The organism is uncultured Xanthomonas sp., from assembly GCF_964278005.1.
GTDB classification, from domain to species: Bacteria; Pseudomonadota; Gammaproteobacteria; order Xanthomonadales; family Xanthomonadaceae; genus Xanthomonas_A; species Xanthomonas_A sontii.
Window position 1 is genome coordinate 1 of sequence record NZ_CAXYKF010000016.1, and the last position, 57,671, is coordinate 57,671.

Annotated in this window: 40 protein-coding genes and 2 pseudogenes (1 of these 42 running past the window's edge); 14 read left to right on the plus strand and 28 right to left on the minus strand. The window is 62.2% G+C overall.

Features of this window, described 5'->3' with window-relative positions:
* From ACHWVH_RS11265 to ACHWVH_RS11295, 7 genes are all read right to left on the minus strand, one after another.
* The coding region (locus ACHWVH_RS11265; RefSeq protein ID WP_394687181.1) for an amino acid adenylation domain-containing protein at positions 1 to 4,018 on the minus strand (4,018 nt) is incomplete at its 3' end.
* A 99-nt stretch (positions 4,019 to 4,117) separates the two neighbouring features.
* A complete protein-coding gene (gene fabD, locus ACHWVH_RS11270; protein ID WP_295926430.1) occupies positions 4,118 to 5,962 on the minus strand; it encodes an ACP S-malonyltransferase in 1,845 nt (614 codons plus the stop codon).
* 20 nt (positions 5,963 to 5,982) lie between these two features.
* Positions 5,983 to 6,240, minus strand: coding sequence for a hypothetical protein (locus tag ACHWVH_RS11275; RefSeq protein ID WP_295926428.1), 258 nt, complete (start codon positions 6,238 to 6,240; stop codon positions 5,983 to 5,985).
* A gap of 98 nt (positions 6,241 to 6,338) precedes the next feature.
* On the minus strand, positions 6,339 to 7,568 hold the full coding sequence (locus tag ACHWVH_RS11280) for an aminotransferase class I/II-fold pyridoxal phosphate-dependent enzyme (protein ID WP_394687182.1): 1,230 nt from the start codon (positions 7,566 to 7,568) through the stop codon (positions 6,339 to 6,341).
* Positions 7,569 to 7,645: 77 nt separating this feature from the next.
* Positions 7,646 to 8,632 carry an NAD-dependent epimerase/dehydratase family protein gene (locus tag ACHWVH_RS11285; RefSeq protein WP_295926422.1) on the minus strand — a complete coding sequence of 329 codons (987 nt, stop codon included), beginning with the start codon at positions 8,630 to 8,632 and terminating at the stop codon, positions 7,646 to 7,648.
* On the minus strand, positions 8,633 to 24,823 hold the full coding sequence (locus tag ACHWVH_RS11290; protein WP_394687183.1) for an SDR family NAD(P)-dependent oxidoreductase: 16,191 nt from the start codon (positions 24,821 to 24,823) through the stop codon (positions 8,633 to 8,635).
* Between the two features lie 2,478 nt (positions 24,824 to 27,301).
* Positions 27,302 to 28,912, minus strand: coding sequence for a MobA/MobL family protein (locus ACHWVH_RS11295; protein WP_394687184.1), 1,611 nt, complete (start codon positions 28,910 to 28,912; stop codon positions 27,302 to 27,304).
* Positions 28,913 to 29,176: 264 nt separating this feature from the next.
* Here ACHWVH_RS11295 and ACHWVH_RS11300 point away from each other — a divergent pair, with 264 nt between their 5' ends.
* The 3 genes and pseudogenes from ACHWVH_RS11300 to ACHWVH_RS11310 all read left to right on the plus strand — a co-directional run bounded on the left by ACHWVH_RS11300 (position 29,177) and on the right by ACHWVH_RS11310 (position 30,836).
* A complete protein-coding gene (locus tag ACHWVH_RS11300) occupies positions 29,177 to 29,503 on the plus strand; it encodes a hypothetical protein (RefSeq protein WP_394687185.1) in 327 nt (108 codons plus the stop codon).
* 249 nt (positions 29,504 to 29,752) lie between these two features.
* Positions 29,753 to 29,863 (plus strand): annotated as a pseudogene (locus ACHWVH_RS11305) (hypothetical protein); the annotation flags it as partial.
* A 19-nt stretch (positions 29,864 to 29,882) separates the two neighbouring features.
* A complete protein-coding gene (locus tag ACHWVH_RS11310; RefSeq protein ID WP_394687245.1) occupies positions 29,883 to 30,836 on the plus strand; it encodes a GIY-YIG nuclease family protein in 954 nt (317 codons plus the stop codon).
* A gap of 135 nt (positions 30,837 to 30,971) precedes the next feature.
* Here ACHWVH_RS11310 and ACHWVH_RS11315 read toward each other — a convergent pair whose 3' ends face one another.
* The 5 genes from ACHWVH_RS11315 to ACHWVH_RS11335 all read right to left on the minus strand — a co-directional run bounded on the left by ACHWVH_RS11315 (position 30,972) and on the right by ACHWVH_RS11335 (position 34,092).
* Entirely contained in the window at positions 30,972 to 31,430 is a 459-nt protein-coding gene (locus ACHWVH_RS11315) for a hypothetical protein (RefSeq protein ID WP_394687186.1), read from the minus strand.
* Entirely contained in the window at positions 31,427 to 31,885 is a 459-nt protein-coding gene (locus ACHWVH_RS11320; protein WP_394687187.1) for a hypothetical protein, read from the minus strand. Before ACHWVH_RS11320 ends, ACHWVH_RS11315 begins: the two co-directional genes overlap by 4 nt.
* A 3-nt stretch (positions 31,886 to 31,888) precedes the next feature.
* Positions 31,889 to 32,275 (minus strand): hypothetical protein, encoded by a 387-nt coding sequence (locus ACHWVH_RS11325; protein WP_394687188.1) that lies wholly within the window; start codon positions 32,273 to 32,275, stop codon positions 31,889 to 31,891.
* Positions 32,276 to 32,423: 148 nt separating this feature from the next.
* On the minus strand, positions 32,424 to 32,780 hold the full coding sequence (locus ACHWVH_RS11330; RefSeq protein ID WP_394687189.1) for a hypothetical protein: 357 nt from the start codon (positions 32,778 to 32,780) through the stop codon (positions 32,424 to 32,426).
* A gap of 376 nt (positions 32,781 to 33,156) precedes the next feature.
* On the minus strand, positions 33,157 to 34,092 hold the full coding sequence (locus ACHWVH_RS11335) for a hypothetical protein (protein ID WP_394687190.1): 936 nt from the start codon (positions 34,090 to 34,092) through the stop codon (positions 33,157 to 33,159).
* Between the two features lie 200 nt (positions 34,093 to 34,292).
* Between ACHWVH_RS11335 and ACHWVH_RS11340 the strand changes: the two genes are divergently transcribed.
* The 4 genes and pseudogenes from ACHWVH_RS11340 to ACHWVH_RS11355 all read left to right on the plus strand — a co-directional run bounded on the left by ACHWVH_RS11340 (position 34,293) and on the right by ACHWVH_RS11355 (position 36,162).
* Positions 34,293 to 34,499: a hypothetical protein gene (locus ACHWVH_RS11340; protein WP_394687191.1), complete on the plus strand. Its 207-nt coding sequence runs from the start codon at positions 34,293 to 34,295 to the stop codon at positions 34,497 to 34,499.
* Positions 34,500 to 34,832 (plus strand): LexA family protein, encoded by a 333-nt coding sequence (locus ACHWVH_RS11345; RefSeq protein WP_394687192.1) that lies wholly within the window; start codon positions 34,500 to 34,502, stop codon positions 34,830 to 34,832.
* Positions 34,833 to 35,091: 259 nt separating this feature from the next.
* Positions 35,092 to 35,643, plus strand: a pseudogene (locus ACHWVH_RS11350) (hypothetical protein).
* A gap of 276 nt (positions 35,644 to 35,919) precedes the next feature.
* Positions 35,920 to 36,162 carry a hypothetical protein gene (locus ACHWVH_RS11355; protein WP_394687193.1) on the plus strand — a complete coding sequence of 81 codons (243 nt, stop codon included), beginning with the start codon at positions 35,920 to 35,922 and terminating at the stop codon, positions 36,160 to 36,162.
* Positions 36,163 to 36,452: 290 nt separating this feature from the next.
* Here the strand turns inward: ACHWVH_RS11355 and ACHWVH_RS11360 are convergent, their stop codons facing one another.
* The 8 genes from ACHWVH_RS11360 to ACHWVH_RS11395 all read right to left on the minus strand — a co-directional run bounded on the left by ACHWVH_RS11360 (position 36,453) and on the right by ACHWVH_RS11395 (position 45,081).
* Positions 36,453 to 37,538, minus strand: coding sequence for a YcjF family protein (locus ACHWVH_RS11360; RefSeq protein ID WP_394687194.1), 1,086 nt, complete (start codon positions 37,536 to 37,538; stop codon positions 36,453 to 36,455).
* Between the two features lie 79 nt (positions 37,539 to 37,617).
* The gene (locus ACHWVH_RS11365) at positions 37,618 to 38,559 is read right to left on the minus strand and encodes a BsuBI/PstI family type II restriction endonuclease (RefSeq protein ID WP_394687195.1); all 942 of its coding nucleotides are present in this window, start codon (positions 38,557 to 38,559) and stop codon (positions 37,618 to 37,620) included.
* The gene (locus ACHWVH_RS11370; protein ID WP_394687196.1) at positions 38,556 to 40,019 is read right to left on the minus strand and encodes an Eco57I restriction-modification methylase domain-containing protein; all 1,464 of its coding nucleotides are present in this window, start codon (positions 40,017 to 40,019) and stop codon (positions 38,556 to 38,558) included. The genes ACHWVH_RS11365 and ACHWVH_RS11370 overlap by 4 nt, the downstream gene beginning before the upstream one ends.
* Before the next feature lie 130 nt (positions 40,020 to 40,149).
* Positions 40,150 to 42,729, minus strand: a complete 2,580-nt coding sequence (locus ACHWVH_RS11375) for an XVIPCD domain-containing protein (RefSeq protein WP_394687197.1) — start codon at positions 42,727 to 42,729, stop codon at positions 40,150 to 40,152.
* A 36-nt stretch (positions 42,730 to 42,765) separates the two neighbouring features.
* Positions 42,766 to 43,425 (minus strand): DUF1629 domain-containing protein, encoded by a 660-nt coding sequence (locus ACHWVH_RS11380; RefSeq protein ID WP_010340579.1) that lies wholly within the window; start codon positions 43,423 to 43,425, stop codon positions 42,766 to 42,768.
* Positions 43,426 to 43,539: 114 nt separating this feature from the next.
* On the minus strand, positions 43,540 to 44,220 hold the full coding sequence (locus ACHWVH_RS11385; protein WP_394687241.1) for a thermonuclease family protein: 681 nt from the start codon (positions 44,218 to 44,220) through the stop codon (positions 43,540 to 43,542).
* Positions 44,221 to 44,328: 108 nt separating this feature from the next.
* A complete protein-coding gene (locus ACHWVH_RS11390) occupies positions 44,329 to 44,529 on the minus strand; it encodes a hypothetical protein (protein ID WP_394687198.1) in 201 nt (66 codons plus the stop codon).
* 69 nt (positions 44,530 to 44,598) lie between these two features.
* On the minus strand, positions 44,599 to 45,081 hold the full coding sequence (locus ACHWVH_RS11395) for a RadC family protein (protein ID WP_295973470.1): 483 nt from the start codon (positions 45,079 to 45,081) through the stop codon (positions 44,599 to 44,601).
* 485 nt (positions 45,082 to 45,566) lie between these two features.
* On the opposite strand from ACHWVH_RS11395, the gene ACHWVH_RS11400 reads away from it, so the two are divergent.
* The gene (locus ACHWVH_RS11400; RefSeq protein WP_295973473.1) at positions 45,567 to 46,652 is read left to right on the plus strand and encodes a hypothetical protein; all 1,086 of its coding nucleotides are present in this window, start codon (positions 45,567 to 45,569) and stop codon (positions 46,650 to 46,652) included.
* 449 nt (positions 46,653 to 47,101) lie between these two features.
* Positions 47,102 to 47,458 carry a hypothetical protein gene (locus tag ACHWVH_RS11405; RefSeq protein WP_394687242.1) on the plus strand — a complete coding sequence of 119 codons (357 nt, stop codon included), beginning with the start codon at positions 47,102 to 47,104 and terminating at the stop codon, positions 47,456 to 47,458.
* Positions 47,459 to 48,156: 698 nt separating this feature from the next.
* Here the strand turns inward: ACHWVH_RS11405 and ACHWVH_RS11410 are convergent.
* Complete coding sequence (locus tag ACHWVH_RS11410; protein WP_267122976.1) at positions 48,157 to 48,552, minus strand: hypothetical protein; 396 nt, start codon at positions 48,550 to 48,552, stop codon at positions 48,157 to 48,159.
* Between the two features lie 442 nt (positions 48,553 to 48,994).
* Here ACHWVH_RS11410 and ACHWVH_RS11415 point away from each other — a divergent pair, with 442 nt between their 5' ends.
* Positions 48,995 to 50,395, plus strand: a complete 1,401-nt coding sequence (locus ACHWVH_RS11415) for a site-specific integrase (protein WP_295973479.1) — start codon at positions 48,995 to 48,997, stop codon at positions 50,393 to 50,395.
* Between the two features lie 376 nt (positions 50,396 to 50,771).
* Here ACHWVH_RS11415 and ACHWVH_RS11420 read toward each other — a convergent pair whose 3' ends face one another.
* A complete protein-coding gene (locus tag ACHWVH_RS11420) occupies positions 50,772 to 51,110 on the minus strand; it encodes a helix-turn-helix domain-containing protein (RefSeq protein ID WP_267099428.1) in 339 nt (112 codons plus the stop codon).
* A gap of 111 nt (positions 51,111 to 51,221) precedes the next feature.
* Here ACHWVH_RS11420 and ACHWVH_RS11425 point away from each other — a divergent pair, with 111 nt between their 5' ends.
* The 4 genes from ACHWVH_RS11425 (at position 51,222) to ACHWVH_RS11440 (ending at position 53,835) form a co-directional block, all read left to right on the plus strand.
* A complete protein-coding gene (locus tag ACHWVH_RS11425) occupies positions 51,222 to 51,995 on the plus strand; it encodes a hypothetical protein (RefSeq protein ID WP_295973483.1) in 774 nt (257 codons plus the stop codon).
* Between the two features lie 52 nt (positions 51,996 to 52,047).
* Positions 52,048 to 52,362 (plus strand): hypothetical protein, encoded by a 315-nt coding sequence (locus ACHWVH_RS11430; protein WP_045760595.1) that lies wholly within the window; start codon positions 52,048 to 52,050, stop codon positions 52,360 to 52,362.
* Positions 52,359 to 52,739, plus strand: a complete 381-nt coding sequence (locus tag ACHWVH_RS11435; RefSeq protein ID WP_394687199.1) for a hypothetical protein — start codon at positions 52,359 to 52,361, stop codon at positions 52,737 to 52,739. Before ACHWVH_RS11430 ends, ACHWVH_RS11435 begins: the two co-directional genes overlap by 4 nt.
* A gap of 355 nt (positions 52,740 to 53,094) precedes the next feature.
* Positions 53,095 to 53,835, plus strand: a complete 741-nt coding sequence (locus ACHWVH_RS11440) for a DNA/RNA non-specific endonuclease (protein WP_152180818.1) — start codon at positions 53,095 to 53,097, stop codon at positions 53,833 to 53,835.
* Between the two features lie 114 nt (positions 53,836 to 53,949).
* Here the strand turns inward: ACHWVH_RS11440 and ACHWVH_RS11445 are convergent, their stop codons facing one another.
* From ACHWVH_RS11445 to ACHWVH_RS11470, 6 genes are all read right to left on the minus strand, one after another.
* Positions 53,950 to 54,282 (minus strand): hypothetical protein, encoded by a 333-nt coding sequence (locus tag ACHWVH_RS11445; RefSeq protein ID WP_394687200.1) that lies wholly within the window; start codon positions 54,280 to 54,282, stop codon positions 53,950 to 53,952.
* A gap of 378 nt (positions 54,283 to 54,660) precedes the next feature.
* Entirely contained in the window at positions 54,661 to 55,131 is a 471-nt protein-coding gene (locus tag ACHWVH_RS11450) for a hypothetical protein (protein WP_394687201.1), read from the minus strand.
* 191 nt (positions 55,132 to 55,322) lie between these two features.
* Entirely contained in the window at positions 55,323 to 55,727 is a 405-nt protein-coding gene (locus ACHWVH_RS11455) for an H-NS histone family protein (RefSeq protein WP_394687202.1), read from the minus strand.
* A gap of 202 nt (positions 55,728 to 55,929) precedes the next feature.
* Positions 55,930 to 56,943, minus strand: a complete 1,014-nt coding sequence (locus ACHWVH_RS11460; protein WP_394687203.1) for a CBASS cGAMP-activated phospholipase — start codon at positions 56,941 to 56,943, stop codon at positions 55,930 to 55,932.
* On the minus strand, positions 56,927 to 57,355 hold the full coding sequence (locus ACHWVH_RS11465) for a hypothetical protein (protein WP_394687204.1): 429 nt from the start codon (positions 57,353 to 57,355) through the stop codon (positions 56,927 to 56,929). The genes ACHWVH_RS11460 and ACHWVH_RS11465 overlap by 17 nt, the downstream gene beginning before the upstream one ends.
* Positions 57,355 to 57,671, minus strand: partial view of a hypothetical protein gene (locus tag ACHWVH_RS11470; RefSeq protein ID WP_394687205.1) — the 3' portion only. 100 nt of this gene lie beyond the right edge of the window; the window shows 317 of its 417 coding nt (coding positions 101-417); its start codon lies beyond the right edge, outside the window; the stop codon is at positions 57,355 to 57,357. The genes ACHWVH_RS11465 and ACHWVH_RS11470 overlap by 1 nt, the downstream gene beginning before the upstream one ends.

Consider the following 57,671-nt stretch of genomic DNA (forward strand, 5'->3'; position numbering starts at 1 on the left):
CGAACAACGCCCCTATGCAGCTGTCGCGCGGATAAGGCTGGGCCGTGGCATTCCACTGCTGCAGCACCTGCCTGCGCTCGGCGTCGCCCAACAACGGCAGCGCCGATACCGGTGCCGTGTCGTCGTCTGCCATCGCCGTCAGCAAGCGCTGCCAATAGCCGATGAAACGCTCGATCGTCTCGCGATCGAACAAAGCGGTCATGTAATTCAGGAAGCCGCTGATGCGGCCATCCTTCTCGCGCAGATCCATCAACAAGTCGAGCTGCGCAGTCTTCATCGCCTTTGGCGCGCGCACGACGTCGATGCCCGGCAGGGCCAACTCGCCTTCATCCTGACTCTGCCAGGCCAACATCACCTGGAACATCTGGTTGTAGGCGCTGTTGCGCGGCGGCTTGAGCTCTTCGATCACGCGGTCCAGCAGCACATCGCCGTGCGCCTGCGCATCGAGCAACCGCTGGCGCGTATGCGCGAGCAGCTCGCCGGTGGAGGGGTTGCCACCCAGGTCGATCCGCAGCGCAAAAGTATTGATGAAGAACCCGATCAGCGGCTCGATCTCTTCGCGATTGCGGCTGGCCATCGGGCTGCCGATCACCACCTCCGACTGCCCCGACAGGCGCGAGAACACCGCCGCCCAGCTGGCCAGGATCGTCATGTAGAGGGTGACGCCATGGCGCCGGCTCAAGGCCTTCAGCCGTGCGGTCAAGGCTTCGTCCAGATGCAGGTCGATCGCTGCACCAGAAAAATCCTGCTGCGGCGCTCGCGGACGGTCGGTGGGCAGCTCGAGCAGCGGTGGCGCGCCCGCCAGCGTGTCGCGCCAGTAGCCGATCTGCCGATCCAGTTCGGTGGCCGGCAGATGCTCGCCCCTCCAGAAAGCATAATCGATGTACTGCACCGGCAGCGCGGGCAATGACGCCTGCGCCTGGCCTGTTTCGGCGGCATAGAACTCGCTCAGTTCCTTGAGCATGACGCCGATCGACCAACCGTCGGAGACGATATGGTGGGTCACCCATTGCAGCTCGAACGTACGCTCGTCCAGTTGCAGCACTTGCACGCGCAGTGGCACGTCGCGACCGAGATCGAAGGGTTCCGCGTATAGCGCCGAATACAGCGTTTCGCAACGAGCGGCCGCATCTTCGGCGCCACGGATATCCTGAAAGCGCAGCTCAAACGGCGCACTGTCGCCGACGACCAGCATGGGCTCGCCGTCGATCTGAACGAAACGGGTACGCAGGATTTCGTGCCTTGCGACGATGGCGCGCCAACTGCGCTCCAGCGCCGGGCGATCCAGGTCGCCGGCGAGGCGATACGCGCCGCCGATGTGATGCGCCGAGGTCGCCTGACCGAGCTGGGTCATGACCCAGAAGCCGCGCACGATCTGCGGCATCGGCATGAACGGCCGGCGCGCCACCGGCTTGATCGGGCTCAGGCTGGAGGCGGCAATGCGCGGCAGACGCTCGCCAAGCTCACGCAGTTCCGAGGCTTCGAACACATCGCGGAACGTCAGCTCGACATCGAGCGCCTTGCGTACCCGCGACACCAACTGCACGGCGAGCAGGGAATGCCCGCCGAGCTCGAAGAAGTCGTCGTTGCGCCCGACCTTTTCCAGCCGCAGCAGATCAGACCAGATCGAGGCCAGCGTGGTCTCGATCTCTCCCTGCGGCGGCGCATAGGCACGGTGCGTATACGCCGCCTCGTCCGGCGCAGGCAGCGCCTTGCGGTCGAGCTTCCCGTTAGCGGTCAGTGGCCAGGCTTCCAAGCGCACGAACGCTGACGGCATCATGTAATCGGGCAAAGCGCTGGCGACATGCTCGCGAATCGCGGCGATGTCCAGCACCTCATCGGCCAGGCAATACGCGACCAGGCGCTTGCCGCCGCTGTCGTCGTCGCGCGCAACCACCACCGCTTCGCGCACGCCCGTGCATTCGCCGAGCCTGGCCTCGATCTCACCCAGCTCGATACGGAAGCCGCGGATCTTCACCTGGAAGTCGTTGCGGCCCAGCAGGGTGATCGTACCGTCGTTCGACCAACGTCCGAGGTCGCCGGTCTTGTACATGCGCGCGCCAGGCTCGGCGCTAAACGGATCGTCGACAAATCGATCGGCCGTCAGCTCCGCCTTGCCGAGATAGCCGCGGGCCACACCGTGGCCGCCGATGAATATCTCGCCGGCCACGCCAAGCGGCGCGGGAGCGCCGGCCTCGTCCAGGATATAGACCTGGGTGTTGCCGATCGGGCGGCCGACATCGGCGAGGAAGCCGGTGCTGCGATCCATCCGTGTCCAGGTCGAATAGGTCGTGGTTTCGGAGGGACCATAGAGATTGCACAGTTGCTCGACCTGCGGGGTCGCGATGATGCGTTCGGCGAGCGCGCGCTTGAGCGGCTCGCCGGCGACGTTCACCACCCGCACGGTCGGCGGTATCGCCTCGGCGCGGGTCAGCTCCATCATCACCGAGGGCACGGTGTTGATCAGGGTGACCGGCAATGCCGCGTTCAACAGCGCCAGCGCGTTGTCGACCAGGGTCACACAGCCGCCGCAGGACAACGGCACGCCGTACTCGTAGATCGACAGATCGAAATTGATCGAGGTCGAGAACAGGCAATTGCGCAGCGTATCGGCCGAGAATTCCTGCAAGGCCCAGCAGATGAAGTTGACGCCATTGCGATGTTCGATGGCCACGCCCTTGGGCCGGCCGGTCGAACCGGACGTATAGATCAGATAGGCCAGGTGGCGCGAATTCAGACCAACCGCTTGCGCCGACGGATTCTCGCTGGATGCGGTCGCCCACGCAGCCGCATCAGCCTGCAGGTCGAGCACATTCAACGACTGCGCCTGTTCGGCCAGGGCCAGCGCCTGCGTCAGCACGGGGCCGCCGACGGCATCGGTGAGCACCACGCGCGGCATGGCATCGTCGAGCATGTAGCCCAGACGGTCCGCCGGATAGGCCGGATCCAGCGGCACATAGGCGGCGCCGGACTTCAACGAGGCCAGCAGCGCGACCAGCATCTCGGCGTCGCGCTGCACGCAGATGCCGACGCGCTCGTCTGGGCCAAGGCCGAGCGTACGCAAATGATGCGCAAGGCGGTTGGCGCGCTCGTTGAGTTGCGCATAGCTCAGCGTGCGGTCGCCGGCGACCAGCGCCACCGCCTGCGGCGAGCGCGCGACCTGCGCTTCGAACAACTCGTGCATGCAGGCGTCGCGAGGATACTCGATCGCCGTCGCGTTCCAGGTCTCCAGAACCAGGCGGCGCTCCGGCTCGCCCAGAATCGGCAGGCGCGAAACCGTCTGCGTCTCGTCCAGGGCCATCGCAAGCAACATGCGCTGCCAGTAGCCGAGGTAGCGTTCGATACTTTCGGCTTCGAACAACGCGATCGCATAGTGCAGTTCGCCGTCGATGCGGTCGACGGACTGGCGCAGATCCAACGCCAGATCCACGCCCGCCGACTGCGCCTGCGCTGGCGCATCGGCCTGGCGCAAGGCCAACGCACTCTGGAACACAGGCGCCGACAGCGCCCCGGCCAGCGATGAGGTGGAGGCGACGATGCCCTCGAAGCTGGGCAGCGCGTGCGCGAAGGCATCGCGCAGCCGATGATCGACCCGCACCAGCAGTTCGGCGACGCTCGGCTGCCCGCTCAGGTCGACACGCAGCGGCAGCACATCGCCGATCGAACCGGCCGGCGCACCGCCGTCGGTTGGCACGCCAATCACGATATCGTCCTGGCTCGACAAGCGCGCCAGCGTCGCCGCCCACGCCGCCAACAGGGCGGCCTGCAGGGTCGTGCCGCGACGCACGGCGAGCGCGCCCAGGAGTGTGGTCAACTCGGGATCGATGGCGGCCCCGATGCTGGCCGTAGCGGCACCCTCTCGCCCGGTGCGCGGACGATCGGTCGACAATTCCAGCATGGCCGGCGCGCCGGCAAGCGCGTCGCGCCAATAGGCAACATGACGATCGAAATCGTTGCTGATCGCAGGGTTGACGGATGGCGTAGCCGCATCGGAGCCGGTGCGGATCGAAGCGTCCAAGTAATTTCCGTTTGACATCCTTAATCCCCGTCCTTCCTGCATCGAACCGGCCTTCCAGCCGACCCTGTCCATGGTGCGGACCGAAAGGTCCGATACGTTTCAGGCAGCAAGCTTGTCGATCGCGCCGGCGACGGTTTCCACGTTGCGCCCGAACTGATTGATCGTGACGATCTGCTCCAGGCGATCGCCATAACCGTACTTGATGAATCCCGACAGCGTGCCGGTAGGGCCTAGATCGACGAAGCGACACGACCCTTCGGCGGCGATGGCGGCGATGGCGGCGCGGAAATCCACCATCTGGCTGGTCACCTTCCAATAATGCGATGGCTCGACCCGCTCCAGGCGACCGCCGGTCGCGGAGGAGTACTGCGCGATGGACGGCGCCGATATCGGCACGCCATCAAACATGCGCAGGAACGTCCCCTCGATCGGAGCGAGCAAGGGCGAATGGAACGGATACTCGACCGGCAGGCTCATCGAGACGACGGCCCGAGCGTCGAGCCTGCGCCGGGTGTCTTCGATGGCCGCACGGCTGCCGCTGACAACGAAGTTTCCGTCGAAGTTGACGCTGCCGATCACGGTATCGGGGTAGAGCTCGGGATGGCTGTGGAAATGTCCGACCGGGGCCAAGACGGTCAGCATGCCGCCGCCGGCGGCCTCGCTCCTGAACACCCCGGCCTGGCGTATCACGATGCGCATCGCGTGCTCGTGCGACAACGTTCCCGCCGCGACCGAGGCGGCGTACTCGCCCAGGCTGTAGCCGAGCACGGCATCCGGACGAATGCCGGCATGCGCCATCGCTTGGGTGAGGCCGTAGCCGATGCTGAAGATGGCCGGGTGCGACAGACCGATATCGGTCATCTCACGGCGCCTGTTCGCTTCGTCGTAGAGTTCGGCGACCAGATCGCGCGATGTCATCTCCCGATAAACGGCATTGCAAGCGTCCATCGCCTCCCGGAACGCGGCGTTGGTTGCATACAGCTCCCGGCCCATGCCGTAGTACTGCGAGCCCTGGCCCGAATACATGAAGACGATCCGCGACTTCGCCGCGATGGGTGCCGGCCGCTGGGCAGCGCTCAAGATCATCGGCGCCTTGCGGATCTTGGCTAACAAGCCGCTCAGCACATCGCCCGGCCCGATTTCCCGCAACGCGACCTCGCCCTGCGCGAGCAGCCACGACATCGATTCGTACCAGTTCACCGGATGGCTGATCTGCTCGATCAACTTCGGCAGCCAAGTCTCGCGCGCATGCGGGCGAGCGGTGCGATTGGAGACGACATCGGCGCATAGCGGATGCAGGCGCCCCTGTTCGGACAGCCGTCCGACGAACTCGGCGTAGGCGCTCTCGACCTCGCGCATGTAGCGAGAATGGAAGGCCGCGCTGACCCTCAAGCGCACGAAACGCGCTCCCGCCTCGGCAAACACCGGTTCGCAGCGATCGATGTCCTCGTGCAGGCCCGAGAGGACGTGCTGGCTGTCGGAATTGATGTTCGCGACATCGACGCCGCTCAATCCCGATTGACGCAGGATCGTCCGCACCCGCGCCAGGTCCGGCCCGATGACCGCCGCCATCGCGCCGCGTGGCGCTCGCGCCATCAATGCGCCGCGCTTGGCGACCAATTCTATCCCGGTCGCGAAGTCGAACGCGCCCGCGGCGAACAGCGCGGCGAATTCGCCGAGACTGTGGCCGGCGAAAACCGTCGGGACCGCCGCACCGTCATCGCGCGCCTGCAGAAACGCCAGCGCCGATACTGCGAACAGCGCCGGCTGGGTGTACTCGGTCTGGTTGAGCAAATCGCCCGGATCCTCCAGGCACAGCTCGCGCAAGGAGTAGCCCAGCACCGCATCGGCTTGCGCAACCAACTCCGGATAGCGCCCGAACAGCTCGCCGCCCATGCCTTTGTGTTGCGCCCCCTGCCCGGGAAACACCCACACCGTCGTCATAGAAGCCGTCCTCTTCCGTCTCAGGCGACGAGCGCGCGGCTGTTCAGCTGCGCGCTCAGCACGTCGACGACGTCCTGCAGCGTATAGCGGTCGCGCTTGTCCGAATCGGCTATGCGCACGCTCAGGCGTTGCTCCAGTTCGTACCAGATCTCCAGCATCTCCCTCGAGTCCACGCCCAGATCGCCTCCAAGATAGAAATCCGGCTCCACCGTATCGATGGTGAATCCGGTGCGCTTGATCTCGTTGATGGCGGACAACACTTCTGCGTACACGTTCATGGCCCTCTCCTAAGCTGACGTTGCATTCCGGCACGAGACAACGCTCGCCCGGACCTTGTTGGCGCGTCGCGGCGCGCGAATGCCCAACGCTGGCGGCGTTAGAGCAACCCCATCTCGCGCGCGGTCGAGGTGATCAGATCGACCGCGGCATCGATTTCTTCGTGTGTGTGCGTGGCCATCACCGACAAGCGCAGGCGTTCGGCGCCCGGCGGAACCATCGGGTATTCCATGATGTTGGCGAACAGCCCGCGACGGTACAGCTCCTTGTTCAATCGCCTGACCGCGCCGTCCTCGCCGAAGAACACCGGCACGATTCCGGATTCGCCGCGGGCGATGCGCATACCGGCCGCTTCCAGGCGATCCTGGATGTAGCGGACATTGGCATGCAGGTTCTCAATGCGCTGCGGTTCGCGCTCCATCACGTCGAGCGCGGCCGAGATCGCGGCGATCGTCGGCTGCGCCAGACCCGACGTGAACAGGTACGGATACGAGAAATTGCGCAGCAGGAAGATATGCTCGCTGCTGCCCGACACGAACGCGCCCTGCGCACCGATCGCCTTGCTGCAGGTGGACATGCGCAGGTCGACCTGGCCTAGCAGATCCAGGTGCTCCAACGTGCCGCGCCCGTTGCGACCGACCGTGCCCAGGCCGTGGGCGTCGTCGAGGATGGTGATCACATCGTGGCGCTTGCAGATCTCAACATACTTCTTCAGGTCGATGATCAGACCATCGACCGAGCGCACGCCCTCGACAGTGGAGAAGATCTGCGCGCCCGGCTTGGCCTTGGACTTGATCCGCTCGAGAATCCTCTCAAAGCCGTCGAGCTCATCCGGATCGAAGGTGTAGAACGGCACGCCGGCCATCTTGATCGCGTTGATCACGCTGGCGTGGCTGTTCTTGTCGTAGACGATGACGTCGTTGCGGTTCATCAGGCCAGCGACCCAGCACAGATTGGCCATGTAGCCGCCCGGCAACAGAACCGCATCTTCGTGTTCGGCCAACTTGGCCAGACGCAATTCCAGGTCGCGATGCTGCTTGGTATAGCCGGAGAACGCCGGCGAACCGCCGCTGCCGATGCCGTACAGCTCGACCGCCTCGATCACCTTGCGCTTCACATAGGGATCGTTCGACAGGCCCAGATAGCTGTTGGAACCGAACACCAGCACTTCATTGAAGACCTCACTGTTGAGTTCCTTGTACTTCATGCGGCGATCGACCGGACCGAAGCCCTGGCGGCCGACCATGTACCCCGCTTCCAACTCTTTCACATAGGTTTCGTACTGATGCGCGAGCCGTTCCTTGAAAGGCTTGCGTTCGAGTTCGATCAAAGCTCTTGAGTCCATGTTCTTCCCTTCCTGCCTGTTAAGTGTCCCTACCGCGTCCTGAGCATCGTCCACGCACAGCCTTAGCCGAAAAATCCGTTGCGCCTGTACCACTCCGCGCTGTCGCGAACCATTGCTTCGATCGGTGCGGAACAATAGCCGAGTTCGCGCTGGGCCTTGCTCGAATCGAAGTAGTACGTACATCCCATCACGCGCATCCGGTACGCCTCGACCGCCGGACGGCCGGGCACGAACGGAAACCGGCGTTCCTGCAGGGTGCTCTTCAGGCGCAACCAGCGATAGTTCGCTCTCGGAATGCGCAGTGGCTTTTCCAGCACTTCGCCAATCACGTCCAGGAAGCGGGCGATACGAATGTTCTCGCCTCCCAGCAGATAACGCTCTCCGGGCCTTCCATGGGACAGCGCACTGACATGCGCGCGCCCCACATCGGCCGCGGAACAATAGCTCGCGCCGCCGGGTGGGCTGAATGGGAGCTGGTCGTAATGCGCGGCGATCAACAAGCGTCCCCACTGCAGGTTGTGATCGTAGGCCCCGACCACTTCCGCCGGGTTGAGTACGATCGTCTCCAGACCGCGCGCATTGGCATCGAACACGACGCGTTCAGCCTGCTGTTTGGTCGCCGCGTACGGGCTGCGCCTGCGGTAGCCGGTGAGCGGCACGCTTTCGTCGGCCACGCGCGATGCGTCGTCGAAAGCGCCTACCGTCGACGTAGTGCTGGTGTAGACCAGCCGGCGCACCCCATTGCGCAAGGCCGCATCGACGACGTTGCGCGTGCTGTATACATTGGCCGCCTGCAGTATCGGCAGGTCGCTCCACTTGCAACTGGTGTTGCCGGCCGTATGGATCACCGCCTCCGCCCCGCGCATGGCCCGCGATAGCGCATCCACATCGCCCAGATCGCCGCGAACGATCTGCACACCGAACGGCTCCAGGTACTTCGTGTTCGAGTCCGGCCGCACGATGGCGGTGACACGATGCCCGGCGGCGACCAGCGCAGAGACGATGTTGAGACCGACGAAGCCATTGCCGCCGGTGACGAAAACAGTCATTCAGGAACCTTCCGTAGTGATGGCTTTGGCATCCATGGCCTTCCAGAAGCGTTCCCGACTCTCGGATTTGGTGCGCATGCCCAGCGCGGACGGCATGCGATCGGGATTGGAGACAATGCCTTCGAGCAGCACGGCGATCTGTTCGAGCAACATCGCCGCACTGGCGTGGTCGGGCTCCACTGCGCGATACATCAAGCTCAATTCCAGCGAATCGACGTCGATCGCCGCGGCAAGCTCCATGCGCGGCCTCAGGCCGCCGGGATGCGCTTCCGATGCGAGGTGGCGTTCGCCATCCTCGCCTGGCGCGATCGGCGAAGCAAAGCTCACGACGCAATCGAACAACTGCTCGCGCCCGACCCATTCGCCGATCCGCTCGATCGTCGTGCAGGCATGGCGATGCTTGCGCAGCAGGGTGGCCTGCAACTCGCCCAGCCATTCGAGCATCTTCTGCCGACCGACGGTGCGCACCCGCACCGGCAGCAAGACCGGCTCGCCAGCATGATCGGCGCCGAGCAGGCCGAACTGGGAGTAACGGGCGTTGCTGTAGCGATTGAGCAACACGGCCCAGGCCCCGGCAATCAGGGTTTCCAGGGCGATGCCGTGGCGCGAACCGAAGGCCTGCAGCAACTGCGTCAATGCCGGATCAACCACCTCGGACACGACATGCACCGCGCCTGCCCTGTCGCCGCCCGGCGCCGCGGATTCCAGCGACATGCGCTCGCCCAGCGCGACCACGGTATCGGCCGCGTCGGCCAGGTGTTCGATCCAGTAACGGCGCACCCACTCATCGTCAGGCGCATCGGCCACGGTCCGGCCAGATGCGTCTTCGACGTCGGCAGACAGGACGTCCGACAGGCGGCGCCATTCCGCGGATGCGTCCGCTGCCGCGTCGAAGGCTTCGGCTTGGCCGATGTGCAGGCGGTCGTCGGTCTGGATGCCAGCGGACCTCGATTGCGCAGAGGAGCCGCCACCCGGGACGACCAGATTGCGCAAATCGCAACGTACCTGTTCGAAAGGCGTGCCCGGGAACGACGCGCGGCGGCGCGATTGCCCGTGGTGGATCGCGGGCCAATCGATCGCCGCGCCGCGAACCCACAGCTCGGCGAGCTTGTCTAGGTCTCGCGCCCGCAGCAGCGTGTCAACAAAGCCCTCTCCTGCATCGCCGTTCAGCAAACGCAGCACGTCCAGCGAACCGTGGGCTTCAATGTCGCCGGAGAGCGTTCCGCGCCGGTCGCCGGCCTCGCTCGGCTGCTCCAGCGCGGCAATTAGCGCCTGCGCGTCGGCGGCAACCACCGCCAGGCGATGACGATAGGCAATACGCCCAACCTGCGAAGCGTACGCAAGGTCGGCGAAGGCCGTTTGGGTCAGTCCTTGCGCCACCTGCTCGCGCATGAAGGCCGCAAGCGAGTCTGCATAGGCCTTCAGCCCCTCTTGGCTACGCGCCGACAATACGAACAGGACCGGCGACGCGGCGCTCTCGGCTCCGGCCGGCGCGGACTCATGCGATTCCACGACCACGAACGCATTGGCCCCCCCCATGCCGAACGAGTTGATGCCGGCGATACGCGTGCCCTTGGCATTGCGTGGCCATGCCGTCGCCGCATCGGGAAAACGGAGCGCCGAACCGGCATGATCAAAATTGCTGTTGATCCGGCGCAGCTTGGCGCAAGGCGCGAATTCGCCGTGGCGCATGCTCAGCAATACCTTGATCAGCGAACCGACGCCGGACGCGGCCTCCATGTGTCCGATACCCGCCTTGCTGCCGATCGCGCACCCGCCGACCGCGCTGGAAGTACGCCGCAGCGCATTGTCGATCGCCTTCAATTCGATCGGATCGCCCAACTCGGTACCGGTGCCGTGCGCTTCGATACAGTCGATGTCGTCGGCGACCAAGCCGGCATCACGAATGCAATCGGCGACGGTGTCCTCCATCACTTGCAGATTCGGCATGAACTGTCCCGGGCCGGTGCCGAAGTGGCCGATGCGCGAGGCGCGGATGACACCGTGGATATGATCGCCATCGGCAATCGCACGGCTGAGCCGCTTCAGCACCACCACGCCGGCGCCCTCGCTCGGTACTAGGCCGTTGGCGCCTTCATCGAAGGTGCGCTCCTTGCCGTCTGGCGACAAGACCTTCATGTCGTGCAACAACTGGTATTTGCTTTGATGCAGCGAAAGATTGATGCCGCCGACCAGGGCCACTTCGCAATCGTCCGCAAGAATCGACTGCCGAGCCAGATGCAGTGCGGTCAACCCGCCCGAGCACGCGGTCGAAACGGTCAGACTGGGCCCATGGAAGTTCATCACGAATGACAAGCGGTTCGACAGTTCGCTGGCCACCGAACCCGGACCGATGTACTCGCTGCCGCCCCGCTGCAGGTCGGCGACGATGCGACTGAAGTCGTCGTTCATCGCGCCGACGAAGACACCGACCTTGTAGGCGGCCAGGGCCTGCGGCGTATACACGGCATCCTCGACCGCACGCCATGCGGCGCGCAGCAGCACGCGCAGTTGCGGATCGGCCTTGTCGGCGTCGACCTGCGACATGCGGAACAGCTTCGGATCGAACAGCTCCACATCGGCCAGGAAGCCTCCGGCGTCGGCGATCGATTGGCCCGAGCGCGAGCGATGGTCGTTGAGCGAAGAAGCGAACCCCCGCGTTGCCGGAACGCGGGTCAGGCAATCGCGGCCTTCGCGCAGATTGCGCCAGAACCAATCCAGATCGGGCGAAGCCGGAAACTCGCCGGCCATGCCGATGATCGCGATGGCCTCGGCCGCGACGGCGGGCGCGCGCCCAGCCGGCAACCGCTTGGAGTGCAGCGGCGCGACCGTCTTCTCGCGAGCCGCAGCCGGCATGGCCGGCGTTGCGTTGGCGTCGCTAGCCGGAGCGACGGCAGCCACCGCATCGGCACCGGGAAAGAGCTGGCGAACCGCCTCCGGGTAGCGAGCGAGCAGATAGTGCGCGAGCTGCGCGGCACTGTCGTACTCGAACAGCGCGGTCTTCGGCAGCTCGGCGAAGTCCGCGCGCAGTGCGTTGTGCAATTCGAGCATCAACACCGAATCCATCCCGCACTGCTCGAAGCTGGTGCGCGAACCGATGGCCGAGGCCTGGGTTTTGGTGACCGTGGCCATGCGTTGCTTGATCAGGTGTTCGACCTCGACACCCAATGCGTCGGCGGCGCTGCTTGCGTCGGCTGCGCCGTGCCTGGCCGGCGGGACTTTCGGCTCGGGATGTACGGTGCGCCGCGTCGCAACCGATGCCATGTCGTGCACCACCGGCGTGGCACCGACCATGCGCATCGTAACGCCGCGCTCAACGACGGCCGGCGTGTCCAGTTGCGGCTCAGCCACCTCCGGCAACCGCAAGGTCTTCGCGATGCGTTGCGGGTCGCCGACCGTGACCAGCACGCGGCCCTGTGCCGAGCGCAGCAGCGTGCCGAGAATCTCCAACCCTTCGGCCTCGCTCAGCGCCTGCATGCCGGAGAACCCGAACACCACCGAATCGCCGCCGGTGATTTCCATGCCGCCAGTCGCCCACAACGGCCAACCGATCGACAGACTGCGGCCATGACGCAGTCCGCGGGCGCGCTGCGCCTCGCGCCACAGCGCATAGCTGTCCATGAAACGGTTGCCGGCCGCGTACGCGCCGGACCCCAGATCACCGATCAGCGCGGAGACCGACGAGAATGCGACGAAGAAATCCAGCGGCAGCGATGCGCTCGCATGGTCAAGCGCGATCAAGCCGTCGACCTTGGGCGCGAGCAGCGCGTTGAAGCCGGCATCGTCGAGTTCGAGAATGGAGCGATCGCTGGCGTTGCCGGCGCAGTGAATGACGCCGTTCAGGCCGCCGAACTCGTGTTCGGCCATTGCCACCAATGTCGCGATCGCGGCCGTATCGGCGATATCGACGCTGCGGTACTCGACCTGCGCGCCGAGCGCGCGGATCGCGTCCACGGTCTCGCGCGCGCTCGCCGGCAATTCGGCCGAGCGTCCGCAGAGCAGCAGCCGCGCCCGGCATGTCGTCGCCAACCAATGCGCCACCGCCAGACCAAGCTTGCCCGCGCCGCCGGTGATCAGATACGTGCCGGTCTCACGCAAGGGCAATGCGGCACTCGCATCATGCGCGGCCATCGGCAGGGCGCGCAGCGTGCGGCGAAGCCGCCGGCCGCCACGCCAGGCGATCTCGTTGGCACCGAAGCCGGCGTCCACCTCAAGCTCGTCGATGATCGTCCGTGCACGCACCTCGATTCCGTCCCGGTCTTCGCTGAGCGTGGACAGTTCGAAGCGATGACTGGCCATCAAGAGCGAACGGGCGTATCCGATGATCGCCTCGTGCTGCGGATGGACGTCGCCGTCGTCGCGATAGGCATAGAGCATCCGAACCGCGGCGCCGGGATTGACCTGTTCGGAGGCGACGAACAATTGGCGTACCGCCTGCAGCCCGCGATGCAAGGCGCCCGCGCCGGCACCATCGGCCGACCACGCGGCATCGGATGCGCCATTCCAAATCACGATGCGCTCCGGCAACAGCCCGCGATCGCGCAGCGAATCGAACAGGGCCGACGCACTCGCGGCATCTAACGGATCGAACCGTTCCGACGCAGACGCATCTTCTCCATTCACGGCGAATGCGACCGCGACGCCGCGATCGCCCTCGGGCAACGCGCGAACCACAGCTTGCGCGAGTTCGAGGTCGTCTGCGACCACCAGCATCGTCCGTGCGACGCGGCCTGTGGCTGCGGCCAGGGCTGGCGGCGCAGGAAGCCAGTGATCGTCGAAAAACTGGACCGCGCGGGCCTGCGACTCCTGACGCACAAGCGCGCGGCCGCTGAAACCATGCAACTTCGCCAGCACGCGGCCGTCTGCGTCGGTCACCAGGATGTCGTACTTGTACGCGGTCGCGTCGGCGGCGGGCGCCAATCCGGCCGGCAGCGCCGCCGCCAGCGCATCGCGACTGCGCACGACATGCGCATAGCAGGTTTCGGTGAGCGGGTGACGAATCTCCAGTTCGTCCAGTGCGAACGGCACGATCGGCACGACCGGATCGCCGCTACGGGCCACCTCGACCGCCAGCCCGGCGCGCAGCGCGGCATCGAGCAAGGAGGGATGCATACCGAACTGGCCCATGCCCGAGCGCAGATGCGCCGGCAGCCGCAATTCGCAGAGTGCGCCTTCGGCCAGGCGATAGCGAGCCTGGGTGACCTGGAAGGAGGGGCCGAAATGGAAGCCCATGCGACGGAAAGCGGAGTAGATCGCTTCCGGATCGCGGTCGATGCGGGTTCCGCGGGCGACGATGGCCCGGATATCCAGCCACTCGTCGGCGACTTCGTCTTCGACATCCTGGAACACCAGCTCGCCGTCTGCGCAGATCGCAGCATCGGACTCGCGCAGCACGTCGAACTGCAATCCGGCCTCGTCTCTATGCATGCGAATCGTCAAAGCATCGGGCACGCCGGCGATTTCGAATGGCTGACGCCAGGCGAAATTGCGGATACGCGACACGCGCCACCCTTCCCCCGCGGCAAGATCGCCGGCCGCACGCGCCATTTCCAGATAGGCCACGCCGGGCAGAATCTTGCGATCGCGATCGGTATGGACGATATGGTCGCGCAGGTAGAACTCCTGGCCATCGAAGCGCTTGCGGTAGATCTGCGTGGCGAGGGTGGAAAGGTTGCGGTCGATCAACGGATGCGGCGCGTCGGCGACCGCATCGCTACGCTTCTCCTCGACCCAATAGCGCTGGGTGACGAAGGGCATGGTCGGGAACGGCACGCGATGCGGCGGGGCGCTGCCGGCGCCGACCGGATACAGGATCTCGACATAACGCGCCCACTCCACGTCGAGCATCGACACCCAGGCGCGCGCCAACTGCGGCAGGCGACCGCCGACGATCAAGTTGCGGATGATCACGTCGCGCTCGCCTTCCTCGACGATCGCTTCGAGCTTCTCGACTTGCCGGCGCGGCGAACCGCGCAGCATGCCCTCGGCGCTGGAGCCGGCGCGGCAAGCGCGTAACGCGTGCAGCAGATCGGTAACGCTGGTCGCGACGATCGCGAGGCGTTCGTCCATCGCCTCGCGGCCGATCTGCGAGGAATAGGCGAGCGAACGAAGGTCCAGACCGACATCCGGATCGCCGCCGCGCTCCAGGAACGCGATCATGCGATCAACATAGCGCATCAGGCGCTCTTCACCATCGGCCGACAACACGAACAGCACCGGCCGGCCATCGGCGGCCGTCGGCAAGGTCCGCGGATGGTCCTCGATCAGGCAATGTGCGTTGGCGCCGCCTGCACCGAAGGAGCTCAAGCCGGCACGACGCGGACGGCGCGAGCCGCTCGCGATCCACGGCTCCTGCTGTTGAACCACGCGGAAAGGCGCCTGGGCGAAATCGATGTTCGGATTCGCTGGCGACGCATGCAAGGACGGCGCGATGGCATCGTGGCGGAACTGCAGCAGGATCTTGGTCAATCCGGCGATAGCCGCAGCCGATTCCAGATGGCCGACGTTGGACTTGACCGAGCCGATGCGGCACTTCTGGCGGTCCGATTCGGCACCGCGGCCGAAGGGTGCGGATGCCGCATCGAATGCGCGGGTCAGCCCTGCGATCTCGATCGGATCGCCCAAGGACGTGCCGGTACCGTGCGCTTCGATGTAATCGATGCTGCGTGGATCCCAACCGGCCTGGCTGAGCGCCTTGCCGATCACATTGGTCTGCCCGAGCTGATTCGGCACGGTGTAGCCATTGGTCTTGCCGCCGTGATTGAGACTGGTCGCCTTGATCACGCCATAGACGTGGTCGCCGTCCTGGATCGCCTGACTCAAACGCTTCAGCATTACTGCGCCGACGCCCTCGCCAGGCACGTAACCGTCGCCATTGGCGCCGAACGCGCGGCAGCGGCCGTCGCTGGACAGGAACTGCGCGGCGGACAACTTCTGATACTTGTTCGGATGCACGATCACGTTGACGCCGCCGGCGATCGCCATCTCGCAATCGCTATTGTGGATGGCGCGGCACGCCAAATGGATCGCGGTCAGCGACGACGAGCACATCGTATCGACGGCCATGCTCGGGCCGTCTAAATTCATGAAATACGAAACGCGGTTGGCGATCGAGGAGAAGGGTGGATTCGGCCGACCCGACTTGAGCTGCTCGTCGGTGACGTCGATCTGGGCGTAATAGCCCCACATCACCCCGACGTACACGCCGACCGACCGACCCTTGAGCGATTGCCGGGTCTGGCAGGCGTCCTCGACGCACTCCCACGCGGTCTGCAGGAACAAGCGCTCCTGCGGGTCGATCAGTTCGGCTTCGCGCGCGGAAATATTGAAGAAGCGCGCATCGAACTGATCCACGCCGTCGATGAATCCGCCCCACTTGCTGTAGACCGCGCCCTTGCGCGTGCGGTCGGGGTGGAAGTAACGGCCATGGTCCCATCGCGACAGCGGGATCTCGCTGACGCTGTCGCGGCCGGCCGAGAGGTTCTGCCAGAACGCGTGAAGATCGTTCGCGCCGGGATAGCGGCCACTGAGACCGACGATGGCGATGTCTTCCGCCTCGAAGCGATCCGATCCGCCGCGCAGACGACGGAATTCGCTCGAAGCGGTGAGCGCGCGCGCTCTCGCGGGCATCGGATTCGACGCGGTTGCCTGCGCATGCAGTTCCGAGCGGATCTGTTCGGCGCGTCCCTCATGCCACTGCAGTTCGGCGGCCCAATCGGCCAGCGTGTGGTGGCGGTAAGGAGCGGACGCGTCCACGCCTTCGAAGTCCCGCGCCAAGGCATGCAGTACCGTGAGGATGTTGACCGCGTCCAGCGGCCAATGCGCGATCGGCGTTCCAAGGCTGCAATTCGCGGCGTCCGCGCCGAGAATCCGCCGCAGTTGCCGGAACAGCTGGTCCTGCACGCCCATGCCGCCGCTTTCCGCGGCCGACGGTTCCCCGCCGCTCGGGCTGGCGGCCGCGATCGATGCCGTCGGCGTGGCCACTGGACCGGCGCCAGCCAAGGCCTGAGCGGCCTCAGGGAAGGTCTCGGCCAAATGCTCGGCCAAGCTGGCAACGTCCTGGTACTCGAAGAACAGCGTTTTGGAAACCGCGCCGAAGGCCACTTCCAGGTGCCCGGTCAGCTTGACGATCATCACCGAATCGATGCCGTAGTTCTCCAGCGGCGCGTTCGGATCGATGTCGTGTGGCCCCAGGCCAACCGTTTCGCCCAGAATGCGGCGCAAGAACTCCTGCGTAGCAAGCCTAGGTGCGTCGACAGAGAGAAGGGGAGCTTGCGCTACCACGATGGCTTGCGTCGCCGGCACGTGTCCATTGCTGGCCGGCGCCATCGCGCGCAACGCATCAGCGTGATCTTCCGCAAGGTAACCGGCGATGCCGGACAGTTCCTGGTACTCAAAGAAGAGCGTCTTGGGCACCTCTCCGAAACGCAGCTCCAACTCGCGGTTCAAGGCCGCGATCATGACCGAATCGATGCCGTAGTTCTCCAGCGGCGCATGCGGATCGATCTGCGCTGGCGCAAGCTTAGTGACGTTGGCAAGCAGTTCGACCAGGCGCGCGGTCGCGATCGCCTGCAGCACTTGCGGTTCAAGCGTAGCCGACGTCGCCGCGGCCGCAGGCGACTGCATCGTCGCCGGCAGGGCCTTGGCCGTTATCTGCTTCGGCGCCGTACGCGCACGCGCGAGCAGCGACAGCTGCGGCGCGGACTGGATGGTGAGCTGTTCGATACGCACCAGTACCCGGCCCTGCGCATCGCACAAGATCAGGTCGAAGTGCGATTGCTCCGGCGTCGTAGCGCCGTGCACGACCGCGCTCCGGCGCGCATGCACGAACACCTGTTCGCCCGGGACCGCGAGGATCTCGATCCGGCGCAACCGTACCGGCACGCGGATACCATCGGCGCTCGCGCTGAAGCCGCCGACACCGAGACTGGCCCGGATGGCACCGTCGATCAACGCCGGATGCAGCACGAAGTCGCCCGCCTCCACCCCGGAGATGCGCGGCAGGCGCAGCATGCCCAGTGCCTCGTCGGCGTTGTGACGCAGACTTTCGAAGACCCGGAAGCTCTCGCCGAAGGCGAAGCCCATGGCCGAGAACGCAGCCTCCACGTCGACGCCGTCGAGCGAGGCGGTTCGAGCCGCAATCGCGGCCAGATCCACGCCTGCGGCCTCGCCAGCCGCGAACGCGTCGCCGAACACAATCGCACCATCGGCATGCGGCTGTTGCGCATCACTGCCGAAGGCGTCGATGGCGAAAGCAACCGCGCCACGCTCGGGCAACAGCGAGATCCGCACGGCCTGCGGCAGATCGTTGACGATGATCGGCCTGTACCAATGCACATCCTCGATCGCCATCACTACGCGGCCGGGTGCGGCCAGACGCGACGCCTGCAAGGCCAGTTCGAGATACACCACACCCGGCAGGACGCGGTTGTCGCCCAGGCGATGATCGCGCAAATAGAACGCGTCGGGGCGGAACGTCTTCAGGAAGGCCTGTTCTTCCAGGGTAGACACATTGGCGTCGATCAACGGATGCAATGCGGCGACGCCGCCCTCGACGCTCGCGCCGAGGTCCGATGTCTCGACCCAGTAACGCTGGCGTTGGAATGCATACCCCGGCAATGGCACGCGACGCCGGCTGCCGGCGACATGCAACGCACGCCAATCGATCGATACGCCGTCCACCCAGGCCTGCGCCAGAGCGGCAAGATCGCGAGCGGCGAGCGTTTCCGACAGCCGCGCCGCAGCGGCGGCGCCGCGCGCGGCTACCGCAGGGTCGCGCTTGGCGGCATCGCGATGACCGGACCAGGCTTGGCTAGCCAGCAGGCCCTTCTCGGCGTACAGGCGCAGCGCATCCAGCAACTCGCGCCGCGATGCCGCCACGAAGGCGACGCGGACTTCCATCGCGATGCGGCCGATCTGCAAGGTATACGCCGTATCCTGCAAACCGATGGTCGGATCGTCCTGCAAACGTCGGGCCAACCCGGCGGCCATTTCGCGCAAGGCGGTGTCGCGACGCGCGGACAGTACGACGACGACCGGCGCATCGGCGCCCGAGTCCTCGCGCGCCTCCTCGACGTATTCTTCGACGATCAAATGGCCGTTGCTGCCGCCGGCACCGAACGAGCTGATGCCCGCCAGTCGCGGCAGTTCCCTGCGCGAGCCGGCGTGCTCGACGACCGGACGCAACCAGGGCTGCAAGCTGCGCTGCACACGGAACGGGCTGTGCGCGAAGTCGATGTAAGGATTAGGGGTATCGGAATGAATTGACGGCACCAGACTGCGATGCCGCATCTGCAGCAGCACCTTGGTCAAACCGGCGATGCCGGCCGCCGCTTCGAGATGGCCCAGATTGGACTTGGCGGACCCGATCGCGCAGTACTGATGCTCACTTTGGGCGAAGGCCTTGGTCAGGCCTGCGACCTCGATCGGATCGCCCAGGCTCGTGCCGGTGCCATGCGCCTCGACGTAGCTGATATGGCGCGCATCCACGCCCGCCGCATCCAGCGCTTGCTGCACCAATGCCGCTTGACGTTTGGGATTGGGCACGGTGAAACCGGAGGCCTTACCACCGTGGTTGATCGACGAGCCGCGGATGACGCCGTAGATGTGGTCGCCGTCGCGACGCGCCTGCGCCAGGCCTTTCAACACCACCGCGCCGACGCCTTCGCCGGGGACATAGCCGTTGCCCCCCTCGCCGAAAGCGCGGCAGCGGCCGTCGCTGGACAGGAAATGCATGTCCGAGAGCAGGTTGTACTTGTTCGGATGCAGCGACAGGTTGACCGCACCGGCGATGGCGACGTCGATCTCGCCCACGCCGATCGCCTGGCAGGCCAGATGGATCGCGGTCAACGATGAGGAACAAGCGGTATCGATGGTCAGACTCGGACCGGAAAAATTGAACTGATACGAAACCCGGTTGGCGACAGCCCAATAGAAACTGTGCGGCACCACCCAGCTGTCACGCGGACGATCCACGCCATGCAACTGGTAGTCGCCCCACATCAGGCCGGCATACACGCCGACCGGGTTTTCGCGATGGCCACGCGCCTGCGCCAGCGTGTCCGGCGTATAGCCTGCGTCCTCGATCGCCTGCGAGGCGATCTCCAGGAAAAGGCGCTCGTTCGGATCGATATTCTCCGCTTCCTTGGGCGAGATATTGAAGAACAACGGATCGAACTGATCGACCCCGCGCAGGAAACCGCCCCAACGGCTGTAGCTGCTGGCGCGCGTCGCTTCGCCCGGCTGGAAACGGAACTTCGCCGCTAGATCCGGTCTGTCGGCGGGAATCTCCTCGACGCAGTCGCGGCCCAGCCGCAGATTGTCCCAGAACGCCTCCAGCGTCTCGGCCTGCGGATAGCGGCCTGCCAGACCGATGATCGCGATGTCGTCGCGGTGCGGCGGGGTTGCGGGTTCGGCGGCGCGGCTGCGGGTGGGCGATGCCGCCGCGTAGGCGGCGGCACGCCCGGAATCGTGCGCGATGACCGGCGCAGGCGTATCCGACGCCGTGTATGCGCCCGTTGCCGCGGCGATGTCGACGACGGCTTGCGCGGGGCGCGCGATCGCGCGGCACCGTTCCGGATGGTGTTCGACAAAGTACGCGCTGAGTTCGCCCAGCGTCTGGTATTCGAAGAACAGGGTTTTCGGCAGCGTGCCGAAGGATCTTTCCAGATCGGCGATGAGATCGATCATCACCACCGAATCGAAACCGTAATCCTTGAACGAGCGGTCCGGCTCGAAGTCGGCGGAAATGCCGAGCTGCGAGGCGAACAAGTTCGCGAGAAAACGCGATACCGGCGCGTGCCAGGCGGAAGGAGCGTCGTCGGCATGCACCTCGTCGGCGCATGGCGCAGCGATGGCGATCGCGGCGGCCGCTGGCTGGCGATCCTCGGCGATCACACCGAGCACTTCACGCACCTTCTCGATGTCGCCGGCCGGCATCACCACGACTTGCGGCTGTGCTTGCGCGATCGCGTATTCCAGCACCTCGATACCACGCTGGGTCGTCAACGGCACGATCCCGAAGCTGCGCTGCAGCGCCCCCTCTTCTTTTTCGCCAAGACGCATGCCGCCGTCTTGCCAGTACGGCCAGTTGATCGACACCGACCTGCCGCTGCGTTGGCCACCTGCGACCAGCATCTCGCGCATCGCCGAATACGCATCCTCGAACGCGTTGCCGAACGCATAGTCGCTCTGCCCGACATTGCCCAGCACGCCGGTGACGGATGAAAAAAGAACGAACAGATCCAGCGGATCATGTTGCGTCTCCTGGTCCAGGCACCACACGCCGAGGGTCTTCGGTGCGATGACGCGCGCGAACGCTTCCACGGGTTTGCGCAGCAGGAAGTCGTCTTCGATGACCCCGGCCGAGTGCAGCACGCCGTTCAGCACTTGATCGCGCTGATCCAGATCCTCGCGGATCGCCGCAAAGACCTGGCGGACGGCATCGCGATCGCTGATATCGCATGCGAAATACACCGCGCGACCACCCAGGCCGGCCAAGGCCTCAAGCGCCGACCGCTGCGCCTCGGACAGCGGCCTGCGACCGGTCAGATACACCGTGGCCCGATAGCGCTCGCACAGATGGCGGGCGACGATCAGGCCGAGGGCCCCGAGTCCGCCGGTGATGACATACGCGCCCTCCGCGCGAAAGCCGGTGCTGCCCGCATGCGCCGCAGCCGGCAGCGCGTCCGAGTGCACGGGCGCAAACCGGCGCGTCTCGCGCAGACCGTGGCGATAGCGCACATCGGTGACTTTGTCGGCGGCGAGCAATTCGTCGGCGACCAGGTCGGCCCAGCTGGCGCTATCGGCCGGGCATTGCACGACACGTCCGCTGAAGCTCGGCTTTTCGATCGCCAGCGCCTTGTAGAACCCGCCCAGCGCGATGACATCGGCGGCGCCGAGGCCATTGCGATCGGGCGCGTCGCCGAAATCCTGCTGATGCAGATGCACAAAGCGCGCGCGCTTTGGACCGCGCAGCATCGCCTTGACCAACGCGAACACGGTGCGCGCGCCAGCATCGATGCGCGCCTGCACGAACAGGCTATCGCTGGGCCTCGGCGCGATCCAGACAACATATTCCAATTGCGCGCCGCGCGCTCTCCAGGCCGCGACCACGGCCTCGGCATCGGCGAGCGAACCGGCGCGAAGGACATTGCCCACCTCTGCCGGCGCGAGTCCGGCGTCGGCGGCCAGGACCGGCAAGCGTTCGAAACTCGTGCCGGCGAACCGAGGAGATCGTGCGAGCAGCGCATGCAGGCTGTCCAGATCGTCCCGCTCGCCGATCATCACCACGGTCGCAGGCGCCTGCGCCGCGCTCGGTACCGCCGCCCGCACCCACAACGGCGCGTACAGATCGCCGGCAATCGATTCGGGCGGCAGGCGCATCGCGGAAGCCTTGGGCCCCTGCTTCGCCGAGGTTTGCGCCATGCGAGGACGCAAGCTCAATCCGCGGAACGCCAGGCGCACGCGGCCGACGGATTGGCCAGGCACGCACTCGATCAGATCGATATCGAGCCGGGAAACCCGCTCGCTGACGGAGGCAGTCGGCACGAATCGCGCCCAGGCATACAGCTCGGTTGCATCCGAATTGGAATCCGTCCCCGCGTCCACAATATCCAGACGATCCAGGGCGAACGGCAGGCACGGCGCATGCGCGCGCGGTGCGTTGGTCGCGTCGATGGCGGACGCGAGCACGACTGCCGCCTGCAACGCCGCATCGGCTGTACTGGGATGCACGACGAACGCGGCGTGGCCGGCTGCAAGCTGCGTTGGCGACACGATCCGCGCCAGGCACTGGCCGGTACCGAGCCGCACATCGGCGATCGCCCGGTGCGTCGATCCGTATTGCAATTGCAAGCCGGCCAGGCCACGGTAGCAGGCGGCCGAATCGACGAGGCCGGCCACGCATTCGTTGCCGATCACATCGATATCCACCAGCGCTTCGCCGGCATCCCGGTCGACGTGCAGGCGGCCCTGGCAGTACACCTGCGCCGATTCACGCGTTTGCGCGTCAACCACGCGAAAGCGCAGACGAGCCGGGTCGGCGTTCTGCGCCACACCGTCGCCGGATGCATCCAGCTCCAACTCGACCGATACCGCAGCGTCCGTCACTTCGAGCGGACGCTGCCAGACCACGTCGCGCAAGCTCACAGTGGACGGGGCCTTCGCATCCGCAGTATCGGCCAGCGCGAGATTCGCGGCGGCCCGCGCCATTTCCAGGTACGCGACGCCTGGCAGGATCGATCGGCCGTCGACGACGTGATCGACAAGGAAGAACTCGCGACCGTCGAAGGTCGAGCGGAAACGCTGCTGGCCAAGGACGGACACGTTCTGGTGCAGCAGCGGGTGCAGGCAGGCATCGGCCGCGGCCTCGCCGCGCAGATCCGCCGTGATCGGCGCGGGCGTCCAGAAGGTCGCTCCCTTGAAAGGGTAGCCGGGCAGGCGCACGGGCTGTGCAGATACGCCAGCGAACAGCGGCGACCACGACAGCTTCGCGCCGCCGCGGAAGGCCTTCGCCAGGGCGCTCAAAGCGTCGATACGCGCCTGCTTCTTCAGCTTTGGCCATTTCGACAGCAGCGCCTGCAGCGCCTCGGCGTCCACACTTTCGGGCGTGGCGGCGTCATCGGCGTTCACATCCATCGCCTGATTCAATGCATCCAGCAATGCGGTAGGGCTATCCACCACGCAGGCGAACCGGCAAGCCAAGGCGTCGCGGCCCAATAGCAACGTCCGGCTGACATCGATCAGCCGCGTCCGTCCTGCATCGTCCCGCGCCCAATCGCGCAGTATCGCGATGCGGCGCTGCAAGGCCGCCGCGGTCTTGGCCGACAAGGCGATCAACACGGGTTCATCGCTGCGAACACGGCCGACGCCGCGCCCGACCGGCGCCGCCGGCGCCTCCTCCAGAATCACATGGGCATTGGTGCCGCCGAATCCGAACGAACTCACGCCGGCGCGCAGCGGTAGCCCTGGCGCAGGCGGCAACCAGGGGCGGCTGTCATCGAGGACATAGAATGGCGTGCCTTCGATAGCGATACGGTGGTTGAGCCTGGCGAAATTCTGGAACGGCGGCAGGCGGCGATACCGCATCGCCAGCAACACCTTGATCACGCCGGCCACGCCTGCGGCCGCTTCGAGATGGCCGATATTGGTTTTCACCGAACTCACGCCGCAGTAACCGGACGGCAGTTCGATGCCCTGCTTGCGCGCCAGGCCACCAAACGCCTGCAGCAGCCCTTCGAACTCGATCGGGTCGCCCTTCGGCGTGCCAGTGCCGTGCAGTTCGACGAATCCCAGGCTGTCGATGGCCACCTGGGCGCGTTCGTGCGCAGACATGATGACCTCGGCCTGCGCCTGCGGGCTCGGGTAGGTCAAGGTATAGGTGCTGCCGCAGTGATTGACCGCGGAGCCCTTGATCACGCCATGGATCGCGTCACCATCGGCGATGGCGCGCTCCAGCGGCTTGAGCAGCAAGAACGCCGCGCCTTCGCCGCGCACGTAGCCGTCGGCAGCATCGTCGAAGGTCTTGCAGATGCCGCTCGGCGAGAGCATGCCCATCTTCGAGAACGAGATATGGCGGGTCGGCGTCAACATCAGATTGATGCCACCGGCGAGCGCCATCTCGCAATCGTCGTACTGCAAGGCCTGGATGGCATTGTGGATCGCGTTGAGCGAACTCGAACACGCCGTATCGATCGGCACGCTAGGCCCGCGCAAGTCGAAGTAATGCGATACGCGATTGGCGATCACTGCCGTCGCGGTACCGGTGGAATGATGCGCTTCGATCGAAATCTCGTCGCGTTCCTGCAACTCCTTGTAATCGTGATTGAAGACACCGACGACAACGGCGATCTTGCGTCCGCGCACGCCCGAAGGTGCTACACCCGCGTCTTCCATGCAATTCCAGGCAAGCTCGAGCATGATCCGCTGCTGCGGATCCATGGACTGCACAACCTTGGGCAGAAAACCGAAGAATTCATGATCGAACGCGTCGACCGTGTCGATGAATCCGCCCCATTTGCTATCGGTCTTGTTGACAGTGTGCTTTGGGTCGCCCCATACACCACGCCAATCCCAGCGTTGCGCTGGAATCTCGGTCACACTCGACTTGCGGTCAATCAGATTTTTCCAGAACGTCGTAGTGTCGTTCGCCCCGGGAAATCGGAACGCCATTCCAATAATCGCGGTATCCATATCGCCCCAAACTTCCTCTGTATCGCGATGGCGCCGGCATCATTCCTTTAGAGAATGACGACATCCTTCTGTCCCCACAGAGGATCATCTGAACTTGAGCGGAACACCCATCAATGCTCTGCTTGATATCACACCTATCGAAAGAAGCCGTAGACAGATGAGAAATCGAGCAAGGCCGTCGCCAAGGATGGGCTCATTTCTTGTCCAATCGCATATGCAGCTCACCTGGATCTACCTAGCTCCAAAGAATCACTTGCCGCGCAGGCGATGATGCCGCGAGAAGTTGTTCGATTTTCAACCTCGTGAAGAAGTGATGCGCGCAATAGCCGTTGCTTCTGTTGATACGGCAAAGACATCGCACCTGCAAATTACTCTTCCAGCATAGCCATTGATGCCCTTCCACTTTTCGGTCATCCCAAGGCAGGGATCGACTATTAGGTACTTGGCATCTACCGCACAGAAATGCGAGAGTGAAACTCCAAATTAATACGCATCTCCGTCACGCGCACGGGTTGACTGCAGGCTCAGCAACCCGGACTGACCTCTTTCCTCAATGATTACTTGCAAGAATTTCCAACGAAATTATGCAACATAACAATACAGCCCCATCGGCAAGCAATGAATGTACAACTTTGCTAGACGGTCGCGCTTCCAGATAGCGAGAAGTGCAGAGCGCCCCCAGGGTTTTGGCGACATCAGCAATCCAATCTGAAAATAGATATTTACAATATCATGGTAGTTTTTTTAGAAAGAAATTTAGTTCAGAAAAATCGCTTTGATGTCCCCGCTCCGCCCGGCTTGGACTGGCATTGGGTAGACAGCGCGCATCACCCGTAAGGGTTTCCTCTCCGTTTCGGCCCGAAAATCCATTCCGGACATCAGTAGCGATGCTGGCGAGTCCTGACCCTTGAGCCAGGATGCGCGGCCGTTGCGCCGGAAGACGGACCCGAAACTGACGTGGCACGTCCACTGTCAGCGGGCCACTGCAAAGTACCGGCGCCTCAACAGCGCGGCTGACGGCGACCTCTGCAACATCACTGAGATCTCCAGCCCAATCAGCAGCACCAATGCTCGCTTTGCACCGCCCAGCCAAGTCTCCAGACACCCAAGATCCGAACCCTCCTTCACTGCCAGCATTAAGCGGCGATGCTAGGCATTCTCAACTTGGGCGTATGCACCAGGCAGGGAGTACGAGCAGGGAAGGTCGGCAGAGTTGGAACTCGTCGGCATCCGCTATCGTGCGGCCAGACGTCGCACAGCGTCGCGCCATCGCCGATTTCTATCGCCCACAGCGCAGCAGACGCTGCCCGGCAACTTCATGCCTTGGATATGGAGCGGGATGAGGACGCCCTGTCCCGGCCCCTCAGGAGCGACTCCAGCGACTGAGCCCGTATTGCCGCCCCTGAGGCCAACGAGCGCTGCAGCGGCGCGTCGACAAGCGCGGCGCGATCACACCCCGCGCGTGTACTGCGCTCTCCCGTCTTGCGCCGAAGCGCGCCCGATGCGCGACCGAACGTCTTGCGGCCGGTCTCGCCGCGCGTGAGGTAGTGCGCGACTCGCATGGAAGTGTCCAAGCGGGTGTCCAAGGTGGCCGAAAAGAAAAACGCCCACAAATCGTTGATTTGCGGGCGTTTCCTTGACACTGGCGGAGTGAGAGGGACACAATTCAGCGTCATCTAACCCATTGATGCCGATCGTCTTTTCCCACCTGGACACCCGCAAATAGTGCCCAAGGGATGGTCCTGCGTCCGGGATCGTAGCCGAGGCAGCATGCAATGTGGATCCCCTCTGCGGACCATTCCGTTCGTTGTGCGGCGACCGGTGCAAGGCCGCCCACGGCACGGGATTAGGAGCGCACTCTCAGCAGCAGGACGCCTGACGATTGCTGATCGTTGGCTGTCCATTGACTCCTTCTAGGTGTCTTCAGACATGAGAAAGCCAACTTTGCAGCGCCTATTTATATTTGTGAAATATCTCTGAAATTTGCACTTGCGGGTTTGCAACTTGGTGCTTGGATGAAAGCTCCTTCCACAGGCTCCAAGGAGCATCCATGCAGTCCGAACTCACGCTTCAAATCGCCAGCCGTCTCGTAAGTGGCCTTCTCTGCCAAGAGCGGCACTGCCGCTTGCCGGATCGTGTCGACGACATCCGGCACGCCCTGGAGGTAGCCACGGAAATGCTGCGTCAATACCGCGGTGGCTCCTCTGCGCCTCCGGCGCACGACTACGTCCCACCCACGCCGGCCCCGACGCTGCCACCACCAGCGTCCTCCTCCCCACCTCAAGCGCCGCGCCAGCAAGAGATCCGCACCCGGGAGGCAATCGTGGTGCGCGATATCCCGTCCGTCGAAGAGTGGCGGAAGAACCGCCGGCGAAAAGGCGCCCCGGATCCAGTGGCGAACAGGAAGAAGCCGACGCTCCACTGATCCGCCACCGCCGCCCCAACAACAAAGTGCCCCGCTTGCGGGGCACCGTTGTTTCAATGGAGGCGGGGGCGCGGTGGTCGGGGGCCACAAGGTTCAAGGTCCAGGGTCGGCAGGTCTTCGAGCGCAGCCGGTTGAGCCTCCTGGACTCCAAAGACCAACGGTCGGTCGAGCTCGAGGGGATAGCGCCCCAGCATACCCTCGCTCCAGGCTTCCAGATGGCGGCCACTCTCTGCCGCCTCCTTTTCGCAAAAGGCCTGTTGCTCCGGAGTGACCCGGGCCCGCGCTTCCGCCAGCTCGGCCGTCCGCTTTTCCAGCGTGCTCAAGCGCCACGCCCGCCGTTGCTTCCAATCCTGCTCCGTCCATGACGTGCCAGGCTGCGGATTGTTGACGGTGAAGTCCTCCCAGGACCGCTCCGCCAGATGGCGGAGCCTGGAGGCGCGTTGCTCGGCCTGCAGGCGCCGTGCAAACCGGGTCAGGCTGGCTTTGAATCCGCGTAACCGCCGGGCCAGCTCCAGCAGGTCCGAGCGGAACCGGGCATGCTCGGCGAACGCCGCGGCGCGCTCGGCCGCCCAGGCCAAGAGCTGGCGGGTGGCGTGGAGCGCACGCGCCACTGCCTCGTGGCGCAGTGCTTCCCACTCCTGGCTCAACTCGGCAACGAGCGCCGGAACGGACACCGGCTCCGGGCGTGCCGCCCCGGGAGCGGTCTCCTCCAGCAACCCCAGCCGCTGGGCGATGGGCCCCATGTTGCGAGAGACCTCGATGTGCCCTGCCCCGCGGCCCAGCGACAGGGGCAGCATGGCCGGAGGACGGCGGGCCTCCCGTTGAGCCTGTTCGTGGCTGTGGCCATCGGGCACTTCCACCGCTCGCCCCTCGTTTTCGAAGACGGCGATGAGCTTTTGGAAGGTCTCCTCATTCGCCTCTTCGATTCGGCGGTTCGCTTCCACGCGCTCGGACGCTTGGCCCCGTCGGGCCATGGCGGTCGCGTTCTTTCCCACATGCTTGGTCGGCTCCCGCAAGAGCACGGCAGCGGCGACCAGGTCGCCGCGGGCCATGGCCTCGCCGGCCTGCGCCTCAAGGCTGCGGTGATCCACCTGGATTCCTAGGTCAGCCGCCTTGAGGTAGGCATTGACGGTCGTGGCGATCAGTTCGCGGACCCAATGCACCTCCGCCCGGCCAGAAGGCCCACCGTCCAGTTCCTTGGTTTTGTCCGTGAAACCGTCCGGCCCCATGCGCCGCGTCGTTGCCAAGACGTGGACGTGCCAGTTCAAGCCGTCTTTGCTGCCTGGGCTGTGGATGCTGGCTTGGGCCGCGAACCCGTAGCGACTGACCAGCGCACGGGTGACCTCCATGGCCAGCGCCGATCGCTGCGCCTCGTCGAGTTCGTGGGGCAACGCGAACTCGAACTCGCGCGCTATCGTGGCGTCCTTGCGCCGCTCGGCCGCCTCCACCGCCGGCCAGAGCTCGGCCGGGACCAGGGCCCAGTCGGGCGCGTCCTCGGGGGCGACGCAGCGGGTTTCGACCACGCCGTCCCGGCGGCGGTAGTCGTGGCGCTGCCCGGTCTTCTCGTCCTCGAGAAGCAGGCCAGCGCGGTAGGCGGCTGCGGCCACGGATGAGTGGCCCTTGGCGCGGCTGAACGTTTTGATGTTGGCGTGGTAAATGGCCATGAGGTATTGCTCCGAAGCAGTGGGGTTGCTTCGTTTATGCCTTGGCTTTTGATTTGCGCAAGCGCCGCCGGCGCTTGGGGTTCAAGGGGCGAAGCCCTTTGCGCACGTGTCACGCAGTGACACCTAGGTGCGCTCTTGCTTCTTTCTTCTAAGCCTTGTTTTTCAGATCTTTTCGATTTCGATGGAGTCCAAATTTTCAGGCCTGTGCAAACTTGACGCGCGCCATTTCTTTGGTTGACTCGTAATGGCACAGAGGAGAAAAGCATGGCCGAGCCAACCCACTACCACCAGAGAATACAAAGAGCGACAGAACGATTGGCCCAGCTACAAGCGCGTGAGCTTTTAGCTAGTCAGCGACAGGCTGTAAAAGCTAAGGAGACGCAGCGCCGCGAAGAAGCCAAGCGACGAGCGCGTGTCGCAGAGCTAGTGTTTCTGGCCGGCGCCGAAACTCTGGAAGATGCTGAGTTGGTCGGCACGTTGTTGAGGCATGTGGAAAGCCGCGACGACCACGACATCCGCAACCAAGCCCGTTCGCGCGGCACCTCGCGGCTGGCAATGGCTAGCGCCGAAGAAAGCCAGGCCAAGCACTGACCTGGCTCTGCTCTTGCTCGCTGCCTTCGAGTTGCAGCCGACTGGAAGTTGAGCTAAAACATGTTTGCCGATCGCTGAGCGTCGGTGTTGTGCCCGCATGCCGAACGGCTCCGGGTGCCCGAGGTTCTCCCTAGGAGGCACGGGAATCCTTCGATTCCGGAGCCTCCCATGAGCAACAGACGCCTCAAAACCCTTCGTGTCTACGCCTTCCACGCCCAGGCCGGCCGCTGTTTCTATTGCGGCCTCCCCATGTGGCTCTCCTCGCCTGACGAACTAGGCTTGCGCCCCCGCTCGTCCCGCGCCTACCAATGCACGGCCGAGCATCTCCAGGCTCGCCAAGACGGTGGCAAGGACGTGGCCGATAACGTGGTGGCCGCGCATGCCCGCTGTAACCAAGGACGCCACAAAAGGTCTGGGCCGCCCCTCCCTCCCGACGCATTCCGGGCACTGGTTCAGAGGCGGCTCGCGGTGGGAAAATGGTGGCCGTCACTACCGCCAGGGATTGCGCGTGCTTCTTTTTGACCTCATCAAGCTTCACGAACCTTCGTTCGAGACGTCCAAGGCGAAGGTTCATTTGGCACGACACAACCACATCAGCCACCCCATCAACGAATGGCTGGCTGGTGACTTCGATGAGTGGCAACGCACGCAAACCCGCAGGAACTTCAAACTCGACCTGGTTGTATCGCTGATCCAGGTGCCTAAGACATATCGGTGGATGTTCGCCGGCCTGTTCCGTTCGCACGGCCACGAGGAGTGGAGAAACGAAGAAGACAAGCTCCACTACGTTTACAACCTCGAACGCATCCCAAGCACGGAAGCACTGGAAGGCCGCTTGTTCCTCACTGGGAAATACACCGGCCAGCAGTCCTACCCAGGGGCAAGCAGCCTTGTTGGTGACATGGACGTCTACGAACTGCTGCCTGAAAAGTTGGGCATTGGAGACTTCCCAGGTTTCAAGAAGGTGGACATCGACAAGAGCACCCTAGATCTTCTGATGCGCACAAACAACAGCGCATGGCGGACGGCCCTGTCTTCGGTCAAAGGCATCTACCTCATCACTGACACCAAAACCGGCAAGCTCTACGTCGGCAAAGCCGACGGTGAAGAAGGCATTTGGGGACGCTGGGGTCACTACGCCAATACTGGGCACGGTGGAAACCGGGCTCTAGTCCAAGAGCTTGGACTAAAAGCGAGCGACCGTCAGAATGATCTGAAGTTCTCGCTTCTAGAAATCGCAGACATCCAGACCGGCGATCAAGAAATCGATGAGCGGGAAAGCCACTGGAAGAACATCTTGATGAGCCGCGCCTACGGCTACAACCGCAACTGATCCGGGTTAAAAATAGGCCGGGGATGAGCCGGCCGAAGGATCCCGAGAAACATGGGCTAGGTGGAGTATGCCCTTCCCGATTCGCACCGGTTTAGACGATTGGCCGAAATCCCGTCCTCGCTCCTGACGTTAGTGTCAGTCGAGCGCTGGAAGCTTGATGAGCTCCATCCAGCCCGATTGCGCCGCCGAGGCGCTTGCCATCAAGGGCCCATGTCCCCGGATGATTTTCAGCTGGTCCACGCCGGCTTGGCCTTGTGGGAAGAACGGGCCGTCTGGACCGAAGACGAAATGATCGCCCTGCAGCGCGTCGCAAACCTGGCAGTGGTTGGCTAGGTAGTTTTGATCGGCTGTTTGCGAGTAGTTGGTTTTGAGCCAGGGGGCAGCCGCTTGAACCCGGACCATCGTTGCCACGTCCAGTTCGCTGACGTATGTCAGCAGCGATGGTCCGCCCTCCTCTGGGTATTCCTCGTCCTGGTTGTCGATGAACCCAGGCACCCAAATGGAGGTCACGGAGATGGACGCCGAGCACTTCCAGCAAGTGGTTTCGCCCTGGAGCAGGGCGTAGCTGGTGGCGGTGATGTTCAGATCGGTCATGAGGACTCGTCCAGGTATGCACCGCGATCCCAGGAGCGGTAGCGCCAGGGCAACACCTCCTCCAAGAACGTGATGCGGGGGCTGGGGAGGTTCTTCAAACCGCCGATGGCGTATTGGATGCCTTTGGTGTTGGCCTCCGGAACGAAGAGCCAGGGCCGGGCCCTCCAATCCAGCGGCACGCCGCTGTCCCGGGCCAGTGCTGCCCTGATCCCGGGCCAATGCTCGTCCCACGCCCGCAGACGGGCCAGCAGCGAGGGCGCGCGTGCGGCGTAGGTGATTTCGCAGAGATAAGCCGTCTGCTCCTTGAAGCTGACCGCCACGGCGTCGCAATACCAGTGCGGACCACTGGTGTCAGGATTGGCGCCTTCGTTGAGCTGGATGCAGCACTGGCTATTGACGAACAACGCCCTGTCGGCGCGCAGGTAGTCCAGCACCACGCCTTCGAAGTGATCCATTGCTCAAAGACTAGCCAGCTCTGCCGCGAAATCCACGCCCTTCAACTGTTTCGCTAGGTCGCTGGCACACAACGGCTGCCCATCGTCTCTAAGGTTAGCCACCGTGTGCGCGGCCAGCAGGGAAGCAGACAGCATCTGCAGTCGGGTTCGACCGCCCTGCTCCCAATCCGCTGGAAGGGCCTGGAACACCGCCAGCGCTTCTTTGCCCGACAAGTATTGCGTGCAGGAGAGCCAGGTCCATTGCAGGCCGATTTCCTCTCGGAGCCGGCGCCCCATGGCTTGGGGGTCAAGCTTTTCTTCCACCAAATCCAGGAATAGTTGGCCAGCAACGATGGCCTTGCGCTGCGGCGGAATCTTTGGCTTGCGCTTGGCGGGAAATGGGCTTCGCATACAGGCCTCTCATCCTTGAACGGGCGCGTCCAGTCGGTTGTCGCGCATGGGCTGGGGGCGGTGGCAGGAGATCGCTCACTTTACCCCGGGCCCGTGTCAGGGGGTGAGACTGCAGGGGCATGAAAAATATTTACCGTCCGCTTGCCTGTTACTCCTCGACCAACGCCAGCGCGCCCTGGTAGACGCTGGCCTCTACGTGGTCGTGAAAATGGTGAAGGCTCTGACGTGCCTGAAAGGCCTTATCAGAACAGGCCTTCTCTCCCTGGTCAGCAGCCACTTGCTCCTTTGCACTCGTCCAGAGCTGTAGCACATTCGCCGGCAAGCGTTTTAACAGCGCATCGGCGGTTGTATGCTCCGCCGCCGCTGCCGACCCCATTTGTCTAAACCGACGCTCTCGGCGTTCTTTGGCTTCCCGCTCCCACTGGGCAAACGACGCCCTGCCCTCGGAGGTGTTCGGCTGCACCTTTTCCGTCAGCGCGGCATCCAACAGCGCGGCCAAATCCATCAGTCGTGATCCACTACGACAGTCCAGGCAAAGCTGGACTGCGGCAACCCGCTCTTCGGTTCGGTGCCCATAACCAACTGCGGCAGAGTCCTGATGACCCGCCAGCCCTTCTCATAGAGCTGCGGAATCGTCACGGAGCCTGCCTGGCACTGGAACACGGTGCTGTTAGCCAGCGACTCGGGCTTGTTAACCCGGGTGGCGAACGAGAAAACCTCGCCTTGCTTGGCGAGAACCGGGGAGGAGAGCCAGCAACACAGCGACCAGGCAGATCTTTTTCAAGCTCATGGGTAGTTCCCCTGTAGACCGCCTTCCTGTTGGCCCTTGGACCTTAGCAGTGGCAGGTGGCGATGTGGATCCCCCAGTGTTCTTCACTGCATCAGGTTTCGCGGCTGTTTATGGCCGCCTGGACTTGCTGGGCGTATGAAGTGACCACTGCTATCAGTTCATCAACGTTTGATTGGCTGATGTTATGAGGGTTGTGCTCGGTGTCTTTTCCACCGCGGTGCGCTATGTCATGGCGAATCTTGGTGGGGGCTTCAAGTGCCGCATGCGATGGCATGGTGATGTCAAGCAAATGCCCCAAAAAACGTCCGTTCTTCTCCCAGCGGTGCCAGACCTTCGTCTTAAGCCCCTGAGCTAGTTCTACGACAATCGTGGCTCGGTTGCCCTCGTTGTCACCCCCCAGTTGAGCGAGCCGCTGTTGCGTCTGCGGATCTCGTTGTATGAGCCGGTCTAGCGCTGAGGTATCCCCTTCCAACCAAAACGCCGCCTGCTCCCAGAGAAACGTTTCGAGAGTTGTAATGACTGCCGCATACACCAGCTGACGCAAAAGGATTCGAGTCATCGGGGGCCCGTCTAGCTCGATCATTGTTCGAAGTTCGGCTAACCGTTCATCCAACCGATAGATCGGCCCATCAGGCCTATCAACGAAAACATCGTCCCAATCGTCCTCAGCAGTGAGCTCTGTTGGGGCCCACTCGTCACCTACCTCCTGGTGAAGCTCACTCACAAGCTCTGCAATCACCTCGGATGTCACCACATCCTCAAAGCGCTCTTGAAGGACATCGTTTGGATCGTAGGGACCGCCTCGCAGAAAGATGTAGGCACCAGCATCGGAGTTGTAGGGCGTTTCAATCTGGGGGTCGCAATAGCGCTGAAGGAACCAAAGCCGCATGGCTTTTATCTGCTCACTTGGAGTGGCAGTAGCCAGCCAGCTGTCCTCCACCTCCCGGGTGTCCAGATCCGAAAATGCGGCCGGGTCTGGCTCAGGTGGTCGGCTCTGCATTTCGATGATTCGATCCGTCAAGCTCATTTGATGCTCCTAGGCTGTTTGCGCGTGAAACTCAAAAAGAGATAGCACCGAGCGTGTTCCACTCATCACCATCGCTAGCAGTGCCGACGCGCGCATCCCGTTCAGGGAAATACTAATAGCGAGGGCACCGGGCACGGTCGTAGCCTGATCCCCCGGTGGCTGTCTCACCGGGTGATCCTGACTGCCCGGAGACTCGCGCCATGTTCGACCCCGCCCACGCCTCCCCTACGCTTCTCGGTGCCGCTGACCTGCACGCCGAGCCCTTGCCGCTTCCTCTACTGATCTTCGGCGTCACGTGCGATTTCCCCAGTCCTGCAGAGGACTACATGGGAGAAGTGCTGGACATCAACCAGCGCTTGATCGGCAACCCCGTGGCGACCTTCTTTGCGACGGCGGAAGGTGATTAGATGCGAGATCTCGGAATCGAGTCAGGCGACACGCTCGTCATCGACAAGTCGCTGAAACCCAAGCACCTGAACATCGCCATGGTGAACTGGGAAAGCGGCTTCATGGTCAAGCAGCTGCGCCGCCGCGGTGGGCGTCTGGAACTCCATTCCGGCAACCCGGGCAACGCCCCATCGTCGTTCCCGATGACATGGGGTTGGATGTCTGGGCGTGCTCACTTGGAGCTTCCGCAAGCAGCTGAGGCAATGAGTGAAGTTCACATCAGCTTTCTGCCCTTTTTTACAGGTGCGGAATCCTTTACCTGCGCGGTGTTGCGCTCAAGTGTTTCTCGCTGAGCTTCCGCCGCTGCCCGTGCTTTCGCCTCTTCGATTCGCTTGCGTTCCGCTTCCTCCAAAGCTTTCCACCTAGCCTCTTCAGCCGCCTCGCGAGCTCTCGCAGCCTGCCACTGCGGAGTTCCCACTTCCAACTGCGCCGATGATTTCTTGGTTTCCTTACCCACGTGAACTCCAGTGCTAGGTCTTGTTGACGGAAACAACTTTTTACGCCAGTTGCGATCGCGTCTTCAACCCCTCTCTGCGCGGGCGCCCGGTCGTCGTGTTGTCCAACGACGACGGCTGCGCCTTCGCGCGCTCCCAGGAGGCCAAGGACATGGGCGTGGGGATGGGCCAGCCCATCCACGAAGTCCCGCCAGAGTTGCGCCGGCAACTGAAGGTGTTGTCGGCTAACTTCGGGCTCTACAAGGAGCTGTCCGGGCGCGTGGTGTCGATCCTCCGGGACCTGTTCCTCTAGGTCGACGTTTACACCATTGACGAGTCGTTCGTGTCTCCCGATGGCATCCCGGAAGCCGAGCATGAGCGCGTCGCTGCCGAGGCCCGGGCGCGGATCCTCAAATGGACGGGCATTCCCTGCTGCGTCGGCATTGGCCCAACAAAAACGTTGGCCAAGTTGGGCAACAAGGCCGCCAAGAAGACCCCACAAGGGGGCAATGCCCACCCTGCCCGGTTCCCCATTGCTGGAACGGTTCGAGGTCGAGGACGTGTGAGGTGTGGGCCACCGCACCCGGGCCAAGCTGGACTTCGAAGGGATCCTGGCAGCCGCAGACTTGGCCCGCGCAGACCCGGAAACCGTGCGGGCGGTATGGCGTGACCCTGGCGCGCACCCAGCGTGAGCTCCGGGGCATCGCGTGCTCGGGGTTGAGAGAGGTGGTGGCGCTGAAGGACCTGAAGCAAGCGGTGGCCATATTCGCGCAGCGCGCCTGCGAGAAGCTTCAGGGACGTTCCTTGCAGGCCGGCGGGGTCTGGGTGCTTCTCCACGCCAACCTTTCAAGCCGGGTGCTCCGCAATATCACCCCAGCAAAGCCTTCAACTTCGTGGCTCCGACCGTCGATACTCGGGAGGTGCTCTGTGTCGCTCACGACTGACCGTGGCGATGTGGCGCCAGGGCTATCGTTACAAGAATGCCGGCATCGGCCTGCTGGACCTGACGGCGGGCAATGTCCACCAAGGCGATTTTTTCGCTCAGGTGGACCCGCGTTCGAAGGCGCTCATGGAGGTCATGGAGGTCATGGATCGGGCCAACGCGAAGTTTGGCCGTGGGTCGATGACGTTTACATCGTCGGCCAAGCGGTTGCGCGGTGGAGAGCAGCGCAGCCGGTCTGGGCGATGAACAAGGGAATGCTTTCGCTGGCCTACACGACTCTGCGGGATCAACTCGTCCGGATGCGCTGAGCTATCGAATCAGTGCTGGGCAGCCAGCTACTTCAGAATAGGTTGAGTCAGGAGCTTTAGCGATTGCACTGGTGGCAGAACAGCCCCAATCTAATGCTGCGTGTGAACTTGTGCTTGCAACGGCCACACGAAAAAACGGTGGTGGCTCTGGAAACACTGCCCGCCCTCGATTTTCTACATACATGTTTAAGAAGCCCGGCCCATCAAGTGATGGGCCGGGCATGTGGATCACTTTTTAAGCACGTCTCTCATTGCGTTCTTGAAACGGGTGCCAATCTCTTCGCCGGTCGGGGATGCGTCCGGGTCGTCCGTAAAGATAGCGACCAAAGCGGCAAGGTAAGCCTCGCCCAGCGCCGACGTCAGAGCGACGGCCGTCGTTCCAGAGATCGCCGCTCCAGCCGCCGTCCCTACACCCGGAATGAACTTGATAAGATTGCTCACCAGCGTGCGACCAAGAAAGCTTGCACCGGCCACACCTACCGCGGAACTGATAAGCGATGTGAGCATTGAGTTGGTCAGATTGACACCAAAGATTGATGTGATCTTGGCAATCATGCCCATCTGAACCGGCGCAATAATCACCGCGTCCGAAAACGGAATCGGGCTCACCCCAGCGGCGCCCGACGCGGTAGCTGCCGCCATGATGATCTTGCGAGCTTCAGACTTTTTTGTGTTCAGGTCTGCCTTTTGAGCAGAAGCAAAAGCACGCTTCGCGCCTTCGGGTAGTGCACCGATTGTCACCTCCACCAACGTTGAAAGACCCTTGGGCGGCAACACAACGTCGTCATCAAGCTCTTCTTTGATAGCTCGAACTTGAACAATGTTTCGACACTCTGGCAGCAAGCACTCTACTTCCTTCTTAAAGCCCTGATCTGACCGATGCTTGGTGATCACGCCAATGACAGGAACAACTTTCGCAAGGGCAGCATGAAGCTCAACTTCAGCTCTTTCCACGCGACGGCCGTCTTCGATCACGCATATCCAGGCGACATGGATGTGCTTGTTAGGATCAACCTCATTCTTTCGCGCCTGGATGAAGTCAGTGAGGGCGCTGATGGTGCTCTTGTAGTCAGCCATCTCAAGACCGCGCGTATCGAAGACCGATACCGGCAGACCCTCCTTGGTGATTTCTTTGGTCTCCTTCGTAACAGGACGCCCTTGTCCAGTCTCGGCCAAATCTTCATGAAAGGTGGCGTTGATCAGCGTGCTCTTTCCTACCCCAGACCGACCAGCGATCAGGATATTGACATGACCCATTTCCTTAGCTGCATCTGCAATAGCAGCCGCCATTGTTGAAGCTACGTTACCTTCCATAATCCCCTGATTCCTTTTTGACTCATCATTCCAACTTACAAACAGCACAACCTCTGATCTCTTGAAGAATCAGAGGACCTCACTTATAAGGCCCCAAGAACCTCTCGCCATTGAAGTGCATCAGGTGCGTGGGGGCATCAGCGGCCCAAGCTTCCGTTTCCCAAGCAATGTCGGCCAAATATTTGCGCATCGTGGCGCGGTCCGGGAACGCCGAAACGTAGACCAAGCCAGGCTTGCTGTCTTTGAACAGCTTTTCTAGCTCTTGGTGGCGCTTGCCGTCCACAGGACCGTGGGAGGTCACCGCCTCGCACAGGAGCAGCCAATCTCGCTTGCGGTCATACAGCACCACGTCCGGCATCTTGCCGTGACTGTCCACCGTCACGCCCAGATCCGCCAGCGCCTTTTTATCGAAGACACCAACCTTCTGACCGGTGTCTCCCGCATAGATGAGTTCAGAGCCGGGAGCGAAATGCGGACCGAATACTTCGATGATCTGCTTGATGAGCTGACTATGCTCACCAGGGCTCAGGATCACTTCCCCACCACCGGGGATCACCAATGGAACCTGCTTCAACTCTCTGGCTCGCGCGTATTGATCGGCAAGTGACTGCCTGCTTTTACGGAACAACTCAAGCGATGCTTCCCACTCTGTGGTGTTGTAGGTCCTGATGAGCTCCAACATTTCTGGGGTGAGCTGGTAGACCGCTTTGGGGCTGTTGACCGGTCGCTCCGGATTGTCCGGGTTGTAGAGCGCGATGCCTCCGTCCACAAACTGGTGCATCGTCTGCCGGCGGAAGGTCTCTCGGGTGTTGGGCGCATACAACTTGCCATACTGCTCGCGCACCCAATCCATGATTGGCGTGATGCCAATCAAAGGCGCGGAAGCCTCCGCCCATTTCTTCTTCGGTGTTAAATCAGCCAGCGCCAGCAGCGAGAGTGCCGAGCGCTCGTTCAACTGCGCACGGGGCATCCCCACTGCCGCCAAGATTGCCTCGGCGGCGTCAATCCTCTTCTGCGTCATGCCAACACTTGCTCCATTTCCTTGTCGATAGATGTCTGACTGAGATCGGCAGCCTTCTTGGCCCAGCGCCCCATCTTTTCCAGCACCTCACGCGTGGGGTAAGGCATGTTCCGCAGATCTGTGGCATTGACCTGTGTGTGCCCAGAAAACCTCCGCAGATGGTCATCCAATGCAGTGCTATTGAGGTAGACAAACAGGCCCCAAGCCACGTCCTCCTCAAGCCCCCGCTTATTGAAGTGAAAGACATTCGAGTGGTTCTCGAATGCAAGGCGCTCTTGCCCATCAAGGTGTTGCGGCTGAACCAAGTAGGCCACCACACGCCGCTTTTCTTCCTTAGAAGAGAAGCGGCGAACGACAACGTAGTAGCCGGTCGGCCAGATCGAGCGTTCAGTGATGGCGTCTCGAACTAGTGCGTTCGCTTTTTTAGCGCCCTCAATGGGCCAGGTGGTCTTGGTCCTATCGATGTGGAACGCGTAGATCAACGGCACCGTGCCGGGTTCCGGCATGGCGCGCAGATGCTCCCGCGTCCTGAAATCCACTATGGGTCCTGTCGAAACAGACACCCCGACTTCTGCCAGCGATGCACCCACCAACGGCGAGGCCTCGATGAGGTCGGCCTCCTCGGTCGGGACGTGGATGAAGCTCTCCCTGTCCTGGGGCTTCACGATGGCCGAGAAGGGAAACACTTGCTTGCGCAGGTCAGTAAACGAATCGTCCGTTGACGAGGTGATGGTCACTTCGCCCTGCTTTCCACCCCGCTCCAAAAGAAGGATGACGTTCTCTTGTAACACTTCATCGTCACGGAACGCCTTCGTTCGGCTGTCGAACAGGTGGATGTGCTTGAGAGAAGCGCGCTCAAGGATGAAGCGCCGGAACGGCTTGTAGTAAGGCCCGTTGGCAAAGCTGCGCGGAATGATCGCAACCAGCTGACCGCCCTTAGCCATTTGTTCGAGGGCAGCGCCTACGAACGCCGAGTAGAGGTTTACGGTCTCCAAACCGATCCGACGCGCCTGGGTGCGTGCATCCGAGTTGGTCGCGATCTTCTTGTAGGGGGGATTCATCACGCAAAGCGTGAAGGGCGCCCTGCGCTTCTCAAGGTCATCGGCAGCGGCAGCCAAGTAGTCGCCTTCCCGCACCGTCACCTTCACCCCATCCGCTTCGTAGCCCACCAGAGTCGCTTCGAGGTGCTCGCGCAAGCGGCTATCCAGCTCATGGGCTTCAACCGCCATCGAGCCTTTGCCCAGCTTCCCGCTTTTCCACGAATCCAGCACCGCACAGCTAAGCGCACCAAGACCCGCTCCTGGATCGAGCAACACGTGCGGCCCCGCCTTGGGCTCCAACAGGCTAACCATGAAGGCGGCCACGTCGGCATTGGTCATGAACTGTCCCATGGCGCTTTTGTGGGGCCTGGGGGTGAGGCCGGCGACTTCCCGGCGTTGCAGCTCGGCTCTATGGAGCATTCGTGTTCACTTTAGGAGCATTGGGCTCATTTTATCGCACCCTGACGTCTCACGGACTGAAAAAATACCTTTCCTTGCAAGGACTTGAAGCCGACTCCGCCAACTTCAGGGAGAGACGGGACCTGAACTGCTACATCGTCATCCGCGGTCCGTGCTCGTGCTGCTGCGTCTGTTGCTGGGTCTGCTCCAACGCCTGCTGGCGCACCTGATCCTGCTTGATGACCTCTGCCTGCTGCAGGCTCTGTTCCGCCGGCTGCTGCGCCGCCTCGCGTCCATCCACCCGAGCATGAAAGAACGGTGCCTTGTCGCCAAAGGGCGCGTAGACCGCCAGCACGTTCTCGGCTCCGTCCTTCCCCAGCGCGCCAGTCACCCGGTCCACTCGCTTCACCAACGGATCCTCGGCCTGCTGCTTGTAGAGCGCCGCGGTGACGTTGCGGCTCTCCTCGTCGTTCCAGTTCCCGGTGCCTTGCACCCAGGAATGGATCGTCTGGTAGGTGGAATGGTCTGGATGCGCAGGGTTGTCGGCCAGCAGCGGACCATGCGTCCCCTTTTCCTGCGTCGGTTGGGCCTCCCCCTTGCTGCGGCCCGGCGCGGTCACCGATACCGCGCCCAGCGTTGGCACGTGCGCCACATCCGGCTGGCCCAACTCGGCCTTGGCTTGGCGCAGCTCCTCGGAGGTGGTCACCGCGACCTGGTGGGCCAGCCCGTCTTGGCCAACCTGGTAGTGAACAATCTGGCTGTCGTAGCCATATTGCCCCTGCTCGTTCGGCTTCAGCTGCTGCATCGTCGGACCGGTGAGGCCTTCAGCCTCCTTGGTCCGCTGGGTGGTCAACTCCACCGCCTGCAGGTTGTTCTCCTGGGCGTTGAGGTCGACGCCCGCGGCTCGATACCGATGCAGAAGCTCGTTGTGCTCCATCTGCGCCGGCGTAGGCGCGGGGCGCGCTTCGATGGCCGCTAGGGCTTCCTGGGCACGCTCCAGGGACGGCTGGCGCATCTGGTTGGTGAGCTCCAGCTCCACCGCCAGGTTGCCGGTGGCCACCCCGCCCTTGCCGAGCCACTGCCCGGCCTCGTTGCGCTGGTAGGTCTGGCCATCGTGGCCTTGCACCCGGTCCTGCTGAGCACGAGCACTTTCCACGGCGGCAGGAACCGCCACCCCATAGTCCTGCCCACGCTGGGCGGCATGGCTCTCCAGGTAAGCCTGGGCGATGGCCTCACGACCGGTGGCGATGTTGCCCTCGATCCGCGCCAAGGCTTCTTGGTTCAGGCGCTGGGTCTGCTCTGCGTTAGCGATCTGGGGCTCATAGACGCCCCGGTCGTTGGCGCCGTCCACCCCGGTCTTGACCTGGCGCTCCCACTTCTCCGTTTCTGGATTGCGGTGCCAATTTTGGTTGTCCAACCCAATCCGATCGCCTGGCTGGGCCGGCAGGTTGAAGGGATCCTGCGGCGGCGGGGCTTTGCCCAGCGCGAACTCGGCAGCCTTGGCATTCGCCATGGCACCCAATTCCTGAGACTTTACGTAGCTGGCACCGACGGATATTTGGACAGGGGCTTCGCGCCCATCAGCGGCGCGCTCGAACGCGCCTTGGCGCTCCCAATCTCGTCCGTTGAACTTCCAGTCCACGCCGGCCCGATCGGTCTGGTGGAAGATGTCGCGGTTCTCTTTGAGGTCGACGGCCTTGTCGAAGGCCTTGCTCATCAAGACCGCGTCGCCCACCACCAAGGCCGCAGGCACAAAGCCGCCGCTGCTGCCCAGCGCGGCCGCGGTGGACGCGCCGCCGGCCCAGCCGCCCACGTTGCGCGCAACGGCGTGATTGACCTCCGACTGCGCGGCGGTGAGGTTGCCCTGCTCCATCAGCGTCGCCGCCGTGCGAGCGGTCATCACCGCATCCGCCCCGGTCGCCAAGAGTCCGCCGGCACGGGTGAGCCCACGCGCGGACGCCTCGCCCATCAACAGCTCCATGGCGACTTCGCCACGCTGTCCGCGCGGCACGCGAATGTTCTGGGCGGCTTCAGGACCCAGCACCTGCTCGACCTTGAGGATGCCCTGCTCGGACAACACCACGCGCCCGTCGTGATGAGCGTTGGCGATGGCGAGCGACAACCCGCTGCGCTGAAGCTGGATATCCCCGCCTCGAACGATCGCGGCGTTGCTGACCTGGATTTGGTTGAGCGTGGTGACGATGCGCGACTCGGAATGCGCGACGGCACCCCAGCCGTGGTCCACCCCCGTGAAGCCCTTCAGGGCCTCGATCTGCTGAGAGTGGGTTTGGTAGTAGGCGGGGATGTCTTTGAAGAACTGACGAACTCTCTGGCTCGTCTGCGCCGGAAGTTCGCCTACTGGCGTGTTGGTGTTCAAGTCGCCATTGATCAGCCCGACCTTGACCGTATCGCGCAGCTGCTCCACACGTTTGGCAACCCGATCCATCGCATCAGGGTCACCCATCAAAGCAGCTTGACCATCCCGCGTCGATTGGATGCGGTTCAACCGTTCAAGCATGCCTTTCTGGTATTCCGCCAAGGGACCGCCACTGTGTGGGGTCACCCCAAGCGCGTCAGCCAGTTGAGGACTGGCTGGCAGGAACAAACGGTTCTCAGGGGCATGGATATGAAACTTCCCGACCTCTTGCAACTTCGCCAACAGCTCGCTGTTCTTCAGCGTCTGCTGTTCGATGTTGTGATGGTCTTGGAAAAGCGTCCGATAGTTCGCCATGGATCATGGCTCCTTCCTTGCTGCCCGTGTTCGCAATCAGCAGTTCACGACGTCGTAAAACCAAAGCCCATTGGACTTGCTGGGCGTGACAATGCCCGCCGCTTCTACGGCTTCCTTGAACGCTCTATCGCAGAAGACACCACCATGGAAAGCCAACCTAAAAACATGCGCCGAACCCAACACATCCCGCCTGAAGGCCAGACGGATGTCGCCGGTGAGGTCGTAGTATTTCCCGGCCTCAAATTCGTCACTGATTTCAATGTTGAGCTGGGAAGCCTCTTCGTCCAAGGCATCCAAGGTGCGGACGACATCGCAGAGGAAAACAGCCGGCCCCTTGGAACCATCGTCCAAACGATAGTCCACCTCAGCAAAAGCGAAGGCATCCGCGTCCACGGACTCCATCACGCGACGCAGCCGGTCGGAAACCAACCAGTAGCCGCTGAAACCGCCCTCTAGATCTTCAGGCAGCGCGCCCTCGCTAGGGTGGTAAACCAGGCGCGGGGTTTCGCGCAATGGCGGGAACCCGCCCTCCGTTGGCTTTACGATGAGGCGCGGCGGCGTTCGCAGAACACTCTCATTTTCAAAGACCACTCCGTGGCCTTTGCCTCCACGCCGAGCATCCGGCTGCAGCTGGAAGAACTCGCCCTTGTTAGGCTGATTTGCCATCTTGGTTTCCATGCGTTGCACCCCGTCCATAGGCTCACGTCCATCGATTACTGTGACCGGAGTCTAGCGCTATCGCCCGCGACTTGGGCAGACAAATGGCAAGGGCCCCGCCTCTGCTGCGGCCGCCCGGCTGCCTCCAAGAGCTCAGCGCTGTGCCGGCCGCCACCCTGCCCGAGCGGCCTCTCCGGGGCTGCAGAACATACGCTCGCCGCGTGCTTGGTCGATGCTGGTCCGCTCGTAATCCCGCTGCCCAGGAACGTGGTAGATCTTCTTGCCTTGGCGAGAGATGTTGCCCTTGATGCGGCATCCACTGGACACGGGCGGCGTGGTCACCTGGGCCTGGCGGCTCGACTGGTCCCGCTTGCCGCGCCGGTAGTCGGCGGGCATCTGGAAAGGCCCTTGCCAGAGGTTCCGCTGGTGCTGGCGCGCGTCGGCTTCGTCAGCGATGAACGCTTTTGCATATTGGCGATACGCGACCGCCCAGCCTGAGCGCACCATCCAGCGGTTGACGGACTGCCCTTGGACGAAGCACTCCGCGACCACCCGGCCATAGCGGTCCGTGTCCTTGGGGTGGCAGCGAACGGTCTTGTCCAGCACGTAGCCGTCCAGCGCGGCGGCGGACCGCCGGCCACATGGCCACGAGCGCCCGTCTTTGGTGGTGCATTGCTGGGTGCTTTCCGGGGCATCGATGCCCCACAGGCGGATACGCTGTTTCGCCACGGTGAGGGTGTCGCCGTCCGTGACGGTCGCGCGGCCGACCAACTCTGCTGCCACGCCAGGAACCGAAGCGAAAACCAAAAATAGAACCAGCCCCCTCAACACCATCAACAACGACTTCCTCTACGCGCACGCTCGGGTGGCGAGCGCCAGTTCAAACACGGTCCGACACTTTAGCGGAAGCGAGAAAGGGGCGCCGACCAACTCGCCAACCCTTCAATCCCGACGCACGTTCCTGGTGGGGTCGCCGTCGGTCTCCTCTACGACAAGGAAGCCGCTCACCAGCCAGCCGTATGCATCGCTGAGCGCATCGGCGATGCCCTCTTCGCTCTCGCATTCGACCCTGGCTTCATCCGGCAACGCAGGACGCTTGCCATCGGTCTCCCAGACAATCCCTCGCACGTGAAACGCTTTCATTCCTGCTCCATGGATGTAGATCTTCCTTGGCAGTCTAGCCCCGGCAGACAAGACAGGTGAAGGGGCGGGCTAGGCCCACCCCCTGCTTGCCAGGCTGGTGTGCTGGTGGCCGCCGATGATCAGGTGGTCCAGCACCCGGATGTCGAAGAGGCGCAGCGCTTGCTTCAGGCGCTCGGTGACTTGGCGGTCGGCGTCGCTGGGCTCGGGGTTCCCGCTGGGATGGTTGTGGAAAAGGATGACGGCGGCAGCGTTGAGGTCCAGGGCTCGCTTGGCGACGACTCGACTGTGGACTTCGCAGCCGTCGATGGTGCCGTTGAAGAGGTGCTCGGTGGCCAGGATGTGGTGCTTGGTGTCGAGGAAGACGACGCCGAACACTTCGTGCGGCAGGTGGGCGCAGCGGGCGACCAGGTAGCTCCCGGCGTGGATGGGATTGTGGATCCGGCCTTGCCGCTGAAGGCGACGCTCCAAGATGGTAGCGGCGGCGAGCAAAATGCCCTCCTCGTCCATCGGGAGTTGGTATTGAGCCGTGCGGTCTTGGGTGGTGCGCTTCATCGGTTCTTCTCCACCAGCGCGTTGTGCGCCTCGTGGGAACCGGCAGGCGGAGCGTTAGGCTCGACCGCACCCGGGAGTGAGCACCGCGGCAGCGGCGCGCAGCGGAGGGCCGCAACAGAGCGTCAGCGCCGAGGAGGAGGCTCGCCCTTGCGGTCGGGACAGCGAAGCTAGGATTCCCTTCAAGAGGCCCAGCGCTGGTGCAGCGAGCAACCCATCGCTCAACGATTTCTATCAAGGCATGACGCATAACGATTTGAGCGTCCTGCGGCCGAAAGAGAAGCACGGCGCAGACATCGTCGATCCAGACTATGGCAAGATCGTCTTCCCAGGGGAAACTGGGCAACGCTGGTTTCATCCCCGTGCTCTCTGCTCTCCACCTTGAGGTCACCCGCCTGCTTGTGGGCATGGCACCTGCCGCGTTCCTTGAGCACGCAACGGGTCTGAGCCATATGACGTTTCGCCGAGGGCGCGGTTACGCGGCTCTCATGGCCAAGCGCGAACAAGTGGAAGCGCATGCTGATTCGCTTAGGCTGCGAACGCTCCAGAAACGTGGCGTTACCGATGTCGAGATCAAAGGGTTCAAGGAGAACATGCCCAAGGGGCTCTCAGCGATCATGGTCTACGGCATGGGATTGCTCGACGAACGCAGCGCGTCCGCAACGCGCGAGCTAGTCGCCATGCTTGACGCGTCAGACGAACGGCTCTGCCGGTTGGCTGATACAGACACCCCAGGCTTTCTTGCCGAACTTGGACCTGAGTCCGAACTGGGGCCAGCCTACTGCGCGCCGTTGGCAGTGGCAGGTATCCGTGGCCCCGTGTTGGATCCAACGGACCCCCAGCGGACTACAGTCGACCTTGCCCTAACCCGACGCGCCCATATGGCGCTTTCTTTTTTGGCGTCGGTAGACCACGAAATTGGGCACTGGATTGGCCGAACAAAGTTGCCAGATGCCATGGCTGGCCTTCCTAGATTTGGCGTGCTGCTGGCACCTCCTGGGCCACCTAGCCGGCGTCGCCATACTCCGGCTGACCCTGCCGCGCGGCTCGTGGATTTCATCGGCGCAGTTGGCCACTACGTGCGCACAGATGACTGGCCGGAACGGCCGCTCACCATTGCCGAGATGGGCGCTCAGACCGAACTGTCCGGGAAAAGATTAGGCATGGGCGATAGGTTCATCCGACGACTGCGAAGCGGCAAGGATCCTCTGTCCCGCTCAACATTCAGGACCTTGGTTCACACCCAGCTCTGGACGCCCAAAGCGAAGCCCACCGACCTTGACGACTCGGCGGACTTGCTCGAGCCCTACTTGATTGCGGCTCTCCTGTTGCGCCTGCTGATGCCTGACCACCCCACCGCCATAGGCCACTTGGACCGCACCGGCTGGCGAGAGGCTTATCTTGGATGGTGGGAGCGGCACAGGCACCGGTATCCAGCTCCGGCTCCGCCAAGAGGCGTCCTGCCCCCTTCTTGGTTGATTGCCCCTGATCAACGCTTCGGAGGTGCATTGCTACGGTTGCCGCCCGATGGCACACCGGGCTTGGTGGACGGCCATCCGCCCGCACCTCCTTGACCACGCCCCTGCCTGGCTCCGGGATCGCCGTTGGAACCAACCGCGCGGGTATCTCCACTTGCACCACCTTTGCCCTTTGCCATGTCGCTTTCCTCAGTGACCGCACATGCGGCAGGAAAAGCTTGAACAACGACGCAGACTGCTTAAGCCCCAAAATTTCACAAGCTTGGCCGTGGCAGCATCGGCCCAAATTGGTTCAGCCGGTCGGTCAAGCGAAGTAGGCTCAGCGCTTTGCCGGCTGCTGGCTTGCCGCTGCCGTGAGCGTCCACTCACTGAGAGTGCTCATGCCCACAGCACCAAGTTCGGCAGTCTCTGGTGCGCATCTAAGCCGCGCATTGCGGAGCTGTGGGACACTCAGGCCGTCTTCGGAGCCGCCCTCAGCCATGCGAATCGAACACCGAAAAGCTGTCCCTGCCTCTTGGACGAAAGTGAAGCTACTTGCAGCGCTGATGGCCATATCGCTTGCCGGGTGCGCGGCGGGTGGTCCGGTCGCGAACCAGCCCATCGAAGGCCCCGTGCGGCTGGGAGATATTGCCGCGGTCGATGGCCCCAGAGTGCGCCCCGATCGCGTCATCGAAGACAGCCGCTGCCCTGCCGACGTTCAATGCATCCAGGCCGGCCGGCTGGTCGTTAAGGCGACCGTGCTTGGCGGCGGCTGGTCCAAGGAGATGGACCTCACGCTGGGCGTCCCGGTCCCTGTTGCCGATGGCATGTTGACGCTGGTGGACGCCACACCCGTGCCAATTGCCAGCGAGACCGCCGCATCGGCCGCTCACTTCACCTTCAAGTTTCAGGGCGGCCGGTAGGCGATACCCTTCACTGCACCTAGAACAAGGTCATCCTACGACGCAGGCACTGGGGCCACTGCGTCAACGGGCTGGCTTCTTGAGCACGTGGCAACAAACCAAGGCGCTCGGTTCTCGGGAATCCACTGGAAGAACAGCCACCACGTTTTACGCAGAGGCATTGCTTGCGCTCGTTGGACATCGACCACCTGCTCACCACAGGCAGCCGGAGAAATCGTTGTCCGCGTCTCGAATTCCTGGCCGGCGGCCAATGGGCCACGCATGGACTCCCCAACACGCCAACGGACCACCTCTTGCTCCGAGTAAGGCGCGTCACCGTGCTGAACGATCTTTCTCTGCACGGAGACGATGGTCGCCTGGACGGCCACGGCAGCCCTGGCTTTAGCGTCATCCAAGCTTTCATACATCAAGCAGCTGCAGGCCATGGCTGCTGATGCTGGCAGCAAAAGAGCCCAGCCGAGCAGCGCTTGGCGCATTAGAGTTGTCCTCATATCGGCTTCCCTCCCCAGTGCGGGAATCATAGCCGGCGATGGAGATGGAGGTTTAGGCGCCCGCGCCGCAGTGTTTCATATGGCTGGAGCATCCTCGTAGGAACCGCGGTTCCAGGACCGGTAGCGCCAGGGCACCACATCCTCAAAAAAGCGTGATGCGGGACCTTGGTGTGGCGCCACCCAGCTTATCTTCACCCAGAACGGAGCTTAAAAACGAGATCTAACAGTGACTGGCTCAGCCTGTGGCAACGCTTGATCAAGAAAAGCCGCGCGGAGAATATTCTCAGCCCCGTCGCTCGTCGCTTCAATTCCAACTTTCTTGAGCTCACGCTTCAGCCTGAGGACGACCTCATGGTCTGCGTTTTCGTAACGCTCGCAATGAGCCAGGCTACGACAAGCCACGTTGTATGAGTTGGGATAGCCACGGGTTGGCGGACGCCCTCCGATCATGACTTCTTCATCACGCCCTTTTGGATACCAACGCTTTGCTTTATCAAAGTTACCGGCCGGGTGCTCTTTTCGAGATTGACGACGCTCATAGCGAATCAGTGCCGCCCAGGCCTTCGATAGATCTTCCGGTCCAACATTAATCTTTTTAGCCATGTCACAATCAGATTAGCCGAGCGAACTGCAGGCTTTCACTGACCGAACCTACGACAGATTGTAAATTTCGCAACACCACTCCGCAGCCTGTTCGTAACTGACAGTTACAACAGTGCGAGCAGGAAAAATAAAAATAAGCTTACAGAAATTGACTAACATTTAACTTATATTCATCTAGAGATGATGAAAAATATCGAAGTAAGTTAGCTTATTTAATGCAAACAATACGCAATTGACTGCGATAAATCGACAAAAATTCTCTCGAAACCCTTGGTTTATAAGGCTTCTTGCCGGATAACGAATTGGCGGATTCGGGAAGCACCCCATCGGGAAGACCCTAACACCTGAGGTATTCGTCTACACCGCAAATTTTTGTATCGCCCCCATTGACGAATTCGCGACCTGTTTTATCCCTACTTCCATCTTTCGATGGAAGTGACCCATGACCAGCAACCCCTCCGCAACACTCAACGATTACATCGCCTCGCCGTTCGGCCTCCTGCAGTTGGAAGGCATCCACATCGGCCGGTTCCGCATCGACCGCGCCATCATCCGAGGCCGGGAAGCCGCCATCAATCTCCAAGAGTGCATCCTCGCCGCGCTCGACGAAACCGGACGAAAGAGCGGCCTGAAGAACAGCACACGCTACCCAGCGCAGTTGCCCATGGGCACCCCGTCGCGCCCCTTGGCCAAAGAAATCGAAGACCATCTGGAGGACATGCGCCGCCGGCAGCTGGACCCAAAGACAGTGCTGGCCACAGAGCGCACGTTAAAGCTGCTCCTGCTCACCTGCGGCAACATCTCCGCGTCCCGGGTCGACTACCACCACATCCAAGCGCTCTGGAAGCTGCTGCGCTGGGCCCCCAGGAACTTGACGTCGGACCCGCTGTTGAAGGATCTCACTTTCGACGAAGCCATCGCCATGGGGAAAGAGCAGGACGTGGCGCCGCTGGCCCCGGCCACCGAGGAGCGTCATCGCCGGTTCCTCGTCGCTTTCTTCAACCACCTGGTCAACGGACAGGCCATCGTTTCTTCGCCCATGAAGGCCTTCCGGAAGATCAAGCAGGACGACACCATCGATCCAGAGAAGGCCATCCGGCTGTTCGAGGACGAAGACCTGCAGGCCATTTTCGACCCCGAGACATTCATCCCCTGGGCCAAGAAACCTCAGTATTGGTGGGCGCCGATGATCGGCTTGTATACCGGCGCCAGGGTCAACGAGGTCTGCCAGCTGAAGCTGGCCGACATCAGCGAGGAACGCGGGGTGTGGTGCATCGCTTTCCAGAAGACATTGGACCAAGACTTGGCCGCGGACCCGAAACGCCGGCGGCGCAGCCGGCAAAGCATGAAGGGCGCGGGATGCATGCGCATCGTCCCCATCGCGAAGCCACTCTTGGAGGCAGGCTTCCTGGAATTCGTGGAAGACATGAAGGCGACCGGCCACCCCCGACTGTTCCCGTTGCTCTCCGCTGGTGTGAACCGGAAGACCGGGGAAACGAATGCGCGTTACAGCCAGCAGTTCGTGGTGGACTTTGGGCGCTACCTGAAGAGCCTTGGGTTCGAGAAAGGAATCGGTTTCCACGCCTTCCGCCACACCCTGGCCACCGAACTCGATGCAATCGACGTCCCCGAGAAGGAGATTGCCCTGGTCACGGGCCACAGCACCGATCCCCGCGAACGGGTTCCAGTGCTGCGCAAGCACTACTTACACAAGCGATCGCAGGCGACGCGCAGCAAGCAGATCAGCGCACTGGAACTGTATCAGCCCAACGTGGAGCTGCCGCGCTACCAGCGGGGGCAGTTCGATTCGAGCTTGGCCGATCCGAGCAAGTTCTATCCGTAACGTATTGTTGCTCGCCGAAGCACCACTCGGGCGGCGTAAATTTCGAATGAGCAGTAATACTCTTTTAAAGGGAGGAGGAACACGCCCTCCTCCCCTTTTCCATTACTTCTCGTGGAAGTGATGGTTGTTCAAGCTGGGTGGAAACCGCTCCCCCTTTTGAACATGGCGGTCGTAGGAAGCACCAGCGTATTTATTGTCTACATCGCTGTATTGCCCGTAGGTTCCGGTCTTGGGGCATTCCTGCCCGGACCAATAGTTTCCACCAGCCATAACAAACTCCTTCTGCTAGATGTTGGCAAAACAATCCGTCGGAGACCCTCTCCGACCAAGACAGGATAAGTGACGCCAGTCTCGTTTTGTGAGACAAAACGTCAGCCTAGCTCCTTGCCTTCCCAACCAGTTCCTGCAGGCGCTCTAGCGCCTCCCTTTGCTTGGCCGGCGGTAGCCGCGATACCAGCAGAATGATCTCCGCAATCAGGTCTGAAGTGGCATGAAAATAGGCCACCGGCAAGTCCAGCGCCTTGGCCAACGCCTCCGCGGTCGCAGGATCAGGGTCATGTTGCCCCGTCTCGTAACGGCTCACCCGCGTGGCTCCTGACACCGAGTCCACCATCCCAATGCGCTCGGCGAGTTCTGCCTGGGTCCAGCCCATGGCCATCCGCGCACTCCGCAGGCGCGTGCCATAGACCGTGGCCGGTGTCTTGGGTTTGGGCATCGAGAAGATTGCACGAAAGCTGAATTCCCTCAGTGTGCCGCTTGGATGCCGGCTTCTCATCTGCGATTATCGTAAATGCCGCCAGGCCGGCGGTCTACAGGGGCTTTTCCTATGAAGCACGCAGGACAAGGAGCGTTCGCTGCGCTCCTGGCAATGACGCTCGTCTCCTCTATGGCTCACGCCCAGGACGGCTCAGACCCCGCACCCAAGCCCAGCTTCTTCCGTCAGCTCGGCGGCAGCCTGAAGGACGCCGGCAAGCAGATGGTCGGCATCCAGCCGAAGGCGGGGAGCAAGTCCGCAGCGCAGGTGGGTAGCTCCGGCGCCCTCTACACGCCTCTCAGCGGCGCTGGGAAGCTGCACAACCTCTTCAAAGGCGACAACAACCAGGCCGCCCAGGCTGGCCGCTTGGAGTGGCCTCGGGTCGCGCTGACGTTCACCGAGTGGGGGACCTCCCTTCCCTGTTGGACTGTCGAAGCAAAGATCTGGACCACCCCTACCGCGTCGAGCGTCGAGACCTTCCGGGCCTGCGCGGACGCCCCGCTGACCGACACCGACGACTTGGGCGAGACGGCCGAGCTCAACACGTCCGCTTTGTGGAAAGGCCGCGACACGCTGACCGGTATCCGAGTGCCGGCCAGCAAGCCGAACACGGGCGCTCAGCGCTCCACCGGCCCCAACCCGCCCGCGCAACCGTTCGCCGTCAACGTGAGCCGCCCCGGCGTCGCCGATCGCGCCGTCGACGTGTCGCTGCGCGTGGCGTGGGTCTCGGGGTTCCTCCAGACCGCAGATCTGCATCCGGGGGCCAGCGGCCTGCTGACGCCCTTCAAGGACAGCCGGCTCTGGATCGCGGGCTTCAAGCCCGACGGCAACCGCGACAAGCCGTAGCCCCTGATCTCGCCCGCCTCCCCCATCACCATCCCTCAGCAAAAGGAACGACATGAAAAACGCATGGATCGGCCTGGTCGCGTTGACCACGGCCTTGGGCCTGACCGCCTGCAGCGGCAAGCCCTCGAACGACAACGCCAAGCAGGCCCTGGTGACCCTGCTTGAGCAGAGCGGCGCCGGCCGAGTGAGCGACATTCGGGATTTCGAGCTGACCGGCTGCACCAAGGCCGAGGACGCCGACGGCTACCGCTGCGACACGCGCGGCCAGGTCGTCCTCGAGATTGCCGGTCGGCAGGTCCCCGTGCCCGTCAACAAGAATTTGCGCTATGCCAAAGCCGACGGCACGTGGAGGGCCTACGCCAAATGACGCCCCATCCTGATCCGATCACCCCTGCGTCGATGGGCGCGGTCCACCCGCTCCCTGGCGTCGGTGCGCCGCGTGCTGACCCCAAGAAAGTGCTGACGCCCCACAACCGCTTCTTCTGGTGGTTCTCGCTGAGCCTGCTCTTCCTGGGCCCGCTGGGCTTCCTCGTCGGGCCCTTGATGGCCCGGCGGGGTCTGCGCAAAGCAGAGCGGCTCTACCCGCAGGCCGCCTACGCGGCTCGACAGCGCGACCAGGGCTTCAGCTGGGCCCAGTGGTGGGTCATGACGCCGCTGGCTCTGATGGGAGCCTTCTGGATCTTTTCGCTGCTGAGCGGGCTGCCGATGGTATTGCTGGTGCTGTGGGTGCAGCTGACCAGTTGATTCCGATAGAGCATCCGCATCAAAAAGCCCGGCAATCCGGGCTTTCTTTTTGCTCCATACCTCGCCCGTATTGCATGGCTATGGAGGCCGTTTTACAGCGACGAAGTCTTCCGACCAAGTCACACCTTGGCCAATCCGCGGTTGACCCGCTCAGCTCGCTGTTAGATACATGTCGCAACCGCGTGCCACTCCGTGGCAAAGGGGCGCGGTTGTCGTCTCTCCCACCACACCGGCATTGAGCCGGTCTCGGCTGTCTGCTCCACCTCTGTCAACTCGCGCGTCTCTCAACAGGCACGGCCCTTGTCCGTGCGTGCTGGGTTCGTGCGGCCTGCCTAAACACATGGAGAAGTGCACTATGCGATTCCGGATTTTCCTCGCCGTCTTCCTGTTCACCACCGCCAGCGCAGCAGCGCAGGCCCAGGTCGTCACGCTCAACAAGGGCGGCTTTATCCTGACCTACGACTGCACCGAGCACACCGCCACACGCTACGAATACTCGCTCAACGCGGACACCGGGTCTGCGGCGCGCCCATCTGATTTCAAGCTCGACACCACCCTGCCGAGCGGCTGTGGCGGTCAGACCTCGACGAAGTCCTACGCCAGCGTGCGCTCGGGCTACGACCGTGGCCACCTGGTCACGTCGAACCACATGGACTACAACTCGACCTACATCGTGCGCGCGAACCTGATGTCCAACATCGTGCCGCAGGTGTCGGGCTTCAATCAGGGCATCTGGGTGAGCGCGGAAAATGTCGCCGAGTGCTACCGCGATATCCGGCCGGTGAAGGTCTACGGCGGCGTGGTCTTCGGAGACACGTCTAACGACTACTTCCTCTCGAGCCACGGCATCCGCACGCCCGAATATTTCTGGAAGACGATCATCACCACGGACCCGAGCACCGGCGCTGAGAAGGCCATCAGCTGGATCATCCCGAACCAGACCGGCCTGGGCAGCCTGGACGACTACATCGTGTCGATCGCCGACCTGGAAGAACTCATCGGTGCCAGCAACGTTGGCATCACCGCATCATCTGCGGTCAAGAACATGCTGCCGGCGACGACGTGGAAGCTGCCGAGCAACTGCGATCTGAGCTGAGCACGCGCCGGCGTCGCAACGCGTCTCATTGAAGCCCTGGGCCACCACCTGGGGCTTTCTCTTTGCGGGCAAGGGATAGCTACGAGGGGAGTCCCGCTCTCCGGGAGCATCCGCTCAACTGGTCGCGTCGCCCTCGAGCACGGGCAGCGGTTGCCCCGCGGCAGAGCCGATCGGCAGCCGGGACTCGGCGCCAGGCGTGACGACGATGACGGTGATGACCTCGTCCTGCAGCGAGTTGATTTGCACGAATTTCAGACCCGCCTTCTCGAACACGTAGGCCTTGAACAACGGCGACAGGCTGACGTTTTGTTTGCCGGGGGGAATGCGCTCTCCCATGCCCTCGATGACGTCGGCCGGGTTCAACGCCGGCTCCGCTGCCTTGGCGAGCGGGGACAACCCGGCGGCCATCATGGCCACCCCGATAGCTATTCCGGAGAAGGTTTTCATCGGTCGATCCTTGAGGTATGCGGCCTCATAGACGCTACTGCTGGGCTGAAGGGGCCGCAAGCGCAGCCCAGAGCCTGGGGAAAACCGTCTACGGGATTGGACAAATGCATCCGTGAAGTCGAGCTCGAGCCGCGGCCCCTCCTCGCCTGGCCCATATCAGACCGCAGCCCAGCCGGGCGAAAAGCAAAGGCCCCGCGTGCGGGGCCTTTGATCGTCGGCGCTTAGGTGGAGGTTCTGGCCTCCGTCCCCCAGCCATGGTGGGTGAAGTGGCCTGGACGATGGAGACAGCTTGCCATGGGAGATGCGGACTCGTGATCAGTTGAACACGGACCTTGGCATCAGAAAAAATGCTACGCAAACCTCATAGCCTTCAAAGCCCTAATGCTTCACTTTTTGCTTCACCGCATTCCTTCGCTCAAGCCTCTCCTCAAGCGCCGCAACTTTTGCTTCTTGGCGCTGCACATACTTGGCTCCCTTCTTCAGCCGAATGATGATGCCGATCGCGTAGACGACACAGGTATAGATGCCCAATCCAAGGATGGCCAAGATTGGCCCAATCAGCTTTGCTCCACCGTCCATGAAAGCCATCGGCGCATAGGCCATTCCAATCCCCAGGATTCCGAAGCAGCAGAGCAGTTGGGTGAGAAGGAATTCCGCAACTTTTCCTGGGTTCTGCTGAAGACTCAATACCTTGTTCAACTCAGCCCGAAGGATCTTGAGGCTAATCCTGTCGTTTATCAGGCCTAGCCGCATCCTTGCCCATCCCAGTGCCCAACCACCTCCTCCAAGCAGCAGAGCAACGACGATTCCGTTGAAAATTCCGTTCGCGTCAAAGTGCAGGTCACCCATGATTTCTCTCTCTCTCGCTGGTTGATTTTTCAGCCCGTGCGGCTAGCACCCCACATCCGATGCATGCCACGGCAGGAGTAGACAGAAGATGTGTCGCACAGAGCGAGACAGTGCTTGCGAATTTTTCCGGTTTCCCAAAGCAAGAAGCCCTGGCGATCCAGGGCTTCTTTTCAACGAACGTCCGAGACGGGCTACCCCGGATACTTCGGAAACTTCTCGTCCGGGTGGCTGGCCTTCCACTGCTTGTAGGCCGCCGTGCCCTCCCACGCCTTGAACGCCAAGGGGGTGCGTCCGCGGCCCGACCAAGTCTCTTGGGTATGGGGCAGCCAATACTTGGGGGCCACTTCCTTCTTGGTCTGAGCTGGAGCGGCTCTGCGGCCACGGCCGGGGCTGCTGGCCCCGATGGCCACCGCCAGTTCGGCCTTCTGCTTCGGGGTGAAGTGCTCGCCGTATTGACTCAGCAGGCCAATGATCTCTGTCACTGCGGAGGCGGCCTGTTCTTGGCGGAGGGTTGCTTCTTGCTCTTCGAGCTTGCGGAGCTCCTCTTCGATCTTGGCCTTGGCAGAGGTGATCGACTCCAGGGTTTTCTTACTCATTCAGCGCATCGCCTGTTAGGAACATGGGTCTTATCCCGGAGGCCACGAGTTTAAAGGAGTTAGCCATAATTTCTCCATGGGCATGTCTTTTTTGGACTAAATGTGAAATCAAAAGCTTTCCCAAGAAGGGCCGCCGAACCTTTGTGGGAGATACGATTGCCTATCTTCAACAACGTGGCAAATAATCCACAGCAGTAATCAGTCAAAACATGGGCTTGAAATGAAAGAAGTCATCCAAGCGCTGTGATTGTTGTTGCGTTAATTGACCTACAGCCCTGACAGCCAAGGCATCCAACATCTTGGTAGCTGCCGGACCAGCTTTATCCAAACCCAGAACAGCCCTCTCTTCTGTGGATGCCTCGGCATCTATGCGGAGGTATTTCTCCCTTAAGAGTAACCCAACCGTCTCTACCGCAAGCTGCTCTTGCGTGTCGAAAGTAAGCCCCACCAAATTATGTTTTATTATCCAACTCAACTTGCCCGCTGCAATAGAGCCGCCCAGTCCCTTACGCGGGGGGCGTCCGCAAGTCCCTATACTGAGCATATAGGTATTTTCAAGCTTACACACTGAACGGACTGCTTCAGCAATAGCTACCACATCTGGAGCATTAGCGACTAGGCCACCATCCACCAGCGTTCTATTACCGACGAGACGGGACGGAAGATATGTAGGAGCAGCCGAAGTAGCCATAGCTGCCTCTAGGAGCGAAACATCTGAAGAGAACTCATCAAATGCCAGCCCTCCAGATTTTAATACCGTGGCAGTCGAATCATTGATGCACACAGTCGGAAGCAAAAGCGGGACTTTAATATTTTTAAGAGGAATATTAGAGTGAGCGCCGAGAATTTCCTCTACCACTCTTTTTAGAGCCACAGGCGAATATTTTACAGCGAAGAAGCCCCTTCTAAATGAAAGCCATTTTTTCGGGAATATTTTCTCGCCATTTTCTTTGAATGATTCATACACCGTTTTGGCTGGAATACCTACAGCCAATGCACAAGCCACTATGCCACCGATAGAAGTCCCCGCAAAAATTTGGAAATTATCTTTACAGGATGTACCAAAGCGCGCTTCCATTTTTGAAAGCACATGAGCACCGAAAAGACCTCTGTATCCGCCGCCCGAAAGTGCAAGTATGTTTACTCGCTCCGGGGCTATTGCCTCGACGTTATCAGGAAACGAAATTCCCCATCTTCCTTTAGTATGTGTGGACATGCAAACCGCGCGCCTTAAGGGTGGGTAACCACGGCTCTACCGGCGTAACGAGAGTCAACTGAGACACCAATGCAGTGGCAAAAACCAGCGTTGATTCCATCCCTAAAGGTTGACCCATACTATTCATAAGTTGCAGACCATCAAGTTGGACCCAGCTATTAATTATATCAAGACTGATATCCCTTACACCGTTTGATGACTCAACTTTCTTCATGATGACATCTAGGTTTATCTTAAGATTGTGCTTACTGCTAGCCGACGGAGGAAGTGCGGAAATTTCTGCATATAAAATACCCGCTGATATGACGCTAACATGGATAGAGTTGTAATTGACCGCACTTGCAAACCCTACCATGGATAACTTCTGCGACACCAAGTCATTGAGTGCAGCGGTTGATAGGAGGTAGCTCATCAGTCGCTTACCAGCTCTAAATTTCCGTCTAAATACTTGATACCTTCCCTATGGCGCTCCTTGAGCTTTATCGGCTTATCTATAGGCAGAAGATCGTTTTCGATTTCTTGCCAAAAAGAAGTTGGCACCGAAAGTTCATGATCCAAGACTGCCATGACTGTCTCCATAGACATCAATATTAAAGGCAAGTCATCATTAGCCCTCTGAATAAGCTGAGGCTTTCCAGCTGATGCTTGGTTTAAGACACCAGCCAATTCTTTCTTTGTTTCACGCGCATTGTGAATACCGAAATAGTCCTGGGACTTTGCGCTTACAA

Bases quoted from the DNA above. Each gene is read 5' to 3' on its own strand.
- ACHWVH_RS11445 (WP_394687200.1), bottom strand. From the start codon at position 54,282: ATGAAAACCTTCTCCGGAATAGCTATCGGGGTGGCCATGATGGCCGCC.
- ACHWVH_RS11335 (WP_394687190.1), bottom strand. From the start codon at position 34,092: ATGAGCTTGACGGATCGAATCATCGAAATGCAGAGCCGACCACCTGAG.
- ACHWVH_RS11300 (WP_394687185.1), top strand. From the start codon at position 29,177: ATGGCCGAGCCAACCCACTACCACCAGAGAATACAAAGAGCGACAGAA.
- ACHWVH_RS11375 (WP_394687197.1), bottom strand. From the start codon at position 42,729: ATGGCGAACTATCGGACGCTTTTCCAAGACCATCACAACATCGAACAG.
- ACHWVH_RS11420 (WP_267099428.1), bottom strand. From the start codon at position 51,110: ATGCCCAAACCCAAGACACCGGCCACGGTCTATGGCACGCGCCTGCGG.
- ACHWVH_RS11330 (WP_394687189.1), bottom strand. From the start codon at position 32,780: ATGGATTTGGCCGCGCTGTTGGATGCCGCGCTGACGGAAAAGGTGCAG.
- ACHWVH_RS11405 (WP_394687242.1), top strand. From the start codon at position 47,102: ATGGCCATATCGCTTGCCGGGTGCGCGGCGGGTGGTCCGGTCGCGAAC.
- fabD (WP_295926430.1), bottom strand. From the start codon at position 5,962: ATGACGACGGTGTGGGTGTTTCCCGGGCAGGGGGCGCAACACAAAGGC.
- ACHWVH_RS11340 (WP_394687191.1), top strand. From the start codon at position 34,293: ATGTTCGACCCCGCCCACGCCTCCCCTACGCTTCTCGGTGCCGCTGAC.
- ACHWVH_RS11390 (WP_394687198.1), bottom strand. From the start codon at position 44,529: ATGAAAGCGTTTCACGTGCGAGGGATTGTCTGGGAGACCGATGGCAAG.
- ACHWVH_RS11315 (WP_394687186.1), bottom strand. From the start codon at position 31,430: ATGACCGATCTGAACATCACCGCCACCAGCTACGCCCTGCTCCAGGGC.
- ACHWVH_RS11395 (WP_295973470.1), bottom strand. From the start codon at position 45,081: ATGAAGCGCACCACCCAAGACCGCACGGCTCAATACCAACTCCCGATG.
- ACHWVH_RS11360 (WP_394687194.1), bottom strand. From the start codon at position 37,538: ATGGAAGGTAACGTAGCTTCAACAATGGCGGCTGCTATTGCAGATGCA.
- ACHWVH_RS11435 (WP_394687199.1), top strand. From the start codon at position 52,359: ATGACGCCCCATCCTGATCCGATCACCCCTGCGTCGATGGGCGCGGTC.
- ACHWVH_RS11295 (WP_394687184.1), bottom strand. From the start codon at position 28,912: ATGGCCATTTACCACGCCAACATCAAAACGTTCAGCCGCGCCAAGGGC.
- ACHWVH_RS11450 (WP_394687201.1), bottom strand. From the start codon at position 55,131: ATGGGTGACCTGCACTTTGACGCGAACGGAATTTTCAACGGAATCGTC.
- ACHWVH_RS11425 (WP_295973483.1), top strand. From the start codon at position 51,222: ATGAAGCACGCAGGACAAGGAGCGTTCGCTGCGCTCCTGGCAATGACG.
- ACHWVH_RS11440 (WP_152180818.1), top strand. From the start codon at position 53,095: ATGCGATTCCGGATTTTCCTCGCCGTCTTCCTGTTCACCACCGCCAGC.
- ACHWVH_RS11455 (WP_394687202.1), bottom strand. From the start codon at position 55,727: ATGAGTAAGAAAACCCTGGAGTCGATCACCTCTGCCAAGGCCAAGATC.
- ACHWVH_RS11385 (WP_394687241.1), bottom strand. From the start codon at position 44,220: ATGGTGTTGAGGGGGCTGGTTCTATTTTTGGTTTTCGCTTCGGTTCCT.
- ACHWVH_RS11460 (WP_394687203.1), bottom strand. From the start codon at position 56,943: ATGTCCACACATACTAAAGGAAGATGGGGAATTTCGTTTCCTGATAAC.
- ACHWVH_RS11345 (WP_394687192.1), top strand. From the start codon at position 34,500: ATGCGAGATCTCGGAATCGAGTCAGGCGACACGCTCGTCATCGACAAG.
- ACHWVH_RS11400 (WP_295973473.1), top strand. From the start codon at position 45,567: ATGGCCAAGCGCGAACAAGTGGAAGCGCATGCTGATTCGCTTAGGCTG.
- ACHWVH_RS11275 (WP_295926428.1), bottom strand. From the start codon at position 6,240: ATGAACGTGTACGCAGAAGTGTTGTCCGCCATCAACGAGATCAAGCGC.
- ACHWVH_RS11430 (WP_045760595.1), top strand. From the start codon at position 52,048: ATGAAAAACGCATGGATCGGCCTGGTCGCGTTGACCACGGCCTTGGGC.
- ACHWVH_RS11365 (WP_394687195.1), bottom strand. From the start codon at position 38,559: ATGACGCAGAAGAGGATTGACGCCGCCGAGGCAATCTTGGCGGCAGTG.
- ACHWVH_RS11465 (WP_394687204.1), bottom strand. From the start codon at position 57,355: ATGAGCTACCTCCTATCAACCGCTGCACTCAATGACTTGGTGTCGCAG.
- ACHWVH_RS11325 (WP_394687188.1), bottom strand. From the start codon at position 32,275: ATGCGAAGCCCATTTCCCGCCAAGCGCAAGCCAAAGATTCCGCCGCAG.
- ACHWVH_RS11380 (WP_010340579.1), bottom strand. From the start codon at position 43,425: ATGGACGGGGTGCAACGCATGGAAACCAAGATGGCAAATCAGCCTAAC.
- ACHWVH_RS11290 (WP_394687183.1), bottom strand. From the start codon at position 24,823: ATGGATACCGCGATTATTGGAATGGCGTTCCGATTTCCCGGGGCGAAC.
- ACHWVH_RS11285 (WP_295926422.1), bottom strand. From the start codon at position 8,632: ATGACTGTTTTCGTCACCGGCGGCAATGGCTTCGTCGGTCTCAACATC.
- ACHWVH_RS11310 (WP_394687245.1), top strand. From the start codon at position 29,883: ATGCCCGCTGTAACCAAGGACGCCACAAAAGGTCTGGGCCGCCCCTCC.
- ACHWVH_RS11370 (WP_394687196.1), bottom strand. From the start codon at position 40,019: ATGCTCCATAGAGCCGAGCTGCAACGCCGGGAAGTCGCCGGCCTCACC.
- ACHWVH_RS11410 (WP_267122976.1), bottom strand. From the start codon at position 48,552: ATGGCTAAAAAGATTAATGTTGGACCGGAAGATCTATCGAAGGCCTGG.
- ACHWVH_RS11320 (WP_394687187.1), bottom strand. From the start codon at position 31,885: ATGGATCACTTCGAAGGCGTGGTGCTGGACTACCTGCGCGCCGACAGG.
- ACHWVH_RS11415 (WP_295973479.1), top strand. From the start codon at position 48,995: ATGACCAGCAACCCCTCCGCAACACTCAACGATTACATCGCCTCGCCG.